Origin of the sequence: Phocaeicola plebeius DSM 17135 (assembly GCF_000187895.1) — a bacterium.
Classification (GTDB): domain Bacteria; phylum Bacteroidota; class Bacteroidia; order Bacteroidales; family Bacteroidaceae; genus Phocaeicola; species Phocaeicola plebeius.
The window spans coordinates 576,714-634,384 of record NZ_DS990134.1; the positions used below are offsets into that span (position 1 = coordinate 576,714).

41 protein-coding genes (2 of these 41 cut by a window edge) are annotated in these 57,671 nt (G+C 43.7%); 23 read left to right on the top strand and 18 right to left on the bottom strand.

Annotated elements, in window-relative coordinates:
* The 3 genes in view from BACPLE_RS17185 to BACPLE_RS17195 are tightly spaced (at most 24 nt apart) and all read right to left on the bottom strand, a layout consistent with a single transcriptional unit that may run on beyond the window.
* Window positions 1–246 carry the 5' end (the start) of a hypothetical protein gene (locus tag BACPLE_RS17185; protein ID WP_007564275.1) on the bottom strand. It extends 672 nt beyond the left edge of the window, so the window shows 246 of its 918 coding nt (coding positions 1–246); its start codon is at window positions 244–246; its stop codon lies off the left edge, out of view.
* A gap of 24 nt (window positions 247–270) precedes the next feature.
* Window positions 271–1,230 carry a calcium/sodium antiporter gene (locus BACPLE_RS17190; RefSeq protein ID WP_050792112.1) on the bottom strand — a complete coding sequence of 320 codons (960 nt, stop codon included), beginning with the start codon at window positions 1,228–1,230 and terminating at the stop codon, window positions 271–273.
* A gap of 18 nt (window positions 1,231–1,248) precedes the next feature.
* Window positions 1,249–2,196: a lipocalin family protein gene (locus tag BACPLE_RS17195; protein ID WP_040313429.1), complete on the bottom strand. Its 948-nt coding sequence runs from the start codon at window positions 2,194–2,196 to the stop codon at window positions 1,249–1,251.
* A gap of 229 nt (window positions 2,197–2,425) precedes the next feature.
* Between BACPLE_RS17195 and BACPLE_RS17200 the strand changes: the two genes are divergently transcribed.
* From BACPLE_RS17200 to gpmI, 14 genes are all read left to right on the top strand, one after another.
* A complete protein-coding gene (locus BACPLE_RS17200) occupies window positions 2,426–4,348 on the top strand; it encodes a family 43 glycosylhydrolase (RefSeq protein ID WP_007564281.1) in 1,923 nt (640 codons plus the stop codon).
* A gap of 26 nt (window positions 4,349–4,374) precedes the next feature.
* Window positions 4,375–6,885, top strand: coding sequence for an alpha-L-arabinofuranosidase C-terminal domain-containing protein (locus BACPLE_RS17205; protein WP_007564283.1), 2,511 nt, complete (start codon window positions 4,375–4,377; stop codon window positions 6,883–6,885).
* Window positions 6,886–7,031: 146 nt separating this feature from the next.
* Window positions 7,032–9,326 (top strand): beta-galactosidase, encoded by a 2,295-nt coding sequence (locus tag BACPLE_RS17210; RefSeq protein WP_235777952.1) that lies wholly within the window; start codon window positions 7,032–7,034, stop codon window positions 9,324–9,326.
* A 193-nt stretch (window positions 9,327–9,519) separates the two neighbouring features.
* Window positions 9,520–10,833: an NAD(P)-dependent oxidoreductase gene (locus tag BACPLE_RS17215; protein ID WP_040313431.1), complete on the top strand. Its 1,314-nt coding sequence runs from the start codon at window positions 9,520–9,522 to the stop codon at window positions 10,831–10,833.
* A 122-nt stretch (window positions 10,834–10,955) separates the two neighbouring features.
* Window positions 10,956–12,302: an adenylosuccinate lyase gene (gene purB / locus BACPLE_RS17220; RefSeq protein ID WP_040313432.1), complete on the top strand. Its 1,347-nt coding sequence runs from the start codon at window positions 10,956–10,958 to the stop codon at window positions 12,300–12,302.
* Between the two features lie 62 nt (window positions 12,303–12,364).
* Window positions 12,365–13,675, top strand: coding sequence for a pseudouridine synthase (locus tag BACPLE_RS17225; protein ID WP_394357950.1), 1,311 nt, complete (start codon window positions 12,365–12,367; stop codon window positions 13,673–13,675).
* Between the two features lie 83 nt (window positions 13,676–13,758).
* On the top strand, window positions 13,759–15,162 hold the full coding sequence (gene asnS, locus BACPLE_RS17230) for an asparagine--tRNA ligase (protein WP_007564295.1): 1,404 nt from the start codon (window positions 13,759–13,761) through the stop codon (window positions 15,160–15,162).
* Window positions 15,163–15,317: 155 nt separating this feature from the next.
* Window positions 15,318–15,809, top strand: coding sequence for a DUF4488 domain-containing protein (locus BACPLE_RS17235; RefSeq protein ID WP_007564297.1), 492 nt, complete (start codon window positions 15,318–15,320; stop codon window positions 15,807–15,809).
* Between the two features lie 282 nt (window positions 15,810–16,091).
* Window positions 16,092–16,553 carry a 50S ribosomal protein L13 gene (gene rplM / locus BACPLE_RS17240; protein WP_007564301.1) on the top strand — a complete coding sequence of 154 codons (462 nt, stop codon included), beginning with the start codon at window positions 16,092–16,094 and terminating at the stop codon, window positions 16,551–16,553.
* Window positions 16,554–16,559: 6 nt separating this feature from the next.
* Entirely contained in the window at window positions 16,560–16,946 is a 387-nt protein-coding gene (rpsI, locus tag BACPLE_RS17245; RefSeq protein ID WP_007564303.1) for a 30S ribosomal protein S9, read from the top strand.
* Between the two features lie 12 nt (window positions 16,947–16,958).
* A complete protein-coding gene (locus BACPLE_RS19385; protein ID WP_157131897.1) occupies window positions 16,959–17,120 on the top strand; it encodes a hypothetical protein in 162 nt (53 codons plus the stop codon).
* Window positions 17,121–17,155: 35 nt separating this feature from the next.
* Window positions 17,156–17,995 (top strand): 30S ribosomal protein S2, encoded by an 840-nt coding sequence (gene rpsB, locus BACPLE_RS17250; RefSeq protein WP_007564305.1) that lies wholly within the window; start codon window positions 17,156–17,158, stop codon window positions 17,993–17,995.
* Window positions 17,996–18,116: 121 nt separating this feature from the next.
* Window positions 18,117–19,109 (top strand): translation elongation factor Ts, encoded by a 993-nt coding sequence (tsf, locus tag BACPLE_RS17255; RefSeq protein WP_007564307.1) that lies wholly within the window; start codon window positions 18,117–18,119, stop codon window positions 19,107–19,109.
* A 187-nt stretch (window positions 19,110–19,296) separates the two neighbouring features.
* Window positions 19,297–20,811: a 2,3-bisphosphoglycerate-independent phosphoglycerate mutase gene (gene gpmI, locus BACPLE_RS17260; protein WP_007564312.1), complete on the top strand. Its 1,515-nt coding sequence runs from the start codon at window positions 19,297–19,299 to the stop codon at window positions 20,809–20,811.
* Between the two features lie 193 nt (window positions 20,812–21,004).
* Here the strand turns inward: gpmI and rpmH are convergent, their stop codons facing one another.
* The gene (gene rpmH / locus BACPLE_RS19075) at window positions 21,005–21,166 is read right to left on the bottom strand and encodes a 50S ribosomal protein L34 (protein WP_007564314.1); all 162 of its coding nucleotides are present in this window, start codon (window positions 21,164–21,166) and stop codon (window positions 21,005–21,007) included.
* Between the two features lie 190 nt (window positions 21,167–21,356).
* Here rpmH and efp point away from each other — a divergent pair, with 190 nt between their 5' ends.
* Entirely contained in the window at window positions 21,357–21,923 is a 567-nt protein-coding gene (gene efp, locus BACPLE_RS17265; protein ID WP_007564316.1) for an elongation factor P, read from the top strand.
* Window positions 21,924–22,009: 86 nt separating this feature from the next.
* On the opposite strand, the gene BACPLE_RS17270 is transcribed toward efp, so the two are convergent.
* From BACPLE_RS17270 to BACPLE_RS17285, 4 genes are all read right to left on the bottom strand, one after another.
* The gene (locus BACPLE_RS17270) at window positions 22,010–24,439 is read right to left on the bottom strand and encodes a glycosyl hydrolase family 95 catalytic domain-containing protein (RefSeq protein WP_007564317.1); all 2,430 of its coding nucleotides are present in this window, start codon (window positions 24,437–24,439) and stop codon (window positions 22,010–22,012) included.
* A 395-nt stretch (window positions 24,440–24,834) separates the two neighbouring features.
* Window positions 24,835–25,740, bottom strand: a complete 906-nt coding sequence (locus BACPLE_RS17275) for an IS3 family transposase (protein WP_148374551.1) — start codon at window positions 25,738–25,740, stop codon at window positions 24,835–24,837.
* Window positions 25,740–26,096 carry a hypothetical protein gene (locus BACPLE_RS18660; protein WP_007559766.1) on the bottom strand — a complete coding sequence of 119 codons (357 nt, stop codon included), beginning with the start codon at window positions 26,094–26,096 and terminating at the stop codon, window positions 25,740–25,742. The genes BACPLE_RS17275 and BACPLE_RS18660 overlap by 1 nt, the downstream gene beginning before the upstream one ends.
* A 173-nt stretch (window positions 26,097–26,269) precedes the next feature.
* Window positions 26,270–26,524 carry a type B 50S ribosomal protein L31 gene (locus tag BACPLE_RS17285; protein WP_007564320.1) on the bottom strand — a complete coding sequence of 85 codons (255 nt, stop codon included), beginning with the start codon at window positions 26,522–26,524 and terminating at the stop codon, window positions 26,270–26,272.
* Window positions 26,525–26,870: 346 nt separating this feature from the next.
* On the opposite strand from BACPLE_RS17285, the gene BACPLE_RS17290 reads away from it, so the two are divergent.
* A complete protein-coding gene (locus BACPLE_RS17290) occupies window positions 26,871–27,878 on the top strand; it encodes a class II fructose-bisphosphate aldolase (RefSeq protein WP_007564322.1) in 1,008 nt (335 codons plus the stop codon).
* Between the two features lie 80 nt (window positions 27,879–27,958).
* Here the strand turns inward: BACPLE_RS17290 and BACPLE_RS17295 are convergent, their stop codons facing one another.
* Window positions 27,959–28,135: a DUF4250 domain-containing protein gene (locus BACPLE_RS17295; protein WP_007564324.1), complete on the bottom strand. Its 177-nt coding sequence runs from the start codon at window positions 28,133–28,135 to the stop codon at window positions 27,959–27,961.
* Window positions 28,136–28,244: 109 nt separating this feature from the next.
* Between BACPLE_RS17295 and BACPLE_RS17300 the strand changes: the two genes are divergently transcribed.
* The 3 genes from BACPLE_RS17300 to BACPLE_RS17310 all read left to right on the top strand — a co-directional run bounded on the left by BACPLE_RS17300 (window position 28,245) and on the right by BACPLE_RS17310 (window position 34,365).
* On the top strand, window positions 28,245–28,952 hold the full coding sequence (locus BACPLE_RS17300) for a M48 family metallopeptidase (RefSeq protein WP_007564326.1): 708 nt from the start codon (window positions 28,245–28,247) through the stop codon (window positions 28,950–28,952).
* 88 nt (window positions 28,953–29,040) lie between these two features.
* Complete coding sequence (gene araJ, locus BACPLE_RS17305; RefSeq protein WP_007564328.1) at window positions 29,041–30,222, top strand: MFS transporter AraJ; 1,182 nt, start codon at window positions 29,041–29,043, stop codon at window positions 30,220–30,222.
* Window positions 30,223–30,231: 9 nt separating this feature from the next.
* Window positions 30,232–34,365, top strand: coding sequence for a hybrid sensor histidine kinase/response regulator transcription factor (locus tag BACPLE_RS17310; RefSeq protein WP_007564330.1), 4,134 nt, complete (start codon window positions 30,232–30,234; stop codon window positions 34,363–34,365).
* 91 nt (window positions 34,366–34,456) lie between these two features.
* Here the strand turns inward: BACPLE_RS17310 and BACPLE_RS17315 are convergent, their stop codons facing one another.
* The 6 genes from BACPLE_RS17315 to BACPLE_RS17340 all read right to left on the bottom strand — a co-directional run bounded on the left by BACPLE_RS17315 (window position 34,457) and on the right by BACPLE_RS17340 (window position 46,319).
* The gene (locus BACPLE_RS17315; protein ID WP_007564332.1) at window positions 34,457–35,857 is read right to left on the bottom strand and encodes a glycoside hydrolase family 28 protein; all 1,401 of its coding nucleotides are present in this window, start codon (window positions 35,855–35,857) and stop codon (window positions 34,457–34,459) included.
* 24 nt (window positions 35,858–35,881) lie between these two features.
* On the bottom strand, window positions 35,882–38,209 hold the full coding sequence (locus BACPLE_RS17320; RefSeq protein WP_007564334.1) for a GH92 family glycosyl hydrolase: 2,328 nt from the start codon (window positions 38,207–38,209) through the stop codon (window positions 35,882–35,884).
* 156 nt (window positions 38,210–38,365) lie between these two features.
* Complete coding sequence (locus BACPLE_RS17325) at window positions 38,366–40,009, bottom strand: RagB/SusD family nutrient uptake outer membrane protein (RefSeq protein WP_007564336.1); 1,644 nt, start codon at window positions 40,007–40,009, stop codon at window positions 38,366–38,368.
* A gap of 24 nt (window positions 40,010–40,033) precedes the next feature.
* Window positions 40,034–43,024 (bottom strand): SusC/RagA family TonB-linked outer membrane protein, encoded by a 2,991-nt coding sequence (locus BACPLE_RS17330; protein WP_007564338.1) that lies wholly within the window; start codon window positions 43,022–43,024, stop codon window positions 40,034–40,036.
* A 30-nt stretch (window positions 43,025–43,054) separates the two neighbouring features.
* Window positions 43,055–44,122, bottom strand: coding sequence for an acyltransferase family protein (locus tag BACPLE_RS17335; RefSeq protein WP_040313376.1), 1,068 nt, complete (start codon window positions 44,120–44,122; stop codon window positions 43,055–43,057).
* Window positions 44,123–44,150: 28 nt separating this feature from the next.
* Window positions 44,151–46,319 carry an alpha-N-acetylglucosaminidase gene (locus tag BACPLE_RS17340; protein WP_007564342.1) on the bottom strand — a complete coding sequence of 723 codons (2,169 nt, stop codon included), beginning with the start codon at window positions 46,317–46,319 and terminating at the stop codon, window positions 44,151–44,153.
* A 177-nt stretch (window positions 46,320–46,496) separates the two neighbouring features.
* Here BACPLE_RS17340 and BACPLE_RS17345 point away from each other — a divergent pair, with 177 nt between their 5' ends.
* Window positions 46,497–47,846 carry an MATE family efflux transporter gene (locus tag BACPLE_RS17345; protein ID WP_007564344.1) on the top strand — a complete coding sequence of 450 codons (1,350 nt, stop codon included), beginning with the start codon at window positions 46,497–46,499 and terminating at the stop codon, window positions 47,844–47,846.
* Window positions 47,847–47,849: 3 nt separating this feature from the next.
* On the opposite strand, the gene BACPLE_RS17350 is transcribed toward BACPLE_RS17345, so the two are convergent.
* Together BACPLE_RS17350 and proC are read right to left on the bottom strand one after the other, a co-directional pair.
* Complete coding sequence (locus tag BACPLE_RS17350) at window positions 47,850–48,077, bottom strand: hypothetical protein (RefSeq protein ID WP_007564347.1); 228 nt, start codon at window positions 48,075–48,077, stop codon at window positions 47,850–47,852.
* A gap of 55 nt (window positions 48,078–48,132) precedes the next feature.
* Window positions 48,133–48,915 carry a pyrroline-5-carboxylate reductase gene (proC, locus tag BACPLE_RS17355; protein WP_262501115.1) on the bottom strand — a complete coding sequence of 261 codons (783 nt, stop codon included), beginning with the start codon at window positions 48,913–48,915 and terminating at the stop codon, window positions 48,133–48,135.
* 450 nt (window positions 48,916–49,365) lie between these two features.
* On the opposite strand from proC, the gene BACPLE_RS17360 reads away from it, so the two are divergent.
* Window positions 49,366–50,790, top strand: coding sequence for a sialate O-acetylesterase (locus BACPLE_RS17360; protein ID WP_007564350.1), 1,425 nt, complete (start codon window positions 49,366–49,368; stop codon window positions 50,788–50,790).
* Between the two features lie 82 nt (window positions 50,791–50,872).
* On the opposite strand, the gene BACPLE_RS17365 is transcribed toward BACPLE_RS17360, so the two are convergent.
* On the bottom strand, window positions 50,873–53,080 hold the full coding sequence (locus BACPLE_RS17365) for an alpha-galactosidase (RefSeq protein WP_007564353.1): 2,208 nt from the start codon (window positions 53,078–53,080) through the stop codon (window positions 50,873–50,875).
* Window positions 53,081–53,272: 192 nt separating this feature from the next.
* Here BACPLE_RS17365 and BACPLE_RS17370 point away from each other — a divergent pair, with 192 nt between their 5' ends.
* Window positions 53,273–54,163 (top strand): AraC family transcriptional regulator, encoded by an 891-nt coding sequence (locus BACPLE_RS17370; RefSeq protein WP_040313377.1) that lies wholly within the window; start codon window positions 53,273–53,275, stop codon window positions 54,161–54,163.
* A gap of 529 nt (window positions 54,164–54,692) precedes the next feature.
* Window positions 54,693–57,671, top strand: partial view of a SusC/RagA family TonB-linked outer membrane protein gene (locus BACPLE_RS17375; protein ID WP_007564359.1) — the 5' portion only. Its footprint extends 285 nt past the window's final position; 2,979 of the gene's 3,264 nt are visible here — the first part of the coding sequence; it begins with the start codon at window positions 54,693–54,695; its stop codon lies off the right edge, out of view.

The following is a 57,671-nucleotide window of genomic DNA, read 5'->3' on the forward strand; positions in this document are numbered from 1 at the left end:
GCGTGCACCCGGAATAGAAGCGTCGGTGACGATACGTAGATTTTCGTTGCATTGTGCCCATAGCCGCAGACCGGCTCCCGTGACAGTCTGCCACTGGAAGCCTTCGTAGCCTTCTCTGGAGGGGCTTTCGGGGAACACTTCACTTTGTTCCGTCTGAATGCCGGAGTTCCCGGCTTGTTTTTTAGACGACGGATTGCAGGCTGTCAATAAGCAAAGACCTGCCAAGGGAATAAGGATTCTTTTCATGGTTAATATTTATAACAAGGTTCTTTATTGTTGTGAAATAAGAAAGGCAGTGTAAGCAATGTAACATGCGACTAACAGTCCTCCTTCTATGCGGGTGATGGTCCGTTTCTTAAAGAACCAGCCCACCAGCCAGAACAGGATGGAAGAGCCTACCAGTACAGCCATGTCGATGTTGTTGATGTTTCCCATAGGTAGAGGGGACAGGCTTGCACTACATCCTAATACAAAGAATACATTGAACAGGTTGCTGCCGATGACATTTCCAATGGCAATGCCCGGATTCTTTTTCAAGGCCGCCGTGACGGAAGTTGCCAGTTCCGGCAAGGAGGTACCTCCGGCCACCAGTGTAAGTCCGATGATGGAGTCGTTGACACCTAATGAACGGGCAATACCGCTGGCACCGTCCACGAAAAATTGTCCGCCAAAGATTAATCCAGCCAGTCCTCCTATAATATATAGGGCTGATTTCCATGCCGGCAGTTCCTTTACCTTCTGCTCTTCGCCACCGTCTTCGTTCCCGTTGCGGGCGATGGCAAACGTATAACGCATAAAAATAAGGAAGAAACCTAATAGTACCAGTCCGTCTATCCGGCTGATGATGTCCCGGCTTCCTCCGTCGAGTATGCAGTCGTTGGCAAAGCAGGTAAGTACCAGTGCAGAAAGAATGACCAGCGGAATTTCCTTGCTCATAGTGCCCTGTCCCACTTGTATGGGGAGAACCAGAGCGGTGCATCCGATAATCATCAATACATTGAAGATATTACTTCCCACCACGTTACCGATAGCCATTTCAGCACTTCCCTGTAGTGAGGAGAGTATGCTGATAACCAGTTCAGGAGCAGAGGTCCCGAAAGCTACGATGGTTAATCCGATAACCAGGTCGGAGATACGAAAACGTTTGGCTACAGAGGCTGCTCCGTCGGTCAGTCCGTTGGCTCCTATTAAAATCAAAGCTAATCCGCCGATTAATAAAAGTAGATTCATCCACATACGATACTGTTTTTAGTTTTTTTCTGTTAGCTGGAACGTTCTTCCGTCTGTACTACGTGTCAGTGTAGCTTCTTTTCCTTTGCCACGCAAATCGAGAATGGTATTCTTGTAACCGTAACCTGAGGCTGTGCGGTACTGAGAGAGCAACATGTATTGTCCGTCCAAGCAAACTTCAGCGAGGGCTTCATGTGGATAGAATGCCACAGGGATTTCTGTGTTTTCTGCAGTAAGGAAGGACGTTTCTATTTTTTTGTCGGTTCCGTGTGTGCTATAAAGCAGTCGCCCTCTTCTGGATACAATCCAGGAGTCTGCACAGGCTTGCACCTGATAGGTGTCGTCGTCTTCTACGTTCCAGACTGCAATGCCGTCAGGACGTACGCGGCGGTCGAGTATGACTTTGGTATCAGGTAAGAACACTTCTACCTTTGAAGAATCAGTTGCAAAAACTAAGAAGCCGGCTTGAGTTGCCTGGCTGTCGGTGGAAGAGAGTACTTTTTGTCCTGTCTCAAAAATCCGGATGTCTTTTTGTAATACGTCCGACCAGGTGTATCCTGTAGAAGCCTTGTCTGTTCCGACTAAAGGCGCTGATTCCGGCTGGCGTACATACTTTATTTGATAATCGGCCCCTTTGCGGAGGGTGAGAGTGTCTTGTTGCAAAGACAGAATGGTCAGTGTATCTGAGAATGAAATTGTCTGTCCGTTACCGATACTTTTTCCGCTCAGTACAAGCTGTCCTTCCGACAGAAGCTGCCAGCTTTCATATTGCAGAGTGGCCATACCGATGGAGGAGGCTTTACCTTTCTCAGCTAGTGTCATTCCTTGTACGAAGTTGGATGAAGGAGGAAGTATTTCTGTCCAGTTACCCAACAAGTCTGTTTCATTTACAGCAGTTTTCGGACTGCATGCTATCAAACCTCCCAGAAAGAGAGGTAAGGCGATTTGTTTCATTTGTTTTTTCATGGTGATATGTTTTTGTTTATAATGCAGTGATATAGGCTTATACTGCATGTATCACAACTCTTTTTATGGTTACAATAAGTGCAAATATACAAATTACTTTAAGTTTCCAAGGTAATAACGGTTTATAGGTTATAAAAATGCACGATTCTCCTCCTTTTTTGCATGATTAATAGTTGTATGTGATACACCAATTCCCTATCTTTGCATCAAACGTTAACATGTAAAGTATATGAGAAACAGAATCCTGTCTTTGTTATTCTTACTTCCGTTTATTTCGGAATCAGTGTCTGCCGCGTTGGTGGAAGAAAAAGATTATGTAGCTTATTTGTTTACTTATTTTACGGGGAATCATATCAGTGAAGAAGCCGTATGTTATGGGGTCAGTATGGATGGATATACCTACTATGCCCTGAATAATAACAAACCGGTGCTTGATTCAAAAGTAATCAGCTCTACCGGTGGCGTGCGCGACCCTCATATCCTGAGAGGAGAAGACGGTCAGACTTTTTATATGGTAGTGACCGATATGGTGTCGGACAATGGTTGGGATTCTAACCGTGCGATGGTACTGCTGAAATCTACAGACCTGGTAAACTGGTCGCATTCTGTCATTAATATGCAGAAACGTTATCCGGGACAGGAAAAACTGAAACGTGTATGGGCTCCTCAGACTATTTATAATAAGGAAGTAGGAAAGTACATGGTATACTGGTCCATGCAGTATGCCGGTGGGGTAGACGTGATTTATTATGCGTATGCCAATGAAGATTTTACTGACCTGGAAGGGGAACCGAAACCTCTTTTTATTCCGAAGGACAAGAAATCTTGTATAGACGGTGATATCGTGTATAAAGATGGGGTATATCATCTTTTCTATAAAACGGAAGGACACGGTAACGGCATTAAAGTGGCAACTACTCGCTCGCTGACTTCTGGAGAATGGGAGGAACAACCGGATTACAAACAGCAGACAAAGGAAGCGGTGGAAGGAGCTGGTACGTTCAAGCTGATTGGACAGGACAAGTACATCTTGATGTATGATGTGTATATGAAGGGAGCTTATCAGTTCACGGAAACAACCGACTTGAAAAACTTCAAGGTGATAGATCATGCAGTAAAGATGAATTTCCATCCTCGTCATGGTACCATCATTCCTATTACCCGTGCAGAACTGAAACGAATTACAGACAAATGGGGTAAACCAGCTGAACTGGGTGAACTGCCGGTAAATCCGGTATTGCCAGGATTCCATGCAGACCCTGAAGTGCTTTATTCACAGCAAACTCAACGTTATTATATTTATTCTACTACAGACGGACAGCCGGGATGGGGAGGATGGTATTTTACCGTATTCTCTTCGGCTGACATGAAGGACTGGACTTACGAAGGTGTGATGCTGGATTTGCGTTCTCCGCAGGTACCTTGGGCGAATGGAAATGCCTGGGCACCGGCTATTGAAGAAAAACTGATTGATGGGAAATATAAATATTTCTTCTATTACAGTGGCAATCCGAACGATGATTCAGGCAAGAAAATCGGAGTGGCTGTAGCCGACTCTCCTGTAGGGCCTTTCAAAGATATGGGCAAACCTATCATTACAGATTCTCCGGTGGGACACGGACAGCAGATTGATGTGGATGTGTTTACTGATCCAGTTTCCGGTAAATCTTATTTGTATTGGGGTAATGGCTATATGGCCGGAGCTGAACTGAACGATGACATGGTGTCTATCAAGAAGGAAACATTGAAGGTGATGACTCCGAAAGGAGGTACATTGAAAGATTATGCGTATCGTGAAGCTCCATACGTGTTCTATCGCCAGGGATTATATTACTTCCTGTGGTCGGTAGATGATACGGGTTCAGCGAACTATCATGTGGCATACGGCACATCGGATTCTCCTCTAGGTCCGATTAAGGTAGCTAAGGACCCGATTGTGATGATACAAGATCCTGCGAAAGAAATTTATGGTACGGCACATAATTCCGTAGTTCGTAAACCGGGTACGGATGAGTGGTATATCGTGTACCATCGTATCAATAAAAATTACCTGGATAAAGATAAAGGTCCTGGTGTACACCGCGAAGTTTGTATCGACCGGATGGAATTCAATGCGGACGGTACGATTCAGCGTGTAAAAGTTTCCAAATAATAATCCTAAACACAACCTTCTTACCTATGAAACACCTGACACATTTGGCTGCCTTATGTGCTTGCCTTACCAGTTTTCCTGTATCGGCTCATGTACAGGAAGTGATGAATGAACCGGATTCGGTATATCTGTTTTCGTATGCCACTGTGAACGATGCGGGCCGTAGTGGGCTGAAGCTGGCTTGGAGTACAGATGAGGCGCGCTGGTTCAGCATCGGCAACGGATATGGATATGTGAAATGTGATTACGGCGCCTGGGGAGCCGAGAAACGCATGTTTAATCCTCATCTGGTGCGGGATGAAAAAGGAGTATGGCACTGCTTCTGGCAGCTGAACGAGAGCGGAAAAGAATGGGGGCATGCCACTTCGCCGGATTTGATGAAGTGGAATCCGCAGACTTACTATATGCAGCCGGCTCGGGAAGGTGAACAGGTTCCGGCCGTTAAACGAGGAAGGGAGACGCGCAAGAAAGCGGTGGTGGAAGGTGTGTTGGAACAAGGATATATGCAGAAAGTGGCCTGGGAGGACGTAGATCGTCTGTTGAAGTTTGCGGACTACCGGGCTTACAGAGACCAGTTGCACAATGAACGTACGGAGCAGGATGCTCAGCGTTTTGCTGGACTGGCTCCTGTTTCCTTACAATTGACGGTGCGTCCGGAAGAGGCTAAGCCTATCAGCGATAAACTGATTGGTATTTTCTTTGAAGATATTAATTACGGAGCTGATGGCGGACTTTATGCGGAACTGGTACAGAACCGTGATTTTGAGTATTCTCCAAAGGATAATGCGCGTCAGGGATTTGACAGTGGCTATGCCTGGAGTGTATGGGAGAACGGACAGTCGGCAGCCGTGAAGGTGTCAACCGAAAATCCTTTGCATGAGAATAATCCGCATTATGTCGTATTGCAGGCTAAGCCGGGAATGGCTCTCCGTAATCCAGGTTTTGATGGAATTACGTTGAAGAAAGGAGAAAAGTATGATTTCTCTGTCTTCTCTCGTATGCCTGAAGGAAGTAAAGGGGGCAAAGTTATCGTGCGCTTGCTGGATAATGAGGGAAAGGAAGTGGCGAAATCTTCTGTACGTGTAGCAGCCGGAAAATGGAAAAAGCAGTCGGCTGTACTGACGGCTCAGACCGATGTGGATGCGGCTGTGCTTTCAGTGGAACCGGAAGTGACTGGAGAATTGTATCTGGATATGGTTTCATTGTTCCCTCAAAAGACTTTCAAGGGCCGTAAAAACGGACTGAGAGCCGATCTGGCACAGACTTTGGCCGATTTACATCCACGTTTTGTGCGTTTCCCGGGCGGTTGTGTAGCACATGGAAACGGAATAGATAATATTTATCGCTGGAAAAACTCAGTAGGTCCGCTGGAAGCCCGTAAACCGATGGGGAACTTGTGGGGCTATCATCAGACATTAGGTTTGGGATACTTTGAATATTTCCAGTTTTGTGAAGATATAGGAGCAGAACCTCTGCCAGTACTGGCGGCAGGAGTTCCATGTCAGAATTCGGCTTGCATCCCGGGAAAACCTTTGAGCGGCGGACAGCAGGGAGGTATTCCCATGGAAGAGATGGGAGCGTATGTACAGGATATTCTGGACTTGATAGAATATGCCAATGGTGATCCGAAGAAGAGTAAATGGGCGAAGATGCGTGCGGAAGCGGGCCATCCGGAACCTTTCAATTTGAAATACGTCGGTATTGGAAACGAAGATTTGATTACACCTGTTTTTGAAGAACGTTTTGAAATGATTTTCAAGGCAGTAAAAGAAAAGTATCCGGAAATCACGGTGATTGGTACGGTGGGTCCTTTCTATGAAGGTACGGATTATGAGGCTGGATGGAAGTTTGCTACGCGCCTGAATGTGCCGATGGTGGACGAGCATTATTATAATACTCCAGGCTGGTTTATTAATAATCAGGATTATTATGACCGTTATGACCGTGCCAAACCTAAAGTATATTTGGGAGAGTATGCCGCACATTTGCCGGGACGTCCCAATAACATTGAAACGGCTTTAGCTGAGGCCTTGTATCTGACTTCGGTAGAACGTAATGGTGACATCGTGTCAATGACCTCTTATGCTCCTTTGTTGGCAAAGGAAGGACATACTCAGTGGAACCCTGATTTGATTTATTTCAATAACCGTGAGGTGAAACCCACTGTGGGATATTATACTCAGTTGCTTTATGGTCAGAATTCCGGAGATTCTTATTTGCCTGCCGACCGGAAAATCGATAATCCTCGTCAGGATGTACAGAAACGAATAGGTACTTCAGTCGTACGTGACAGTAAGACGGGAGACTGGATTGTGAAACTGGTGAATCTGTTGCCGGTTCCGGTAAAGGCTAAGGTGGAAGGTCTGACACCTGTAGAGAATGGCAAGGTGGTTTTGCAGGTGTTGAGTGGGAAACCTACTGACAAAAATGCACGACCAATGAAAAAAGAGATAACCATGGCTGAGTTGTCCCAATATGAAATGCCGGCTTATTCTTTGAATGTAATTCGTGTAAAGGTAGCTGGAACCAAGAAGTAGGTGTGCCTTTGAATGATTTTTGACTGATAATTGATTGATTTCTATTTCTACGGTTTGGTAGCAAGTCCCTATTTTTGTAAAAGTGAAAAATGAATACCATGAATAAATTATTGAGAAAATTGTCATTAGGGGTGGCTTGTCTTTTGATGGCGGCTTTTATCAGCTCATGTCAAAGTTCGCAAGCCAGTGGAACGTTTGAAGTTGGGAAAAATACGTTCCTGTTAAATGGAAAGCCTTTTGTAGTGAAAGCTGCGGAGGTACATTATCCGCGTATCCCGGAACCTTACTGGGAACAGCGTATTCTTTCTTGTAAGGCTTTGGGTATGAATACCCTTTGTCTGTATGTATTCTGGAACTTGCACGAACAGCAGCCAGGTAAGTTTGATTTTTCCGGCAATAAAGATATTGCCAAGTTCTGCCGTTTGGCTCAGAAGCATGGAATGTATGTCATTGTACGTCCGGGTCCGTATGTATGTGCAGAATGGGAAATGGGTGGATTGCCCTGGTGGTTACTGAAGAAAGAAGATGTACAGTTACGTACGCTGGATCCTTATTATATGGAACGTGTTGGTATTTTCATGAATGAAGTAGGCAAGCAGTTGGCAGACTTGCAGATTTCTCGTGGTGGAAATATCATTATGGTGCAGGTTGAGAACGAATATGGTTCGTATGGAATAGACAAGCCGTATGTATCGGCCATTCGTGATTTGGTGAAAAAAGCTGGCTTTACAGATGTACCTTTGTTCCAGTGTGACTGGAGTTCTAACTTCACCAACAACGCACTGGATGATTTGCTGTGGACCGTAAACTTTGGTACGGGAGCCAACATTGACGAGCAGTTCAAGAAACTGAAATCACTGCGTCCGGAAACTCCGATGATGTGTAGTGAATTCTGGAGCGGCTGGTTCGATCACTGGGGTCGGAAGCACGAGACTCGTGATGCGGCTACAATGGTGAGCGGTATTAAAGATATGTTGGATCGTAATATCTCTTTCAGCCTTTATATGACACACGGAGGAACTACCTTTGGCTGGTGGGGTGGTGCCAACAATCCGGCTTACTCGGCTATGTGCAGCTCATACGATTATGATGCACCTATCAGTGAAGCAGGATGGACTACTCCGAAATATTTCCAGTTGCGTGACTTGCTGAAACAGTATCTTCCGGAAGGAGAAACTTTGCCGGAACCTCCGGCTCAGTATCCGGTGATTTCCGTACCGGCCATTACAGAATGGGAAGTCGCACCCTTGTTCGATAATCTGCCTCAGGCTAAACAGTCGGAAGATATTAAGCCTATGGAACAGTTTGATCAGGGTTGGGGAAGTATCTTGTATCGTACGACATTGAAAGAAGATGTAAAAGGTATTTTGCATATTGATGAAGTACACGACTGGGCACAGGTATTTGCTGATGGAAAATTGTTGGGCCGCTTGGACCGTCGTCGTGGTGAGTTCACTTTACCGCTGAAAGAAACTTTGAAAAAAGGTACACGTCTGGATATTCTGGTAGAAGCCATGGGACGTGTGAACTTTGACAAATCAATTCATGACCGGAAAGGTATTACGAACAAAGTGGAAGTGGTAAGCGGCGAACAGGTGAAGGAACTGAAAGGCTGGGAAGTATACAACTTGCCTCCGTTCTATGAATTTGTCAGCCAGAAAAATTACCAGGCAGGCAAGCCGGTTGACGGACCTGCATATTATAAAGCTACCTTCCGTTTGGATAAGACAGGTGATACTTTCCTGGATATGCAGACTTGGGGAAAAGGTATGGTTTGGGTAAACGGACATGCCATGGGACGTTTCTGGGAAATCGGTCCGCAGCAAACTTTGTATATGCCGGGTTGCTGGTTGAAAGAAGGAGAGAATGAAATTATTGTGCTCGACCTGAAGGGACCGGCTGAAGCAAAAGTGGCTGGCGTAGAAAAACCGATTCTAGATATGCTGCGTGAAAAAGCACCGGAAACTCATCGTAAAGACGGACAGAACTTGAACTTGAAAGCTGAAAAAGTGGTAAATGCAGGTACATTCAAAGCTGGAAACGGCTGGCAGGAAGTACGTTTTGCACAGCCTGTAGCAGGACGCTATTTCTGTCTGGAAGGTATTTCCAACTATGAAGGAAACAATATCGCAGCCATTGCAGAGTTGGATGTACTGGATAATAACGGAAAGCCTGTTTCTCGTGAGAACTGGAAGATTGTGTATGCCGACAGTGAAGAAACACGTAGTGGAAACCGCACGGCAGATAAAGTCTTCGACTTGCAGGAAAGCACTTTCTGGCAGACGGTAGACAATACCGCTTATCCTCATCAGATTGTCATAGATTTAGGTAAGGAATATAATGTGACCGGTTTCCGGATGTTACCTCGTGCAGAAGCCGGCGCACCAGGTTTGATAAAGGATTACAAAGTATATGTAAAGAAATCAGACTTTACATATTGATTTTCAATTCGTATAGAACTTAAGGTATTGAAGATGGAAATATCCCATGGACGGTAAGTCTATGGGATATTTTTTTGTCTGTAGAAATAAAAATAAACTCATTCTGCTTTCTTTATGGCATTTTTTTACGAACTTTGCCGCCCAATATGAAACAGGTATGCAGGGTATACTTGCATGTGACAAATTTGATAAGATGAATAAGCCAAAAGCTGTATTTAGAGAAATAAACGAGAGCTATACGCTACAGGAGGCCATAGCTGAAGCAAAACGTTGCTTGAATTGTAAGAATCCTTCCTGTAAGAAGGGATGCCCGATAGAAAATCATATCCCGGAGTTCATTCATGAACTGTCAAAAGGCAATATGGGAAATGCCATGGCAATCATTAACGAGAAAAGTAACCTGCCGGCTATTTGTGGCCGTGTCTGTCCCCATGAAAAGCAGTGTCAGGGGCATTGCGTATTGTATCCGAAAGGGAAGGGGATTGAAATTGGTAAGCTGGAACGTTTCGTGGCCGATTTTGATACGGAAATGAAGTTGATTCGTGAGAAACTTCCTCAGAAAACACGGGGAAAGGTTGCCGTGATTGGTTCGGGACCTGCCGGACTGACCGTAGCCGGAGACTTGGCTCGTCAGGGGTTTAACGTGACAATTTTTGAGAGTCAGGCAGAACCCGGTGGGGTGTTGATGTACGGCATTCCGGAATATCGTCTTCCCAAACAGGTGGTTCGTCAGGAAATTGAGAAGATTGAAGCACTGGGGGTGACTTTTCTGTTGAACTGTGTGGTAGGAAAGCAGCTGAACATTGATGATATTTTTGCGCAGGGATACGATGCTATTTTTATTGGTTCAGGTACGGCTCTGCCTAAATCATTGGATATTCCGGGGGCCGGATTGCGTGGAGTGATTCAGGCGACTTACCTGTTGCACATGGCCAATATCTATAATGAAGGCACTGTCGGCCGTGATAAGGTGCCGGTTATCGAAGGAGAGCACGTGGCGGTGATGGGATGCGGAAACGTGGCCATGGATGCGGCCCGTACGGCCGTACGTATGGGAGCGGCTAGTGTGACCATTGTGTATCGACGTACGGAAGCCGATATGCCCGCTATACAGGCAGAATATCAGGCTGCCTTGCAGGAAGGAGTGAAATTCTTATGGCAGACTTCCACGACTGAATTCCTTGGAGATGAAGACGGGAAGGTTGTCGGATTACGTGCCAATACACCGGAGGGAGTCAAGGAGTATGCTTTCGATCGCATTTGTCTGGCTGTGGGTTCACGCCCGGCTAGTCGGATTGTGTCGACAACGGAAGGCATAGAAACCGATGATAACGGGTATGTATTGGTGAAAGAACGTCCGTTCGGTATGACAAGCCGTAAAGGAGTGTTTGCCGGAGGTGATGTGGTGCATCGTCCGCAAACGGTAGTGATGGCTATGAAAGCAGCAAAGAGCGTGGCTGTGGGTATCGCACAGTATGTTGATGCTGTAAAATTGCTGAGTGAATAACCTAATTATAAAATAAATACTAAAGTTTAAGGACTATGTCCTGATAACTCAGGAAAAAGCATTAATTTCGCGAATTCAAATGAAACTTTAGAATTTAGATACCAAAAAACTTTACGATAATGATGGAACTTGATTTACTCACGGCTGTATCACCGATTGACGGTCGCTACAGAAGCAAAGCAGGAACTTTGGCTGCTTATTTTTCAGAATATGCGCTCATGAAGTATCGTGTGCGGGTGGAAATTGAATATTTCATCACTTTATGTGAATTGCCTTTGCCGCAGTTGGCATCATTTGATGCGACTCGCTTTGAGTCTCTTCGTGATATTTACCGTAATTTCTCTGAGGGAGACGCTGCACGTATCAAGGAGATAGAAAGCGTGACAAATCACGATGTGAAAGCTGTTGAGTATTTCATTAAGGAACAGTTTGATAAACTGGGTGGATTGGAACCTTATAAAGAATTCATTCACTTCGGACTGACTTCACAGGATATCAATAACACTTCAGTTCCTTTGTCTATCAAGGATGCGTTGGAAGAAGTCTATTATCCGCAGATCCAGAAACTGATTGATCAGTTGACTGCCTACGCAGAAGAATGGAAAAATATTCCGATGCTGGCAAAGACTCACGGGCAGCCTGCTTCTCCTACTCGTCTGGGCAAGGAAATCATGGTTTTCGCTTATCGTCTGAACCGTCAGCTGGCTGTATTGAAGGCTTGTCCGCTGACTGCGAAATTTGGTGGAGCAACCGGAAATTACAATGCACATCACGTGGCTTATCCGGATTTTGACTGGAAGGCTTTCGGTAATAAGTTTGTTGCAGAAAAATTAGGTCTGGAACGTGAAGAATACACTACACAGATTTCAAATTACGACGGACTGGGTGCCATCTTCGATGCAATGAAGCGTATCAATACCATCATGATTGACATGAACCGTGACTTCTGGCAGTATATTTCCATGGAGTATTTCAAGCAGAAAATCAAAGCTGGTGAGGTCGGCTCAAGTGCCATGCCGCATAAGGTGAACCCGATTGACTTTGAAAATGCAGAAGGTAACCTGGGAATGGCCAATGCAATATTGGAACATCTTTCTTCCAAGCTGCCGGTCTCTCGTTTGCAGCGTGACTTGACGGACTCTACAGTGTTGCGTAATATCGGTGTTCCTTTCGGACATACGGTGATTGCCATCCAGAGCTCACTGAAAGGTCTTGGAAAATTGCTGTTGAATGAACATAAAATCTATGAAGATCTCGATAATTGCTGGAGTGTAGTGGCTGAAGCTATTCAGACGATTTTGCGCCGTGAAGCTTATCCGCATCCGTATGAAGCGTTGAAAGCGCTGACTCGTACGAACCAGGCTATTACAGAAGCTTCTATCAAAGATTTTATTGAAACACTGAACGTCAGCGAGGATATTAAAAAGGAACTGCGTGCGATTACTCCGCACAACTATACTGGAGTCTAACTTTAAAAAATAAATATCGCCCGAGAGGGTGTTGAGTATTAATATTAGCATTAAACAAAAAAATTATGGCAGAAAAAGAATTCAGACAAGATGGCGAAAACAGCCAGTCTGGCCGCGATGGTTACAAGTCTTACAACAGAGAAGGATATAACAAATATGGTAGAGGCGAGAAAAGCAATAGCTACGGTCGCCGTCCGTATAACAACAATAGAGAAGGGGGAGAAGGTTATCGTTCTTCTTATAATCCTCGCTTTAATAATGGAGAGGACCGTCCGCAGAGAGGTGGTTATGGTAATCGCCCGCAGCGTTCATACGGAAACCGTTCCTACAATAATGAAGGAGGAGAGCAGCGTTCTTCTTACAATCCTCGTTTTAACAACAATAATGGTGGACGTCCGCAGCGTGCGTACACTCCTCGTTTCAACAACAACCAGGAAGGAGGAGAACAGCGTTCATATCGTCCGCGCTTTAACAATGCACAACAGGGTGGAGAACAGCACCCGTATCGTCCTCGTTTTAATAACAATGGCGGACAGCAGGGCGGATATGGTCGTCCACAGGGAGGTTACCGTCCGCGCACTGCCGACTACAACCCGAATGCAAAATATAGCATGAAGAAGCAGATCGAGTACAAAGAACTGCTGACTGATCCGGATGAACCGATTCGTTTGAACAAGTTCCTTGCGAATGCAGGTATTTGCTCTCGTCGTGAAGCGGATGAGTTTATCACTGCAGGAGTTGTATCTGTAAATGGTGAAATCGTAACGGAATTGGGTACGAAGGTGAAGCGTTCGGATGAAGTGAAGTTCCACGATCAGCCGGTAAATATTGAGCGTAAGGTCTATGTACTGCTTAATAAGCCGAAAGATTGCGTAACGACTTCGGATGACCCGCAGGAACGTAAGACGGTGATGGATTTCGTGAAAGGTGCTTGCAAGGAGCGTATCTATCCGGTAGGACGTCTGGACCGTAATACCACAGGTGTACTGCTGTTGACAAATGACGGTGACCTGGCATCGAAACTGACTCATCCTAAGTTCTTGAAGAAGAAAATTTATCATGTATACTGCGACAAGAATGTGACAAAGGCAGACTTGGATCAGATTGTACAGGGTATTACACTGGATGATGGTGAAATCCATGCTGATGCTATCAGCTATGCGTCGGATACAGATAAATCACAGGTGGGTATTGAAATCCACTCTGGAAAGAACCGTATCGTACGTCGTATTTTCGAATCGCTGGGCTATCGTGTGATTAAGCTGGACCGTGTGTACTTTGCGGGATTGACCAAGAAGGGATTGCGTCGCGGTGACTGGCGTTACCTCACAGAACAGGAAGTAGCCATGCTTCGTATGGGATCTTTTGAATAATGATAAATATAGCAGAACACAGGGATACACGGAAACGGAGCATCCCTGTGTTTTTAGATTAATTGATAAAACATAGAATCAAAATGGAAACAATTCGTAGAACAAAAATTGTTGACCTGCTGAAGCGTGAAGATTTTGGCGCGATGGTCAATGTGAAAGGTTGGGTGCGTACTCGCCGTGGTAGCAAACAGGTAAACTTTATTGCATTGAATGATGGTTCTACTATAAATAATGTGCAGATTGTAGTCGACTTGGCTAACTTTGATGAGGATTTACTGAAGTTGATTACAACGGGTGCATGTCTGAGCGTGAATGGAGAACTGGTAAAGTCGGTAGGTTCCGGACAGGCAGCAGAAATTCAGGCACGTGAGATTGAAGTATTGGGTACTTGTGACAATACTTATCCATTGCAGAAAAAAGGACATTCAATGGAATTCTTGCGTGAGATTGCTCACCTGCGTCCTCGTACGAATACATTTGGTGCAGTGTTCCGTATCCGTCATAACATGGCTATTGCGATTCATAAGTTCTTCCATGAAAGAGGTTTCTTCTATTTCCACACTCCTCTGATTACAGCATCAGACTGTGAAGGAGCTGGACAGATGTTCCAGGTTACTACCATGAACCTCTATGATTTGAAGAAAGATGAAAACGGTTCTATTATTTATGATAATGACTTCTTCGGAAAGCAGGCAAGTCTGACAGTTTCCGGACAGTTGGAAGGCGAATTGGCTGCTACTGCTTTGGGGGCAATTTATACATTCGGACCAACATTCCGTGCGGAAAATTCAAATACACCGCGTCACTTGGCTGAGTTCTGGATGATTGAGCCGGAAGTTGCTTTCAATGACATCAATGACAACATGGATTTGGCGGAAGAATTCATCAAATACTGTGTACAGTGGGCATTGGACAACTGTTATGACGATGTGAAGTTCTTGAACGACATGTTCGATAAGGGCTTGATTGAACGTTTGCAGGGTGTATTGAAGGAATCTTTTGTACGTCTGCCTTATACAGAAGGTATCAAGATTCTGGAAGAAGCAGTAGCTAATGGACATAAGTTTGAATTCCCGGTTTACTGGGGTGTGGATTTGGCTTCAGAACACGAACGCTTCCTGGTGGAAGAGCACTTCAAACGTCCGGTTATCTTGACCGATTATCCGAAAGAAATAAAGGCGTTCTATATGAAGCAGAACGAAGATGGCAAAACTGTACGTGCTATGGATGTGCTGTTCCCGAAGATTGGCGAAATTATTGGAGGTTCAGAGCGTGAAGCAGATTATGACAAACTGCTGACTCGTATTCAGGAACTGAATATCCCGATGAAGGATATGTGGTGGTATCTGGATACTCGTAAGTACGGCTCATGTCCGCATTCTGGCTTCGGGCTAGGATTTGAACGTCTGCTGCTGTTTGTAACAGGTATGGCAAATATTCGTGATGTGATACCGTTCCCGCGTACACCGCGTAACGCAGAATTCTAAGAGAAGATTCTATTTATTTATAAAAGAAAAAGTCATTCCATTTGGAATGACTTTTTTTATGTTTTTACGATAGAAAAACGTGCATAAAATGCGTGATTGTCAAAATATTTTATAATTTTGTGATAACCTGATAGGTAATTCTAATACTTATAGTTATGAAAATACGTTATTTCTTTCTGGTAGCGTTTCTGATGCTTTTAGCTGTCGGCAATTCGATGGCCCAGGATGTGCAGGAAAAAACTCCTATTAATTTACATGGAGTTTGGCAGATGTGTTTCTATCGTTCTAATTCTCCGGATATACCGGGTGAGCTTAAGACAAGTAATTCTCTGAAGATTCTTTCTGATGACGGACGTTTTACCAATTTGTTGATGATGCAGACAGGAGCTGTTATTTTGGGATATGGAACTTATGAAATAAACAGTGAAGGACTTTATACGGAGTGTGTAGAGAAAAACGTGCATCTTCCACAGTTGAATGGAAAGAAAAATGCAATGCATTTTGAACTAAAGGAAAATGGTACATTGATGTATGTGAAGTATTTCTTGGATAATGATGCTAATGGGAACAAGATAGATTCCTGGTGTCATGAAATTTGGAAGAAAGTCGAAATGGCACCTGTTTATCCGGGTGATGAATTGCGCTGATAAAAATTGGATGATAAATAAATAGGGCCGTTGCAACTCCCATGTTGCAACGGCCTTTTCTGGTTTTATATCATTTAGGTACGATTCATAATCAACTGGTTATCCCGCGAAAAAAAAACTTAAAATCTTTGTCGGTTAAAAGAAAAGCCGTACCTTTGCAAGCCGATTATTATCAACTAGTGATAAATTTTTAATTCTGAGTGCTTTATTCTTCTTTGTCCGGGAAGGGTAAGGTTGTAGGAATTTGTTTTTTAGTAGTTAACATTTTAAAAAGATTTAAGAGTGGATACTTTAAGTTACAAGACCATTTCTGCAAACAAGGAAACAGCAACTAAAGAATGGGTTGTTGTGGATGCTACCGATCAGGTTGTAGGCCGTCTCGGTGCAAAAGTTGCAAAGTTGTTGAGAGGTAAGTACAAACCTAACTTCACCCCTCACGTAGACTGCGGTGATAACGTTATTATCATCAATGCAGACAAAGTGAAATTTACAGGTAAGAAAATGACCGATAAGGTTTACCTGAGCTATACCGGTTATCCTGGTGGTCAGCGTGAAATTACTCCGGCTCGTCTGTTGGCAAAACCGAATGGCGCTGAAAAATTGATGAAAAAAGTAGTAAAAGGTATGCTTCCTAAGAATCGTCTGGGAGCTAAGTTGCTGGGCAACTTGTATGTTTACGAAGGAAGTGAACACAAACACGAAGCTCAGACTCCGAAAGTAATTGATATTAATACACTTAAATAATAAAGAATGGAAGTAGTAAATGCATTAGGCAGACGTAAAAGCGCGGTAGCTCGCGTTTTCGTTAGCGAAGGTACAGGAAAGATTACTATTAACAAGAGAGACCTTGCACAGTACTTTCCATCAACTATTCTGCAGTATGTAGTTAAACAGCCGTTGAACAAATTGGAAGTGGCTGAAAAATATGATATCAAAGTTAACTTGTGCGGTGGTGGTTTCACTGGTCAGTCTCAGGCTTTGCGTCTGGCTATCGCTCGTGCACTGGTTAAAATCAATCCGGAAGATAAGAAGGCTCTTCGTTCTGAAGGTTTCATGACTCGCGATTCTCGTTCTGTTGAACGTAAGAAACCGGGACGTCCGAAAGCACGTCGTAGATTCCAGTTCAGTAAACGTTAACGAGGGGACAAGTTGGATAAGGGACAAGTTAGCAAGGTGGCTCACTCGGTGGGTCTGTCCTTGTTGCCTCGTCAACTGATACCTCGTCACCTAAAGAAGCGTTTAGTATCTAAACTGTCAGGATTCTTCCTGCAAGTTCTTGTCGGAAAGACTACCGGACAGTTGGTTCAATAAACAAAAAAGAAAGTAAACGATTAAAATTAAAAACAATGTCAAGAGTAAATTTTGATACATTATTGGAGGCTGGTTGCCACTTCGGACACCTTAAAAGAAAGTGGAACCCTGCAATGGCTCCTTATATTTTCATGGAACGCAACGGTATTCATATCATCGATTTGAACAAAACTGTTGCTAAAGTTGAAGAAGCTGCTGAAGCTTTGAAACAAATCGCAAAATCAGGAAAGAAAATCCTGTTCGTTGCTACTAAGAAACAAGCTAAACAAGTTGTAGCTGAGAAAGCTGCTTCTGTAAATATGCCGTACGTAATCGAACGTTGGCCGGGTGGTATGTTGACTAACTTCCCGACAATCCGTAAGGCTGTGAAGAAAATGGCTACTATCGACAAACTGACTAACGATGGTACTTACTCAAACCTGTCAAAGAGAGAAGTTCTTCAGATTTCTCGTCAGCGTGCTAAGTTGGAAAAGAACTTGGGCTCTATCGCTGATTTGACTCGTCTGCCGTCTGCATTGTTCGTAGTAGACGTATTGAAAGAAAACATCGCAGTTCGTGAAGCTAACCGTCTGGGTATTCCTGTATTTGCTATCGTAGATACTAACTCAGATCCTTCAAACATCGATTTCGTAATTCCGGCAAACGATGACGCTACTAAATCAGTAGAAGTTATCTTGGATGCTTGCTGCGCTGCAATGGCAGAAGGCTTGGAAGAAAGAAAAGCTGAAAAGGTAGATATGGAAGCTGCTGGTGAAAATGCACCGAAAGCTGCTAAGAAAAAAGCTACCAAAGCTCGCATGGATAAAGCTGAAGAAGATGCAATCAACGCATCTAAGGCTGCTGCATTCATGAGCAAGGATGAAGAAGAAGCTTAATCAATAAAGTAAGTTGAGAATTGAAAATTGAAAATTGGGAAAACTGTATTCTCAATTCTCAATTCTCAATTCTCAATTTTGTTTTTAAGAACATTACTAACTCAAAATAAAAGATATTATTATGGCTGTAAGTATGGCTGATATCACCAAGCTTCGTAAAATGACTGGAGCTGGTATGATGGACTGTAAGAACGCTTTGGCAGAATCAGAAGGCGATTTCGACAAGGCAATGGAAATTATCCGTAAAAAAGGACAGGCTGTAGCTGCAAAACGTTCTGACCGTGAAACTTCAGAAGGTTGTGTGTTGGCAAAATCAACTGGTGACTACGCTGCAATGATTGCTTTGAAGTGTGAAACTGACTTCGTTGCAAAGAATGCAGATTTCGTAGCATTGACTCAGGCTATCCTGGATGCTGCTATCGCTAACAAGTGCCAGACTTTGGATGAAATCAAGGCTTTGCCTATGGGTAACGGTACTATTGCTGATGCAATTGTAGAACGTAGTGGTATCACTGGTGAAAAGACTGAATTGGATGGTTTCAATTTCGTATCAGGTGCTTGCACTGCTGTTTACAACCACATGAATAAGAATCAGCTTTGTACAATCGTTGCATTCAACAAAGAATGCGATGCTCAGGTAGCTCATGAAATCTGTATGCAGATTGCTGCCATGAACCCGATTGCAATTGATGAAGCTGGTGTTCCTGAATCTGTAAAACAGGAAGAAATCAATGTAGCTATTGAAAAGACTAAGGCTGAACAGGTACAGAAAGCTGTTGAAGCTGCTTTGAAGAAAGCTGGTATCAATCCTTCTCACGTAGATAGCGAAGAGCACATGGAAAGCAACATGGCTAAGGGATGGATTACTGCAGAAGATGTAGCTAAAGCTAAAGAAATCAAGGAAAAAGTAGCTGCAGAAAAAGCTGCTAACTTGCCTGAGGCTATGATTGAAAATATCGCAAAAGGCCGTCTGGGTAAATTCTTGAAAGAAGTTTGCTTGCTGAAACAGGAAAGCATCATGGATCCGAAGAAGACTGTAGCTGATGTATTGAAAGCTGCTGATCCGGAACTGGCTGTTGCAGACTTCAAACGTTTCACTTTGCGTGCTGAATAATTATTAGGATGCAATATTCTTTCGGGCGTGCCATTTGGTACGCCCGATTTGTTTTACGGTTACTTGGTTCAAGTAGCCGTTTTTTATTGATTATTATCAGGAAAAGTAATCTTCCAAGCAGGATTATTTTGTATTTTTGCTGTCGGAAAACATAGAATGGAATTCTAACTTTTAAACAAAATAGATTATGGCAAAGAAAGCGCTTTTAATGATTCTGGACGGTTGGGGTTGTGGCGACCGTCAAAAAGATGATGTAATCTTCAATACTCCGACTCCTTACTGGGACAGTCTGTTGGCTAACTATCCTCATTCACAGCTTCAGGCCAGTGGTGAAAATGTAGGTTTGCCTGACGGTCAGATGGGTAACTCAGAAGTAGGTCACTTGAATATCGGTGCAGGCCGTATCGTATATCAGGATTTGGTGAAGATTAACCGTGCATGTGCCGACAACAGCATTATGCAGAACAAGGAAGTAGTAGCTGCTTTCTCATACGCAAAAGAACATGGAAAAAACATCCACTTCATGGGATTGACTTCCAATGGTGGTGTACACTCTTCTTTGGAACACTTGTTCAAATTGTGTGACATTGCAAAGGAATACGGACTGGAAAATACTTTCATCCACTGCTTCATGGACGGTCGTGATACAGACCCGAAGAGCGGTAAGGGATTCATTGAACAGCTGACTGCTCATTGCGAAAAATCAGCCGGAAAGATTGCCTCTATCGTAGGACGTTTCTACGCAATGGACCGTGACAAACGTTGGGCACGTGTGAAAGAAGCATACGATTTGCTGGTAAACGGTACAGGTAAGAAAGCTACTGACATGGTACAGGCTATGCAGGAATCATACGATGAAGGTGTAACAGACGAATTCATCAAACCGATTTCCAATGCAAACTTCGACGGTACTATCAAGGAAGGTGATGTAGTTATCTTCTTCAACTACCGTAACGACCGTGCAAAAGAATTGACTATCGTATTGACTCAGCAGGATATGCCGGAAGAAGGTATGAAGACAATCCCGGGATTGCAGTACTACTGTATGACTCCGTATGATGCTTCATTCAAAGGCGTACATATCTTGTTCGACAAGGAAAACGTACAGAACACATTGGGCGAATACCTGGCAAGCAATGGCAAGACTCAGTTACACATCGCAGAAACTGAAAAATATGCCCATGTAACCTTCTTCTTCAACGGTGGACGTGAAACTCCGTATGACAACGAAGACCGTATCCTGGTTCCTTCACCGAAGGTTGCTACTTACGACTTGAAGCCGGAAATGAGCGCATACGAAGTAAAAGATAAACTGGTAGAAGCTATCGGTACACAGAAATATGACTTTATCGTAGTGAACTATGCAAACGGTGACATGGTAGGTCATACAGGTATCTATGAAGCAATTGAAAAGGCTGTAGTAGCTATCGACAACTGTGTGAAAGATACAGTAGAAGCTGCTAAGGCTAACGGTTATGAAGTCATCATCATTGCTGACCATGGAAATGCAGATCATGCATTGAATGAAGACGGTACACCGAACACAGCTCACTCTTTGAATCCGGTTCCGTTTGTATACGTAACTGAAAACAAAGACGCCAAAGTAGAAAATGGTGTATTGGCTGATGTGGCTCCTTCTATCCTGCACATTTTAGGCATGGCGCAGCCGTCTGAAATGACAGGTCGCGACCTGATTAAATAAGAATCCACAGTGATTTAGAACATAGAGCCGGGGTTCGTTATCGGAAGATAATGGACTCCGGTTTTTTATTCACCATGCTAGAGCGATTGTGTTTCAGATAGGGAGAACACAGGCGGTGCAGTCTTGGAAAAATAAAAAGCCGCAAAGTAAATAAGAGGAATTACTTTGCGGCTTTCTGTCAAAACAGAGTTTATTATGCTTTTACTCCGTTGTATTCGTCAGATACAGTTAATTTTTTGCGGCCTTTAGCGCGACGTGCTGCCAATACTCGGCGACCGTTTGCGGTAGCCATTCTTTCACGGAAACCGTGTTTGTTTCTTCTCTTTCTGTTAGAGGGTTGGAATGTTCTTTTCATTTTCGTATATACTATTTTATGTTATTATTCCATGCGTTCGGGCTGCAAAATTAGTGACTTTTTTTTAATAATCAAAGTGCTAAATCATTTTTAGACAAATCTTTTTGCGTTTTTTCGCGATTTAGATTAATTTTGCAACCGTATTCAGAGAATAAATCAAACTATTACATAATAATAAAGGATTTAAGTTATGATTAATGCTCAAGACATTAAAATCGGAACCGCTATCCGTATGGATGGCAAATTGTATTTCTGCATTGACTTCCTGCATGTAAAACCGGGTAAAGGAAACACTTTCATGCGTACAAAACTGAAAGATGTAGTAGACGGATATGTATTGGAACGTCGTTTCAACATCGGTGAAAAACTGGAAGATGTACGTGTAGAACGTCGTCCTTATCAGTTCTTGTACAAAGAAGGTGATGATTATATTTTCATGAACCAGGAAACTTTCGAACAGGTGCCTATCGCTCATGACCTGATTGAAGGTGTAGACTTCCTGAAAGAAGAAATGATTGTAGAAGTTGTTTCTGATGCTTCTACTGAAACTATCCTGTTCGCAGAATTGCCGGTAAAAGTTCAGCTGAAGGTTACTTACACTGAACCGGGTCTGAAAGGTGATACTGCTACTAACGCTACTAAGCCTGCTACTGTAGAAACTGGAGCTACTGTACGTGTTCCGTTGTTCATCAACCAGGATGAAACTATCGAAGTAGATACTCGCGACGGTTCTTACGTAGGTCGTGTAAAAGCTTAATGCTGACAGACACTGAATTTCAGATAAAAAAGAAAGCCGTACTGGATGATTCCGGTACGGCTTTCTTTTTTTTGTGTGATGCTGGCTTATAGTAACTTGATTCCTTTGCCTGCTTTGAGGGTGATATTCTTAGATTTTCCGTCGAAGCAGACTTTCGTTTTTCCGCCTTTGCGTGACTGGATGTACAAAGATGTTACTTTACCGTTTTTCCATTCCATGTCGACGATGAAACCTCCACGGGCGCAGATACCTTTCACGCTGCCGTCTTTCCATTCCGCCGGAAGAGCCGGAAGTAGGGTGATACTGTTTTCGGAAGACTGCATCAGCATTTCAATGACGCCGGCGCAACCGCCAAAGTTACCGTCAATCTGGAAAGGCGAGTGTGCATCGAGCAGGTTGGGGTAGGTACCTCCTCCGCGTCGTGCATCCTTTCCTTTGTATCCGTCCGGACTGACATAACGCAACAGGCGGCGGTAGATATGGTACGCATTCTTGCTGTCTTGCAGACGTGCATAAAGGTTGACACGCCAGCCGGTACTCCAGCCTGTGGTATTGTCTCCTTTGATTTCCAGCGTACGGGCACAAGCCTTCGCCAGTTCCGGAGTCTCTTTTACAGACAGATGATGTCCCGGATACAAACCGAACAGATGCGACTGATGACGGTGCTGCGGCTCCTGGTCTTCCCAGTCATGGAACCACTCCTGCAGATTTCCTTTCTTGCCAACCTGGTAAGGCAACAGACGGGGAAGCGTTTTCTCTATCTGCTTCCGGAAGTCTTTGTCCGTACCCAGCGCTTCGGCAGCCTTGGCCGCATCTATCAGGCATTCGCGCGTCATGGCCAGGTCAGAAGTACAGCCGTAGGAAGTCGCTCCTGCGTAGCCGTCGGGAGTCAGGAACTTGTTTTCGGGCGATGTACCCGGTGAGGTAATCAGCTTGCCGTCTTTTTCTATCAGCCAGTTCAGGCAGAATTCAGCTGCACCTTTCAATACCGGATAATATTTTTGTAGAAATTCCTTGTCCTGCGTGAAGGTGTAGCGCTCCCAGATATGAGTAGACAGCCAGGCGCCTCCCATGGTCCAGCATGCCCACGACGGATCACCCACGTTCAGTCCTACCGGACAGGTCATGGCCCAGATGTCCGTGTTCTGTCCCAGACACCATCCTTTCTGTACACCGTAATAAGCCTTGGCACTCTCTTCTCCCGTGTGTTGCAGGTTGGCGATGAAGTCCATCAGTGGGCGGTGCATTTCACTCAGGTTGGCCGTTTCAGCTGCCCAGTAGTTCTCCTCCAGGTTGATGTTGCTGGTATAATTGCAGCTCCAGGGCGGGAGCAGACGTTCGTTCCACAGGCCTTGCAGGTTGGCGGGTACTCCTGGTGTACGTGAACTGGAAATGAGCAGGTAGCGGCCATATTGAAAATACAATGCTTCTAGTTCCGGATTCCTTTGTGACTTGTCTGTATATTGCAGCAGCTGTTCGTCGGTAGGCAGGGCTGCAATGGCCTGGTCTGTCTTACCGAGGTGAAGCTCTACGCGGTCGAAGAAAGATTTGTAGTCTGCCACGTGTGCATTTTCCAATTCCTCGAACGTTTTCTGTGCAGCCCGTTCCATGCGTCGTGTCACCAGGTTCCGGTAGTCACGTCCTTCTTTCATGGGGTCCTTGTCGAAGCCGTTGAAGCTGGTGACGTTGGCTATCAGAATCAAGGCTTCTTTTCCGCCTTTCACCTTCAGCTCGCCCGATGGAAAGCTTTTGACCTCACTCTGAGGAGCTATTACCCGAATCAGTGTGCGGAAATGCGTTCCCCGTTCCGGATCATACAAATGCTTGTTATTTACTCCGTCAAAATATACGGGATAGGAGTGATAGGCAGCATATCCTTCGGCTGAAATCTCATTGCCGTTGGCCGTAGTGGCATGAGGCAGGAGCGAGTTGAATGAAAGAGTGGCTTGCAGCCCTTCTGTGCTTTCCGTCTGCAGGCGCAGTACAATCACTGAGTCGGGGGCTGAAGCAAAATAATCGCAGGCAAAATCTGCACCGTTTCTCTGGTAGGCGGTTCGTGCCATGGCCCGGCTGATGTCCAGTGTTCGTTGATAGTGGCTTACCTTAGCCGGTTCGGCAGAATAAGTGATGGAAAGCTGGCCCAGCGGCTGATAGTTTTCGCTGTAGTGTCCCTGTACTTTCCGTTGGGCACGGTCGGCTCCCCGGTAATCTTCCTTGTCGAGCAGGGCACGGATTTCTGGAATGGCCTTATAGGCATTGGGAGTTGTGACTTTCCGGTCGGGTTCTCCGGTCCATAGAGTAATGTCGTTCAGTGAGAGTACGTCTTTGTCGGTTCCCCCGTAAAGGATAGCTCCCATGGTACCGTTTCCGATGACGAGTGCTTCTTCAAAGAATTCAGCCGGACGGTTGTAGTGCAGCACTAAATTTTCTTGTGCCGGAAGATAAGAGACAGGTAAGGAAAGGATACAAGTTGTGACAACAATGCCTTTCCACTTCCTTTTAAAGTTACTTTTCATAGTCTATGCGTTAATAAAGAAAATCAGTTGCAAGTTATCAAGAAATATTTGTACGGACAAAACTCAGGTGTGAAAAGTGAAGTGAAAATGCAACTGAAAAAACGCCTTTGCGTTTTATTTTAATCGCAAGTACATTTGAAATGAAACGCAAGGACGTTTGCATTAAAGCGCAAAGGCGTTTTGTGTGAAACTGAAGTGTACTAAAAATAGTTGTCAGTTTGAAGATTAATTCCTGACTAAGTTGACAGGTTAAACATTATATTCCTAAAAAGGTTGTCAGTTCTGCAAAACTACAACAAAAACTCAATATCCGTATATTTTCTCTCTAAAAACTCATCGCTCGGGGAGCGCCGTGCGGCAAGGGGCGGGAGCACCCGTCCCGACGAGCACATCTTTCAGTTATACCGATATTCCATAAGAGGGTTTCCTCCTCTGCCTGAAAAGACTTCCATAGGGGTCTTCATACCCAGTGCCCTGTGTGGTCTGGCATTGTTGTACATCGCTACGGATTTACTTACGGCTTCCTCTGCCTGTCTGAAGTCCATATCACCTTCATTGAAGAGCCACCCGTTCTTCAGGGTGTTGTTCATCCTCTCGGCCAGGGCATTGTGAAGCGGGTCTCCCGTCTGGGTCATGCTGATTCTGATGCCTTGTGAAAGCAGCAGGTTCGTGTACTGCTTCGAGGCATACTGCACGCCACGGTCAGAGTGGTGTATCATGCCTTCCGTACTGATTCCGTAGGCACGGTAGGTCTCCAGAGCCATGTACATGGCTTTCAGCGGTCCCTCCGCATCCAGACTCCTGCTCAGGCAGTATCCGACTATGTATCTGCTGTAGGCGTCAGTCACCAGTGAAAGATAGGCAAAACCTTCTCTGGTATAGATATAGGTGATGTCCGCCACCACAAGCCGGCCATTGCCCACAGGCGTGTACTTGGGAGAAGTGTTTACAAGATCCCTGTAAAGACGGTAACCGTGTCTGGAGTCCGTGGTACGAGGACGGTACCTTGTCCGCCTGAGCATGAGCGAGTTGGAACGGAGCACATTGTAAAACCTGTCCCGTCCTATGGTGAACTTTTCCCTGAAGTATTCACGGCAGAGTGTGTAGAGTTCCCGACAGCCCGCCTTGGGAAGACATTCCTTCTGGCGGACGTACAGGCAGTACAATACAATGCTGGCAGAGAGTATGTCAGCCTCGTTTGAGGCATAGTCATGCTTGTAGTATCCCTGTGCTGATATGCCAAGCAATCTGCAAAGCGGACGCACGCGGTAACGGCGTCCGCCTTGAGACAGGCCCCGGATTACTTGGCACCGGAGTTTTTTCTTACCGGAATGTTATAGGTCTTTTCCGCAAGGTCAATCATGCAGTCGTAGGCGTCACGGGCCATGTTGGACTGCTTCAACTCTACTTCCAGGGACTTGATTTTCCGCTCGAGCTCATGAATACGGTCATGAAGCTCCTGCTCGGTCTGACTTAGTTTCTTGCTCATAATGGGACTTGGTTTATCTTCAATCCCAAAGATACGAAGCCAGCGGCTAATTGTAGTACGTTTCAGACCTTTTTCTCGTTCAAATTCACTATGGTTCTGAGAAGAACACATATATTCTTCCAGATAAGACAGACATTCTGCCTTTGAGAACTTTCGATTTTTACGCATGTTACTAAATAAATTGTGTCAACTTATTTAGTACACTACAAACTCTTTGGTCTTTTGAACGGGATACAAAAGAGTTTTGTGGAGACTCTTTAAGTTCCGAATTTCCATAAAAAAAGCCTTTCCATCATCGCGATGAAAAGGCTTCTTTTTATTTTTTCCAGAAAAATAATCAATTATTTTTTCTTGTGGTTTGCATAACGGCTCATGAACTTGTCCACACGTCCTGCAGTATCCACCAGCTTAGACTTACCAGTGTAGAACGGGTGAGATGAGCTAGAGATTTCCAGCTTAACCAACGGATAAGTTTCTCCTTCGAATTCAATTGTGTCTTTAGTAGCACAAGTTGAACGAGACAGGAACATGTCGCCGTTTGACATGTCTTTAAATACTACCGGACGGTAGTTTTCAGGATGAATGCCTTTTTTCATTTTAGTATATACTTTTTATTGTTATTATTGACAAATAAATATGTGGTAACACTGGTAAAGTGTGTAATGGTCTATTTCGGGTTGCAAAGATACGCGATTTCTTTGAAACTAAAAAGAAATACCCGAAAAAAATATTCTGTCAGTCAAAGGCTTTTATATAATAGGTAAATCAGTTTTTGTCATATCTACTTTGCATCCTTACTGCATGTCCTGGTAAATATTCCGCTTAAAATTGATTTGTCTCAAGAAAAGACAGAAAATCTCCGATTTAGTATATTGCTAATTCTTTTTATATTGTTACTTTTGCAGATGGAATTAATTACTAACAATTATAAAACTTACAAAAATGGTTAATTACAAAGAGTTAGGCTTGGTGAACACAAGAGATATGTTTGCCAGAGCAATCAAAGGTGGATATGCTATCCCTGCTTTCAACTTCAACAATATGGAACAGTTGCAGGCCATCGTGAAGGCTGCTGTAGAAACAAAATCTCCGGTTATCTTGCAGGTATCTAAAGGTGCTCGTAACTATGCTAACCAGACTTTGTTGCGTTACATGGCAGAAGGTGCTGTAGAATATGCAAAAGAATTGGGTTGCGCACATCCTGAAATCGTGCTTCACCTTGACCACGGAGATTCTTTTGAACTGTGCAAGTCTTGCATTGACATGGGATTCTCTTCAGTAATGATCGACGGTTCTCACTTGCCATACGAAGAAAACGTAGCTTTGACTAAGAAAGTTGTTGACTACGCTCATCAGTTCGATGTAACTGTAGAAGGTGAATTGGGTGTATTGGCTGGTGTAGAAGATGAAGTTTCTGCAGAACACCACACTTATACTAACCCTGAAGAAGTTATCGACTTCGCTACTCGTACAGGTTGCGACTCATTGGCTATCTCAATCGGTACTTCTCACGGTGCTTACAAGTTCAAACCTGAACAGTGCCACGTAGATCCGGCTACAGGTCGTCTGGTTCCTCCTCCATTGGAATTCGCTGTATTGGACGCTGTAATGGAAAAACTTCCGGGATTCCCTATCGTTCTTCACGGATCTTCTTCAGTTCCTCAGGAAGAAGTTGACACTATCAACAAGTTCGGTGGTAACTTGGAAGCTGCTATCGGTATTCCTGAAGATCAGTTGCGTAAAGCTGCTAAATCTGCAGTTTGCAAGATCAATATCGACTCAGACTCTCGTCTGGCTATGACTGCTGCTATCCGTAAAGTATTCGCTGAAAAACCGGCTGAATTCGACCCGCGTAAATATCTGGGCCCGGCTCGTGATAACATGGAAAAACTTTACAAGCACAAAATCATCAACGTATTGGGTTCTGACAACAAATTGGCTCAGTGCTAATTGCGCTTGATACTTATCACACCTGAATAAAATGAATGAAGGCTGCTTTCCTTTCGGAAGGCAGCCTTTTTTTTAATTTCTTACCAGAACTTGTTCTGAGAAGGGTTATATTCAAATCCTGCTTCTTTCAAACGGTTCAGAATATCTTCCTTGCTCACATTCATGTCTGCACAAAGGGCATCGAGCGAAGGATAGTAGTCTCTTAACTTCATGTTGATGAAACTGAAAAGCATCATCGGGTCTTTAGGTAATTCCATATTGATAAATAATTTTCTATACAATCTTTTTTCGGCGTGCAAAGTTACGACTTTTATTGCTTCATTAATCCTATTTAGTTGATAATTTATTTGTTATCTTTGTCCTGTTATGTCAACTAAACGAATTATAGAAGATAAAGATTTCTGCCGTATTGTGATTGCTACGCGCCGGGGAGCAAGGAACATTACAATGCGTGTCAAGCCCGACGGCTTGTATCTCACGGTACCGCCTTACAGCAAGACGGATAAAGTGCTTTCTACCCTGGAGCAGTTTCGTGCCGATTTACGGGAACGCTTTCGGCAGGTGGCGGTACGGCCAATAGATTTCAGTTTCCGGATTGAGGCCGACTGTTTTCGTCTGTCATTATCTCCCAGCCATTTGAAATGTTTTACGGTGCGGCAGATGCCTTCGGGCGAAGTGACCGTGTTCTGTCCGGAGCATACCGACTTCTCGAATGAAGCTGTTCAGAAACTGGTGCGTGGAGCCATTTTGCGTGCCATGAAAAAAGTGGCGGCAGAGTTTCTGCCACCTTTATTACACGTATGGGCAGAACGTTTCGGGTTGACTTACCGAAAAGTACGGATTACCGCTGCCCGTTCACGATGGGGAAGTTGTACTTCGGCCAAGACCATCAGTTTGTCTTGTTACCTGATGTTAGTTCCTTCTCACTTGATTGATTATGTTATTTTGCATGAACTGGCTCATACGCGTGAGATGAATCACGGCCCTCATTTTTGGGAGTTGCTTGACAGTATGACGGCAGGGCAGGCCTTACGTTTACGGGGAGAACTTCGGAGGTTCCGGCCATCTTTTTAAAAAGAATTTCAAACATGTGTATAATGTACACTTTTTGATGTAATTTTGTACCGTAGAAGATAGGTAACAGGTAAAAAAGATTGTTTGCATGAAAAAAAGTTTACTGGCACTTGCCTCCGGTACACTCGGGTTAGGTATTGCTGAGTTTGTGATGATGGGAATACTGCCCAATGTGGCTCGTGATTTGAATATCAGCATACCGGAAGCCGGACATTTTATTTCGGCGTATGCCATAGGAGTTTGTGTGGGAGCACCCTTGACGGTGTTTGTGGCTCGTACGCGTCCGTTAAAGCAGATATTATTAGGACTCGTTGCCATTTATGTGATAGGAAATTTGTGTGCGGCACTTTCTCCAGAATATTGGACGTTGCTGCTTATGAGGTTTGTGTCCGGATTACCTCACGGGGCATTTTTTGGAGTCGGTTCTATTGTAGCCGAGAAGGTAGCCGATAAAGGGAAAACTTCGCAGGCTGTAGCCCTGATGATTGCCGGGATGACCATTGCCAATTTATTTGGGGTGCCCTTTGGTACGTTGTTGAGTAATCTGTTCTCCTGGCGGTTCCCCTTCCTGTTTAACGGATGCTGGGGAATGCTGGTATTCTTCCTCGTCTGGAAATGGATACCTGTTTTGCCCGCCTTGCCGGATGTGGGCTGGAAAGGACAGTTCCGTTTTTTACGCAAGTTAGCTCCGTGGCTGATTATTCTGACCACGATGTTTGGCAACGGGGGTGTATTTTGCTGGTTCAGCTACGTCACTCCGCAGATGCTGCATGAAGCGGGTTTCCAACCGGAAAGTCTGACATGGATTATGATGCTGGCCGGATTGGGGATGACTATCGGTAACCTGGTAGGAGGACGATGTGGCGATTTGTACGGGCTGGCACCAGTGATTCAGTTTACGCAAGTGTTTATGATGCTGGCTTTGCTGGGCACGTTTCTGTTTGCAGGAGTACCTTGGCTTTCCGTATTGCTGATGTTTATTTGTGCGGCAGCCTTGTTTGCGGTGTCTCCTCCTCAGCAATTGCTGTTGCTGCAGAACTCCAGAGGAAGCGAAATGATGGGAGCGGCTTGTGTGCAGATTGCCTTCAATTTGGGAAATGCGGTAGGAGCATACGCCGGAGGACTTCCGATTGATGCAGGATTAGGTTATCGTTATCCGGCACTGGTAGGAGTCTTTGTGGTGGCTTTAGGATGGATTTGCGTTACCTGGTATATCCGGAGAGAGCGCAAGCAGTTAAAGAATGAAATAACCGATACGATTGTAACGTAAAAATATGCTATGAGATTACTTTTGTTGACTTTATGTATATTATTGGGAGGAAATAATCTGCGCCTGGAGGCGAAGAAACATTTCTTCTCAAATTATAATTTCTGTCATATAACAGAGGAAGCCGGATTGCCTAATAACTCGGTGACTGCCGTAATGAAAGATTCATTCGGGTATATCTGGGTGGCCACTCAGGATGGGTTGGCGCGTTACGACGGCTATCGTTTCCTGAGTTATGGAGTGAAGGAACCTTTTTACCGCTTGAAAGGTAATTATGTATATACCTTATGTGAGGATCGTCAGAAGAGACTTTGGGTCGGTTCGGAAGCCGGACTCGACCTGATTGACTTGCGGACAGGTCTTTCTGTTCCCGCGGCCGATTTAGGGGCAACATCGGAATTGTCAACTTTGTTTAATTCGTTCGTCCGTTCGGTGATACAGACTACCGATGGAAATATATGGGTGGTAACCGACAAGATGTTGTGGTGTCTGGAACTAGACCGCTCTGGAGTAGTGACGAACTGTTATCAGATGCAAGCTGAAGCCGATGAAAGTGTATCGGCCATTGCTGAAATAGAAGGAGGAGTTTGTGCCGGAGTAGGTAACTGCATTTATCGGATTGTGAAGGAAGGTGACAAGTTGCGTAAACAGCAGCTTTCGGAGTCCATTGTACCTTTTAGTGATGACTGGCGTATCTCTTGCCTGCAAGCCGACGGTGATTTCCTGTGGATAGGCAGTAACCGTGGACTTTTCCGCTATTACCGGCAAACGAAAACGATGAAGCGTTACCGTTACTCTTCCCACCGGGAGGGAATGCTCAGTCAGGCTTATATCACGGATATGAAGCTTACTTCAGATGGCAGTTTGGTGGTCTCCACTTTCAATGGACTGAATGTATATGACCGTGAATCTGATACTTTTTCTTTTATTCGTCGTGTGGAAAATTCCGAGGATCGGGGATTGAATTCCAATATTATAGTCTGTTTGTTTACTGACGGGCAAGACATTTGGGCCGGTACGCAGGATGGAGGAGTAAATTTGTTGTATCTGTCACGTAGATTGGAGGTATCCAGGTTAGGAGATATTCCCTGGAAGCTGTCACCGGGCCGCACACCGCAAATCAGTGCCGTGACAGAAGATAAAAACGGAAATTTGTGGATTGGTACAATTGAGGGAGGACTTTATCAGATGAATCCCGAAACAGAAGTGGTGCGACATTATGCTTTCGTTCCTCAGAATCGGTTGTCTATTCTTTCAAATAATATAAATGGAATATTGATAGACAGTGATAACCATTTGTGGGCGTATACTTGGGGGGCTGGGATTAGTGAGCTGGACTTGAATAAGTCGCAGTCAGTATTCCACCAGCATTCCAATGGAGAAGTGCCCGGACTGGAGGATGATTTTATTATGAGTGCGGTAGAAGATCCTGTAAATAAAGGAATTTGGTTTGCTACCACACATGGCCTGCTCTTTTACGATAAAGCTCAGGGACGTTTTTCTCGAATCACTTTGGATGTGGATGTAAATGAATTTGAATCGGTTGGGACGTTGTGTGTGGACCGAAAGAATCGTTTGTGGTTTGGTACCTCTGAGGGATTGTTTATTATTGATTTATTCTCTTTTGCTCGCTCACGCAGACACTTGAATTATATTTATTTGCGTTATAAACTGGATGATAAAAAATCTACTCAGGTAGAACGGATTAATACTGTGTTTCAGGATAGTAGGGGGGTGATTTGGTTAGGAGGAAAAGGTACGGGACTCTATCGCCTGGTTTCTGATGACATGAACCGTTTTCAGTTTAAGCACTATGGACCGGCAGAAGGGTTTGATGAAAAAACGGTTTACGGAGTGACTGAAGATGAATTGGGTAATATCTGGATTGCTACGGAAAACGGTTTGTCGCGTTTGCTGGTTAATAGTAGTACTTTTATCGGTTATGGAAAGTCAGATGGACTTTTGGATAAAGGATATGATGCGAATGCACTTTATTTTTCTCAAAGATATAATCGCTTGTATTGTGGAAAAGATTATGGTTTGTATCAGATTCAACTTCGAAAGCCATCCGGATTGATGGATTCACATGGGGTTAAGGTTTCGTCCGTTCGGGTTAATGAGGAAAACTGGATATATGCGGAGGAAAAAAGCCTGGCAGGCTTGGAAGAAGGTGATCAGCTGGAACTTGCTTTAACGTCACAGGACTATGGTTACAGAAGTTCCGTTCGAATTCGATATAAGTCAGTAGAAGAAGATAAGTGGATAGAACTTCCGTCTGACAATCCGGTAATTATTTTCCCTTCTTTAACTTCGGGAATTTATAAGCTTGAGATACAGAGTACGGATGGAGAAGGTAAATGGTCAGAACGGGTTTTGCGACTGGACATTCAGGTTCGTCCGTATTTTTATAAGTCCTGGTGGTTCTTATTGCTTCTTCTGATGTCGGTGGTTTGTCTTTCCATCCTTTTTTATCGCTATAAGGTGAGACGGTTGAGACATCGGCAGGTGTTGCTGGAGCAGTTAGTAGCTCAGCGTACGCATGAGTTGGAAGTACAGAATCATAGCTTGGAGGTAATGGCTCATCATGTGGAAGATATGGCAGAAGAAAAGATCCGTTTCTTTACACATCTTACTCATGAATTTCGTACGCCTGTTACTTTGATTCATGGGCCTATCCAGCAGGCTTTGGCATTGACTTCTGATAAAGAGGTAAAAGAACAGTTGCATATAGCGGAACGTAATGTACAGGATTTACTTTCATTAGTGAACGAATTGATGGATTTCCGGAAACTTGATACTGAAAAAGTAAAATTGAATATTCGTCCGTTTGATCTTATTTCCATGATAGACGACTTGCTTCTGCCTTTTATTTCTTTTGTAAAACATCGGCATATTACATTGCAAGCTTGTTATCATCTCAAAGGGCTTTCTGTAAATGCAGACCCGACGTATCTTCATCGCGTATTGACAAACTTGCTGGCTAACGCTGTGAAATTTACTCCCGATGGAGGACATATCAGGCTTTATGCAGCTCGTTTGGTAGATAATAAGGGAAAGGTGCAGCTTTATCTTTCGGTATCGGATACTGGGTGTGGAATACCGGAAAAAGACCTTCCACAGATATTTGACAGTTTCTTCCAGACACAAAATAAAGTAACTTATCCGGTATTTGGACAAACAGGAACAGGTATCGGACTGAATGTGTGTAAACGGATTGTAGCTCTTCATGGAGGTGTGATTTCGGCCAAGAATAACCGAGCAGGAGGTACCTCCTTCCGTGTCCTGTTGCCGATGAAAGAGATGCCGACAGAAGAACTTTCGGCTGTAAATGGAATGTCTGAGGAAGATAATTCTGTCGTGACAGAGGATAATTCTTTACAGAAGGCTACGCTGCTGGTGGTTGACGATAACCATGATATGCGTCGTTATATTCGCTCGTTGTTGAAAAATGAATATAAACTGTTGGAAGCTGAAAATGGAGTGGAGGCTATGAAAATAATTGAAAAGCATCAAGTGGATTTAATAGTCAGTGATTTGCTTATGCCGGAGATGGACGGGCTGGAACTTTCGAAAAGAGTGAAAGAAAATTTGGCCACCAGCCACATTCCTTTCCTGATTCTTACAGCTGTACATTCGGAAGAAAATGAGAAAAAATGTTATTCAATAGGGGTAGATGAGTATCTGTGTAAACCGTTTGATGCAGATATATTTAAGTATCGTATTCGGAATATCTTGACTTTGCGTAGAGGATATCAGGAAAGGCTTTCTCAGCCTGCGGTTTTGTCGGATATAAGTGAATTGGGACTGATAGAGGAATCCAGAGACAAGATATTTATGGACAGGGCTATGGAATTGATGAAGCTACATTACGCTGAGGCTGAATATGGACTGGATGCATTTGTGCGCGACATGGGATATAGTAAAACGCTAGTTAATCAGAAAATGCAAAGTCTGGCGGGAATGCCTATCGGCCAGTTTATGAAGAATTTTAGGCTGGATATGGGACGTCAGCTGTTGGAACAGGGAAAGGGAGATGCCAATGTATCGGAAGTGGCTTATGCAGTTGGTTTTAATGACCCCAAATATTTTACGAAATGTTTTAAACAACGTTTTGGATGTTTGCCAAGTTCGTTCAGTCATGCTTAAAGGAAAAGCCGGAACATAAGGTTTGTTCCGGCTAAAAAAAGAAATTTAGAAATGTACCGTTTCACAACGGCGTTTTTATGAGCACTAGGGATTATTTTTGTATAATTCCCGCTGTATTTTCTAGATGTATATTTTCTGCAGCATAATCTGGGCGAGTGTCTCCCCAGTTGACTGTACATCTTTCCATTTGAATATCAGAAGCTGTGTGGAAGAAGAATCCGTAAGTCTTTCCTTTCAGGAAGCCTTCTCCATCGCATGGGCGTTTATCGTATATTCCTCCCTCAAATGTGGTACGTTTGTGAAGGTTAACTTCTACCTGGTCAAAGTAAATCCGGTTCACTTTGTCAATGGTGTCTCCTCCTACGAAGATGCCGTTTTCACTTGTACATTTGATGTTCTGGAAGTAGATGCGGCTTACTTCTCCACAGGCACCTTTCACAGCTCCTTTTGGAAAACGCCATCCGGCATCTTTATGATTACCTACAGCACGTGGATAAGAAGTTACGTAAATAGGCTCTGCTTTTCCCCACCATACGTCAGAAAAGAAGCGGCAGTCTACAATCATATTTGAGAATATGACGTTGGTAACTGTACCTTCATCTCGGTTCTGGATTCCAATACCTCGGTTACTATCCTTGATAATGCAGTTAGTGAATAACACGTTATTGATTTTATCCATGTTTTCCGAACCGATTTTTACGGCGCATGAGCGGGAGGTCATAGTGCAGTTGGTTACTACTACATCTTCACAGCTTCCATACTGTTCGAATTCACGTCGGTTCTTCAGACAGATGCAGTCATCTCCTGATTCAATGAAACAGTTGGAGATACGCACGTCTTTAGAATGGTCAATATCAATACCGTCGCCGTTTCGGATTTTCAGGTCATTGAGGATAGTGATACCATCAATCATTGCGTTACGGCAACCTATCAGGTGTACACTCCAGTAAGCGCTGTTACGTACGCTGATATCACGAATTACCAGCTTCTGCACGTTGGTTAAAGTCAGCAGGTGGGGACGCGGATCAAAATCGGTTACGGGTTTCAGTTCGTAAGAATCTTCCAGCTCCTTTCCCATGAAAGCCACTCCGTTACCATCGAGTGTTCCGGTACCGGTTATGGATACATTTTTCAGGTCTTTTCCGCTAATCCACATCATACCCTCTCCACGGTTGGCTCCGAAAGCGCTTTCTGTGTAAATACTTTCATCTGGATTAGCCAGTAGGCGTGAGTTGGGGGCCAAATGCAATTCGATATGCGATGCCAGCTTGAAAGGACCACATAAAAAAGTGCGTCCGGATGGTACGATTACTGTACCTCCACCCGCTTCGGAACAGGCGTTGATAGCCTTTTGTATAGCTAGGGCGTCGTCGGTTTTTCCATCTCCCGTGGCACCGTAGTCCATGATGTTATAAATCCCCGTTTGCTGCGAGTGGCATGCTCCGAGGAAGAAGATGCTAAGTAGTGCAAGAAGAATGTTTTTTGTTTTCATATTTGAATGGGGTTTATGTGTTTATTATGGTATTTTCACTAAGGAAGGAGGACAATCAGTTGGAGAGTTACCCCAATCTCTGTTGGGGGTGTCATCCATCTTGAATATCATTTCTCCTCCATGTACAATGTCCTTGTGGGAAATGTAATTTTTAGAGTATGGTTTTCCGTTCAGTGTCACACTCTGAATATAGATGTTGTCCTTGGACGCATTCTCTGCCTTGAGGGTAAAAGTCTGTCCGTTCTCCAAGTGTATGACAGCTTTGGGAAAAGAGGGACTAGCTAGTATGTAATAGGGAGAGCCGGGACATACAGGATAAAAACCTAATGAGGCAAAGATATACCAGGCAGACATCTGTCCTGCATCGTCATTACCTGATAGACCACCAGGAGCATTCAGGTATTCAGTTTCCATGATATGGCGTACGGCCTGTTGTGTTTTCCAAGGTTCTCCTGCATAGTTGAACATGAATGCTACCTGATGGCAAGGTTCATTTCCATGCCAGTATCTGTGTTCACTGAACATAGAGTCCAGCTTCATAGCAAATTTTTCTTTTCCTCCCATACATTCCATAAGCCCGTATGGGTCATGGGGCACATACCATGTGTAATGGCAAGGAGCGCCTTCTGTGATGAACTTGGTAAACTGGAATGTGTTCTGATCTTTCAAGAATGTACCGTCGGCATGTCTTCCCTGTGCGTATCCGGTTTGCGGATCAATTACATTGCGGTAATTCTGGGCACGTGCAGACAATACGTTGTAATCTTCTTCTTTCTGGAGTAGTTTAGCTACTTGAGAGAGTACAAAGTCATCATAGGCATACTCCAATGTCCGTGATACCTGTTCTTTGGTATGGAAGGCATCGGGAACACTGTCTTCTAATGGAATATAGCCGTATTTCAGATATGACTGCAAGGCACGTCGTCCCATTCCGTTTTTATAATCTTTATCGTCAGCAGGCGATTCAAATGCATTTTTTCGCATAGCTTTGTAAGCTTTCTCTATGTCAAAGTTACGGATGTCTTTTATGCATGCATCGCCAATGGCAGCTATGCAGTGATCTCCAATCATGGCTGCCGTATAACTGTTCCAGCAGGGGAAGATGGGAAGCCAGCCTCCTTGTTCGAACTTGTGGACGAGTGACTGCATCATATGGCCTGCTTTTGTGGGATACAGCAAGTTGATGAGCGGATGTAATGCTCTGTAGGTATCCCACATACTGAAATCCTCATAATATACTTCATCATGTGCCAATTGAAGAATAGAATCCTTCTGAGCAAAAGCTGGATACCGTCCGTCTACGTCATTAAAAGCATGCGGTAAGAAAGATGCACGATAAAAAGCACCATAGAATTTCTGCTTTGCTTCTTTGTCCGGACTTTCCACCTGGATAGCTGCCAGATGTTTTTCCCAGATATCTGTTAGTCTTTGGTGTGTACGGTCGAAATCCCAGTGAGCGATTTCTTTCTGCAGATTTTTTTCAGCTCCTTTTTTATCGGTAAATGAAGAAGCTGCTTTAATTAATATTTGTTCGTTACTTTCTACTTGAAAGCATATATAGATACCGATATTTTTTTCATTTCTAATTTGAGTCTGCCGAGGGAATATACTATCTTCTCGGAAGGTACCGAAGTCACATAACTCCTTTTGATAGTCTATGATAAAATGGCCGCTGTATCCGGCAGGTTCTCCCCATCCTTGATAAATGCGGTGTACAGGATTGTATCCGTAGATACGTTTTTGAAGGGTATCAATTTCAATATATCCTTCTCCTTCATCGCTGTTGGGATTTACGACGAGGTAAGCTTTTCCTTCCTTTTGGTAGGTAAAGCGGAAAATTGCCGACCGTGAGCAGCCTGTCATTTCGGCTTGAAGATGTTCGTCAGGCAGTGAAACGGAATAATAGGAAGGGGTAGCGATTTCCTGATTATGCGAAAACCGTGTACCTCTTTTTTCGGGTGTACAACGTAATGATTCGAATAATGGCATTAATGTCATGGAACCATAATCCTGAGTACATCCTCCTACAATCCAATGTGAATTACGAAAACCTTGGAACAAGGAGTCACGGTAGTAGTAAGGGGCAATACATTTTTGTTCGGTGTCTTGCGTTTGTGGTGTCCAGAAGTTCATTCCATTGGGCTCCAGTACAGCTGGTAGTGTCTGGCCATATTCCTCTGTGTGTTTGCCAAACATGCCGGCTGTATGAGTGATACTGGCGGCTGTGCCAACTCTTGTGTCAATGTACGACAAAGAGCTTTCGGTTGTTTGACCGTTAGTACATGATATAGCTAATGGAGTAATTGCTCCATAAATCAGAGATTTGAATAATGTCGGAAGAAATGTTTTCATGGATCTTAAAACTACGTGGTTGCAATTCTTTTATTTGTAAAAGTAAGAAAATGCAATTTTATATTACGGGTTTAAGATGATTGTTTGTATTTGATCTGTGAGTTTACAAATATTGGTGAGAGAATTTCTCTCACCAATATTTGTTATGTAGAAAAATTAGTTATGATATTCAGGATATCCCGGATTTTGTTCCCAGTTCGGGTTGGTATTCAGCATATCTCTGTGCAACGGGAAGATACGACGTGTTTTGTCGAAATTTGCTGTCGGGAAGTCATGATAATGAGGGAAGTATTCATCTTCGAAATGACCGAAACGAATCATATCATTTCTACGCCAGTTTTCATCAAAGAACTCACGTCCTCGTTCATCATACAATTCATCAAGATTGACACTTGTTACTTCTTCTGCATGTACATATCTGCGGATTTCGTTGAACAAACTTACAGGTGTGTCTTGAGGTCTTTCAGTAGATACTCCACCACGTAACAACGCTTCTGCCTTAGTCAGCAAAATGTCTGCATAGCGGAAAATAGGATAGTCATTTGACTGGTTTCTGCTGTTTTTGAAATCGTCATCGATGACGAAGAATTTCACAGAACGGTATCCTTGGTTATATCCTTCGATGTCATCACCTACTCCTAACTGAACGTCATTAGGAGTGTCCAGTGTAATACTTTTGGTAAGTACAATTTGATTTCCGTTAGGATCTAGTGCTGGTTCTGTTGTTGGCTCATAAGTTTCTGGATTGTACACATACACAGGGCCTCTAAGGATACTTTTTATTCGGTCGCCTGCTTTGCTTGCATCTTCAAACAGTTCTGCAAATTCCGGAGTCATAGTGATATAACCACCCGCAGAACTACTCAGTTTCATACCATAGTAACTGAGTTCTACATCTCCGGCCTTTTTCCAAGTACGTGCACGTCCATGCTGCATACCAGTAGCAGTGTAAGTATCGTATGGCATTGCATAGATAAAGTCTTCTACGTGAGAGCCGTTGTCCGGACCAAACTTCTTTTGGTAAGACATGGAACCAAGGCTGAATCCACCATTGGTAATGATATCGTCACAATATTTGATACAATCGTTCAGTTTCTCATTAGTAGCTGTCGCTGCATCATACTTGTCTACAGAAGCTGCTGTATAGACAGCCCAATTGATATACAATTTAACCAACAAGGCTTCTGCCATCCATTTAGTCGGTTTCCCATAAGTATTGGCACTTACTTCATCGGTGAGTTGTGGAATGATTTCCAACAATTCTTTTTCGATGAATTTAGCAACATCAGCACGTGGTGAACGGTCAATCAATTCGCCATCGCTAGGCAGATGGTCAAGAATTGGAGCATCTCCCCAGCAGTCCATCATAATGAAATGAAAGAACGCACGCATGGCACGAGCAGGAGCTATGATTTCACCAGCTTCATCACCTCCTAAATCTCGGATGATGGTATTAGCTTTTGTACAGCCGCCAGTGAGAGTACCCATCCAGTCGATTGTGGCATCTTCTGCTGTAAAATCATGAAGGCTAGGGTGTGCATACGCACCACTGTCATACCATCCACCACCATATGATACGGCTGTGTATTCATCACTTGACAAAGACATTGCTTCCATGTAGCGGCGGCCGAAACAGTCGCGCATCTGGAAATATACGTCGGCCATTTTAGCCTCTACAGCAATTTCATTGTCTGTTGGGTATTCGGTATATTGAGATTCAACCTTTACATCCAAATCCGTACAACCGGAAATTAGAGCGGCTGCACAAATGGAGAATAAATATTTTATATTTGCTTTCATAATTCTGTTTTCTATATTAATAAATTAGAAATTAATCTTTACACCCACCATTGTAGTGCGAGTGTGTGGATAAACGCTCCAGCGGTAGTCGATACCTGGATCAATACCACCCATGTTTACTTCTGGGTCAAGTCCTTTGTAACCAGTGATTGTGAACAGATTGTTGCAAGTTACATACAGTTGCAGATTTTGTAACCATCCGTTGAAATTCTTAAATGTATAACCCAAAGAAAGAGTGCTCAAGCGGAGGTAAGAACCATTCTCAATGAAACGGTCTGACGGAAGACTTGCTGAGGTAGTCGGATTGTCAAGGAACTCTTTCAGTACATTCTTACCACCGGCCAGCATTTCAGGGCTCATGTAGTTGGCACGTGTACCGTTGTAAATATCGTTTCCGAAAACTCCGGTAAAGAATACAGTTGCATTCCAGTTTTTGTAGTTGAATGTGTTGTTCCATCCGAAGTTCAGTTTCGGCTGTGCACATCCAGTAATAGTACGGTCTTTGTAGCCTGGCTGTTCTGTAGTCTCACCTGTACGTTCACCAGTATTTTCATCTCTTACGTAGTAAGTAGCCTTGCCTGCGTCATTAAAACCTGCAAATTCGTAAGTAAAGAATGTTCCGAGAGGTTCACCTTCAATGATACGTTGTGTGTAACCTTCTGATGAAACACCTGCTACCATCGGGTCACCTTGTGTAAATACACCTACTTCAAATTTATCGTTAGACAGTCTGTTTACGGTATTTTTGTTGTGTGAAAGAGTCACAGTTGTATTCCATGTGAAGTTCTTAGTTTGAACAGGAACAGCGTTGATAGATACTTCGATACCTTGATTGGTAATTTCACCTACGTTGGCTGCAATGTCACCAAATGGGTAAAGGTTTGTAGAAACCGGATAGTTCCAGATCAAATCTTTAGTCTTTTTATTGTAGAATTCGATTGTACCGCTAAGACGTCCATTAAGAAGTCCGTAGTCAAGTCCTACGTTAAACATACCTGTAGTTTCCCATTTCAAATCAGGGTTTGCATTTTTGGTCGCTGCCAGTGTACGCCATTGTTTTCCGTTGTAATCAAAGAAGCCGGATGCTCCGTAAGTAGCGATAGCTGTGTAAGCTCCAAAACCTAAAGCATTACCACTGACACCATAACCTAAACGGAATTTCAAGTTGTCGAACAAGTTCTGATTTTTCATAAAGTTTTCTTCAGTGATGTTCCATGCTACACTGACAGAAGGGAAAGTACCCCATTGATTATTTTTGCCAAATACAGAAGAACCATCTCGACGAACTGTAGCCTGAATCATGTATTTGCTATTGAAAGAATAGCTGGCACGACCATAGAATGAAATGTTACGGATAGTTTCTTTGGTTCCGCTTTGTACTGCCGGTATACCATCGATGGTGCTGGCGTATGTCAGCTGGTTCCATTTCAATACGTCATCATAGAAATCGTGTACAGTCAGTCCGAATCCATCGTTCGACATCTTTTCTTCCCAGGAATAACCGGCCATTACTGACAGTTTGTGAATGTCATTGATAGTGGTATCATAGTTACCAAAGGTTTCAAAGATATGTTCGTGTCCGAAGTATGTGTTACGAGTAGCACGTCCATTGTATGCACTGATACCTTCCAGCTGGGTATTGTGGCTGTCATAAGCACTGTAGGTACTTTGGTTGTTGGTGAATGAGTAGTTTACATTCCATTTCAATCCTTCGATGATTTCCAAACTTGCTTTGCCCAGCAACTGTGTATTCTTGTACATTGTTTCGGATGTATTTTCATAAATCAGAGACAATGGGTTGTAATTTTTTGAACCAGAACCTGTTGTCCATGAACCATCTTCGTTTCTTACTGGGAGCATCGGTGAGAAGTAATTCATTGCATCCAACACAGAGGCACCTTCGTTGTTCATTGGTACACCGATTGCTTTACCATATCTGGCATTTACACCAGCAGAAAGTTCCAAACGATCTTTCAGTACTTTTGTTGTTACTAAAGAACGGACATTTAATCTGTCCATGCTAGAGCCTGTAATCACACCTTCACGGTCTTGATAGTTGATGCTGGCCATGTAAGTAGTTTTACCGGCACCACCATTGATTGAGAGGTTATGATTGGTGCTGATAGCTGTGCGAAGCACTTCGTCTTGCCAGTTGGTGTTTGCACCCATATCATTAGCCAAAGTTGCTCCTGTAGCTTCTGCATAAGCACGCAAATCATCTGCGCTTGCCATATCCAGGGTGTTGAGAATATTATCGAAGGCTACGTAGCCACTATAGCTTACATTGGTACGCTCTGCTCCATGTTTACCTTTCTTGGTATTGATGATGATTACACCGTTGGCTGCTTTTGAACCATAGATGGCAGTTGCAGTAGCATCGCGGAGTACATCGATACTTTCGATGTCGTCAGGAGCCACCATAGAGATGTCTACACCCGGAATACCATCGATTACATAATAAGGCTGCATGGCCTGACCAGTACGTAAAGATGAAGAACCACGCAATGTGATGCTCGGAGAACCGTTCGGGTCACCGGTGGTAGTGATAGTCAATCCAGCCACTTTACCCTGCAGCATGCTGGCTGCATCAGAGAATACACCAACATTTAACTGGTCTGCTTTTACAGTAGTAATAGAACTGGTAACGTCTTTACGAGCCATGCTACCATAACCGATAACAACTACTTCGTCTAATGTTTCTGTATCTTCTTTCAGGGTTACATTGACTTTTGCACCGTTTACTACAACTTCTTGCGATAAGAAACCGATGTAGGAAAATACAAGTGTCTTCCCCTTCGCTACTCGAAGAGTATAGTTACCGTCCAAATCGGTCACAGTTCCATTAGTAGTACCTTTTTCAACCACGTTTACACCAATCAGTGGTTCACCAGATGTACTTTGCACATTTCCTGTAACAGTGAGCTGCGCAAATGCCCATGAAACATTCATCAGAAAAAGAGCCATAAACAAAGCGAATGGCCTTAGTCTTGCATTTTTCAATTGTACTTTACACATAAACTTAGATTTTTTAAAGGTTAGTTTTTATCAGATTTTGATATAAATTCTTTTACGATGGAGGATGTATCCGGTCAGTCCCATAACTGAACAGAATAATAGCGAGTAGACAAGAGACGCCAAATATTCATCAGAAATAATCATAGTAATGGCATGATAAATGGCATCTTTTATTTCCCATTGAGAGAAGATGATGGCTACCACTTCACTCAGTACGTAAAGGAACAAAGGGTTCATCCCGAAAACCAGGAAGAAGGTCCATCCTTTATTGATGTTCTTTACGTCTATTACATACATAAGCAATGCCAATAGTAGAGAGCCCCAGCCACATGTGACTAAAACGAAGGTGGTAGACCATACCCGTTTGTTAATCGGCATCCAAATGGAAAGTACATAGCCGATGATCAGCATCATTACAGCTGCTGTAATGAGCTTGACAATCCGTTTGTTTACAGATATCTTTTCCAGCAACAATCTGCCACACATAAATCCGATGAGCGTGTGGGCTACGGCGGACAATGTGCCGGCAAGACCTTCCGGATCAATTGGACTTTTTTTGTAAAGATGGGCTTCACCAAATATGCCTCTGTCGATGACTGCAAGCAAATTAGTGTCATCACAGGCATAGCCATTTCCTGTCAGAAGTAAGATGGAATAGGCAAGTAGTAATCCACCGCAAATCCATGGGAGATACTTATGATTGATATAAATGACCATAAGCGATACGATGCCGTAGCATAGGCCAATTCGTTGCAATACACCAGGGATGCGTAGTGTGTCTATGGGGAAGAAATTTCCGTTACAAGCATATCCAAACCAGTCAATTGCTAATCCAATCAGAATGATGAGGAATGTACGTCGAACAATCTTTCTGATAACTTCAGAGGTAGGACCGAAATTAAATTTCCGGAGAGAAATGTAGGTGGAAATACCGACCATAAACAGAAAGAACGGGAAGACCAGGTCGCACGGAGTGAGTCCGTTCCATACAGAATGGCGCAACGGTGCGTACGAAACGGGGCCTCCGGCATTGTTTACCAGAATCATGCCGCATACCGTGATGCCGCGTAAGATGTCTAATGACAACAATCGTTTCATGGTGCTTTCTGATTAATGGTTATTCTTGTTATTTATTGGGAAACACTTTGTTAAACACTTCTTTTGCTACGCTGACACAGTCACCTTCCGGTTGCGATGCGTACGGATTATGCGCAAGTGTCCAAGGTTCTTCCATGGCATAGTAGTCTAGTTCAACCATTGGTTTACCATCGAGCACATCCTGGAGTGTCTGCCAGTAGGCTGCCCAGCGTTTGTAGTAGAAATCTTTCAGAAGACCGTTCCATTCCTTATGAGCATAGTCGCGAAGACCTCCGTCGTTGGCACATACGCGGTTTCCCCATGTGGTAATCTGTACGCGGGCATTCCATTCGTACAAATCTTTTTCCTCCGGAGTAGTTCCGAGATTACGGGCTTGTTCAATCCAGCGTCCTACGCGGAATTCACTTCTTGTACCTAACAGGCGGTCTTGTGCCAACAAGATATTCAGGAACTCTTGTGAGTGAGTAGCAAAGCTTTTTTTGTCGAAACTCTTGAAGTCGGCAATGGTCTGGTTGTAGACGATACGTCCTCTGTCGGAGAGTGACTGACGGACGATGTCTACCAGATCGTATTCAAAATTGTTGTTGCCTTTGTATTTGTCGGCTACTTCCAGCATTAGGCGGGCTGCCGCTTCCGTGCTGGTCGGGTCATAATAGTTCTGCATCTTAGACCAGCTGGATGCCTGGAAGTTATTCAGTCCGGGACGGCCACAGAAAATGGATTCGTGAGGGCCTTGCTGGTTATTGCCAAACGGGCAGTTGTAGATGCCGTCGGCAAGAATGCTCCATGCCTGTGTGATTTTTTCATCACGTACACCGTAGCGTGCGAAAAGGTAGTCTTTTAACCATTCTTCCTTGGTGAATTTTTCCGGACGCCAGGGAAGTTCGCACATCAGCTCGAACATCACCGGATTGTTTTCGCTACCTTCCATGGTCAGGCCGATACCTTTCAGATGGGCGGCTAATGGATTGTTCTTGGTAAGGTAGAAATTGTTCAGCAACTGGTCCATACGTCCGTGCAGACCCACGTTGCCTCCGAAGTTTTCTATCATACAGAACAGCCAGTCGTGCTGCTCATAACCCTTTTCACGTTTCCAGATAGAAGGAATACCCCACATCGGGCGGCATTCGCTGAACAGATCCAGAATCAGGATATCTCCGTTGTTCAGATTCTTGATCATCTCCGGGCGCGGGTTTTCAGTCCATCCTTGAATCACCCATGTAGCCTTCGGATTGACATTCTTCATTGCTTTAAGTACGGCTTTTCCGGCTGCATCAAAATCCACGCTTCCTGCATCTTCAAGTTCGTGGAACGGGTCCATAGAGTAATAGTTGGCTTTGCCGAACAGCTTTTCCAGTTCCTTATAATATAAGGAAGCAATTTCGTTGAAGCGTGAGTCGGTTGGAAGCAAAAATGCCGGACGGGTAAATCCGTTCCACAATGCCGGTTCGGTTACGTTCAGTCCCAATTTCTTATTGGCATCGTGAGGTACCATACCGGAATAACCGGGGAATACCGGTTCGATGCCGTATTCACGCATACGTTTCAGAATTTTCTTCTGCAATGCTTCCTGCTGTGTGTACCAGCTGTCCGGATTGGGACCGCCCCATCCTTCCAGGTTGTTCATGGCCCACCATGCCAAGAAAGCAGGTCCTGCAATGAATTTGTTGATTTCTTCTTTGGTGTAACCTAGCTTTTCGAGCATGTTTTTCCATACGCATTCCTGACCGACTACTGCCAGTGGCAAGTTGATACCGTGCAGTGCCATCCAGTCGATTTCCTTTTCCCAGCGTTCCCAGTCCCAGAAAGCCATGGTATAGGAATAAGTGCAATAGTTGAAATCGTAGCGTAAGGAGAGGTTGGTTTCCTTGCGTACCGGAGTAGAAACTTTTGGCAAACTTTCCGGTAACTCGGCAGTCATGCCGTTCCATGAAAGATGAATGCCTGCGTAATATTTCAGGTACCAGTTTAAGCCGGTAGCGATGTTTACGTAGTTGTTTCCCCGAATGACTACTTTGTCACCTTTTTGGTCGAGTTCAAAAAAATCGGATGATCCTTTCTTTACTTGTATGATGAATTTTTTGGAAGCTCCTGGATCAATTCTTTCCAGAAGGTCGTGTACAGGATTACTCCATAACTGAGCAAAAGGGAAGCAAAGACATGCTAATAGGATAAGTAGAAATTGCTTGGTTTTCATAATAATTATTTTTAAGTGTTACAAAAATCATATTTTATCAGGAATTTGAGGGGGAAAATAGTGAAGAAAAGGGAGAAAATAGTGCATTGTAGGGTTTACACCTTTAAATTGACCTATGTCAAGACACTCTCCGGGCTAAATGTTGTAATTTTGTCACGTTTTTTAGAGAGTTAATACGTGGAACAGGCAATTCAACAAACAGGTATCCGGAAAGGCTTGACGAAGCTTGTGATTCCTATCTTTATCGAGACCTTATTGATTATGATGTTAGGTGCTGTCGACACCGTTATGCTGAGTCAGTATTCTGATGAAAGTGTGGCAGCAGTAGGGGTGGTGAACCAGATTGTGATGTTTGCTTTCCTAATTTTCGAGGTAATCAATATCGGTACCTCTGTGCTGTGTTCGCAGTACCTGGGAGCAGGAATGAGGAACAAGATGGTGCAGGTGGTCGGTGTGTCTTTATTGCTGAACCTGGTCGTGGGACTCGTGGTCAGTGCCATCTTGCATTATGGAGCAGCTACATTATTGGGATGGATGGGACTTCGTCCGGAATTGCTGAAGTATGGCATCGGATACATGGAGATTGTGGGAGCCTTTGCTTTTTTCCAAGCTATCTCGCTGACCATTTCTGCGTCCTTGCGTAGTGCCAACAAGGCCATTTACCCTATGCTGGTCACAGTGCTGGTCAATGTGATGAACATTATCGGAAACTATTCTTTGATTTTCGGTAAGTTCGGTCTGCCTGCTATGGGAGCGGAAGGAGCGGCCATATCTACCTCCATCGCTCGTGGCGTGAGTATGATTGTCTTGTTTGTCATTCTCTTCAGAAAACACATCCCGTCTTTCCCGATGGCTCTTTTCCGTCCTTTCTCTTGGATAGAACTGAAAAACCTGTTGAAGGTAGGAGTTCCTTCTGCCGGAGAGAATATGTCGTACAGTTTTTCGCAGGTGGTCATCACCTATTTAATCAATATTCTGGGAAATGATTCGCTGGCCACACGAACCTATACGGTGAATACCACCATGTTTGTCTATCTCTTTGCCATCGCCATGGCACAAGGAGGAGCCATCAGTATAGGTCATCTGGTGGGGCAGAAGCGGATACGTGCGGCCTACCTGTTGGGAAAGTACGTCATGCGTTTGTCCATTCTGGTATCGCTGGGACTTTCGTGCATTTGGGCCATATTCGGTCATACAATCTTCAGTATGCTGACGGACAACGAGAATATTATCCGCTTGGGAGTGACCATTCTCATTGTCGATGTCATCGTAGAGATAGGGCGTGCCGTAAATATCTATGCCACGAATGCCCTCCGTTCGGCTGGTGATGTGAATTTCCCGTTCTATGTCGGCCTGATTGTGCAGTGGACGGTCTCTGTCGGACTCAGCTATCTGTTCGGTATTCATCTGGGCTGGGGACTGGTTGGCATGTGGTGTGCCTTCCTGCTCGACGAGAATATCCGTGCTTTTATCTTTGTGAAACGGTGGAACAGCCTGAAATGGGCGAAAAAAGGTTTTGTGAAGTAAAAGCTACATGTCCGATTGAATCAGGCAGAAATAGAACAGGATGATGCAGATAATGTCGATGGTAAGTGCAATGACCGACCAGCGCAGAAACTGCTTGTTCTTCTTGACGGCTCCGTAGATGATTCCTAAAATGGCAGACAGGAATACACCGGCTACGATGCCAAACAAACCCTGTACGGCCACTCCCAGCAATACAAGGATTCCCATGGTGATAAGAATGTTGTTTTTCATGTCGGTTCAGGTTTTGTAATGAAAAAGGGAGCACGAAGCTCCCCGTATGATGTTTTTATAAGCTGGCCTTGATGGCGTGAATAACGGCCGAGGTAAATCCGTCGTGCTCCAGCGAGTTGATACCCTTGATGGTAATTCCTCCCGGAGTAGTCACTTTCTCGATTTCTGTGGCCGGATGTGCATTTTCGTTGTTCAGCAAAAGTTTGGCTGCCCCTTCCAGGGTTTGTGCCAGCATGGTCTGTGCATCGTGTGGTTTGATACCCAGTTCTACTCCTGCCTGCATGGCAGCTTGTACGTATTTCAGTACGTAGGCAATGCCACAGGAAGTCAGCGAGGTGGCAGCTGCAAATTGTTTCTCTTCAATCAGCATGGAACGTCCCATCTCGTTAAAGAGCGCAGTCAGGGAAGTGATCTGTTCTTCCGAAGCATTGCGTGCGGCAATCAGTGTCATGCTGGCTCCTTCTGAAATGGCCGTGTTAGGAATGACGCGGAATATCGGCATTTCCGGGTCTACAAAATGTGCCAGGTCTTCAAAAGTCAGTCCTGCGGCCACTGATACCAAAATCTGTGGTCCTCTCAATCTAAGCGGCTTCAACACTTCTTCCACTTTCCACGGTTTGACGGCAATAATGATAATGTCTGCATCTTCTGCCGCTTCTTTATTGGAATGTGTTACGTGAATGGCAGGAAATTCCGCTTTCAGCGCGTCCAGTTTGCCGGCACTGGGGTTGGATACCGAAATCTCTTGTGCCTGAATATAATGTCCGTTGGCCAGTCCACGGGCAATGGCACCTCCCATGTTTCCGGCTCCGATGATTGCTACTTTCATATCTTTCAAGTTTGAGTTCTTTATTCGCAAAGTTATAATTAAAAATGAGAGTTGGGCTATATAATGGAATTTATTTTGGTGGTATATGGAAAAGGCGAGATTGTTTTGTGGAAATGCTTCGGGAATAATGGAATATTTTCTTTGTAAGTTTTACGTTTCCCGTAAAGGAAACGTATGTTTCTCGGTGCGGAAACGTAGGTTTTAGGTTCGGGAAACGTAGGGTTCTGCGTGGGAGAACGTAGAATGTGTAAGGGGATGCGATAAATAACGTAACGATGCTTAGAGGATGATTTGGAAAAACTTGGATAAGAAAGTATCAATTGTAAGGAGGTGAGATATGCTATCTTTGTGAAGAGGAATATGATATTATGAGAAACGTGCAATTTTAACTTTCTGTTTTTGAGAACGCTCTTCCTTATATCATTTTTGTAGAAATAACGACTAAAAAAATAGAGTAAGATGAAAAAATGGATTGTGAGTGCCTGTCTGCTGATGATGCAGGCTGGAGCATGGGGCAAGATTACATTGCCCGACATTGTGAGTGACAATATGGTATTGCAACAGCAGGCTGAAGCTTGTCTGTGGGGAAAGGCAAATGCGAATGCTGAAGTGATTATCCGTCCATCGTGGAACCGGGAAGTGTATAAAGTAACCGCCGATGCGGAAGGAAAATGGGTGGCTAAAATTCAGACTCCCACAGCCAGTTATCAGACCTATACGATTTCCATTTCCGATGGAGAGGAGATGAAACTGAACAATGTGCTGGTAGGCGAAGTCTGGTTCTGCTCAGGGCAGTCGAATATGGAGATGCCTCTCCGAGGATTTGTAAACTGTCCGATAGCAGGGGCTAATGAAACCATTGCTACTTCATCGAAATGGAAAGGTATTCGTGTGGCTACCGTGGAGAAGAACGGTCAGGTAAAACCTGTGGATTCGTGTAAAGGGAGCTGGAAGGTAAGTAATCCGGAAAATGCACCGGCTTTTAGTGCGACGGCCTTTCATTTTGCCATGATGATGAATCAGGTACTGGATATTCCAATAGGAATCATCAACTGTAGTTGGGGTGGTTCTATGGTGGAAGGATGGTTACCTCGTGAAATCGTGTCCCAGTATCCAGATATAGACTTGGAGAAAGATATTCGCAAGGAGGACGGGCACGACTGGTGGCATTACCTGAGTCCGACATTGATGTATAACGGCATGTTGAAGCCACTACAGAACTATACCATCAAAGGCTTTTTGTGGTATCAGGGAGAATCGAATGTAGGAAAACACAAAACGTATGCTGAACGACTGAAGACAATGGTGGAACTCTGGCGTAAGGAATGGGGGCTGGGTGAATTGCCTTTCTATTATGTGGAGATTGCGCCGTTTAACTCTACGGAAACTACCGGGTGTGCATACCTTCGTGAAGCACAGTTTAAGGCGCAGTCTATCATTTCGAACAGTGGTATGATTTCGACCAATGACCTGGTAGAACCTTATGAAATCAAGAATGTGCACCCCAAGAATAAAACAGACGTAGGAAAGCGTCTTGCTTATATGGCTTTGAGTAAGACTTACCATGTGTCGGGCATAGAGGCATGCGGACCTGTTTATAAGTCGATGGAAGTGAAAGACGGTGCAGCTATTTTATCCTTTGACCATGCAGAAGAAGGGTTTAACCGTCTGTCGGGTATGGACGGTTTTGAAGTAGCAGGGAGCGATAAAGTGTTCTATCCGGCAAAAGCTGAAGTGTACAATAATTTGCAGATAAAGGTAACTTGCGACAAGGTAGCACAGCCTGTTGCCGTGCGCTATTGCTTCCGTGACTTTCAGCTTGGTAATGTGGCCAACTTGCGTGAATTGCCCTTGTATCCGTTCCGTACGGATAATTGGGAATAAGCGGATTCTTCTCATATAATAAAGCCGGGCTTGCCATGTGGGTGGCAAGTCCGGCTATTATTTTGTGTATGTATGGTGCGATTTATTTTACTTCTTCCAGATACAATACCCGGCTGGCATAATCATTTAATTTATGATAGTCTACCTGATGAGTATAAGGAATTTCCAGGCCGTTTTCCATCAGGAATGCTCCGCTATAAACTTTTCCTTCAAAGGGAAGCGGCTGATTGTCAATCCGGTTCAACTCTGTGATACGATAAGTCTTGTCGGGATGAAGACCGGCCATTGTTACACGCGGTAAGTGCTGATTGACAAAATGTTCTGTTTTCCACCAGTAGAATACAGCTTTGTCTTTTTCCGGACTGGTATACATTAAGGAGGCTACTCCCAGATGGTCGTATGGAGAAACAAGGCGATAAATATCTCCTAACTGAACTACCGGACGGATTTTCTTGTAATCGGCTATTGCTTTGCGACACAGGTCTTTTTCTTCATCGGTCATGTTTTTAGGCTGGATTTCCATTCCTAATCGTCCACTCATAGCTACATCGATGCGGTATTTAAGTGGAACGGTGCGGAAAGTCTGGTGGTTGGGAGCCGCACTGATGTGCGAAGCCATGGCAATGGCAGGGAAGAAGTAAGAAGTTCCCCATTGCATGTAGATGCGTTGCAGTGCATCCGTGTTGTCGCTCACCCAAAACTCATCAAAGTAAGGAAGATAGCCATAGTTGGCACGACCGCCTCCACTGGCACAAGCCTGAATCACTAAGTCCGGATATTTGGCACGGATACGCTGGCATACACTCTCAAAGCCTTTGTGATATTCTATGTACATGTGGCTTTGTTTGTCAGCTGTCAGATAATTGGAGCCATGATTCATAATGGCCATGTTGGCATCCCATTTAATGTAAGCGATGTCGGGGTACTGTGTCATCAAGTCGTCAACAACCTTGAAAACGAAATCCTGTACTTCCGGATTTGCCAAATCGAGTACTACCTGAGTACCTCCACGTCCAAGAACCGGATCACGCTGAGGAGCTTTCAGTATCCATTCAGGATGTTTTTCATACAATTCGCTGATTGTGTTTGCCATTTCCGGTTCTATCCAGATACCAAACTTGATGCCATGCTTCTTTGCATCTCTTATCAATCCTTCAATACCTTCCGGAAGCTTGTTTTTGTCTGTTACCCAATCACCCAGTGAGGAACTGTCGTTCTTACGTGGATATTTGTCTCCAAACCATCCGTCGTCCATCACGAAAAGCTCGCCTCCCATTGAGGCAATGTCGCTCATCATCTGGTCCATTCCTTTCTGGTTAATGTCGAAATACACACCTTCCCAGCTGTTCAATAAAATATCACGAACCACATTGCCATGAGCCAGTTTGTAAGTCCGTCCCCATTTGTGGAAATTACGGCTTGCACCGCTCAGCCCTTCGTCGCTGTAAGTCAGGGCTACGGCAGGCGTGCGGAATACTTCTTTTTTAGAAAGCATGTATGAAGAGTTTTCTTCGTTGATGCCGGCATAGAACTGATGATAATCGCTGTCGTCAGTATCAATTTTCAGTTTGTAGTTGCCTGTGTAGCAAAGGGCGGCTCCAATGACTCTTCCTGTATTTTCCTGTGGTTTCCCATCGAGTGAGAACATCACTTCTGCATGTGAGGTATGTGAATTGCGTACCCCATCTTTATTTTTAATTACGGTCATTCCTGGCTGTAGCGGTTCTTGTGTCAGTTGTCCTTCGTTTGCCCATGAACCAGACAGATGTGAAAGCCATACATTTCCTCTGCGAATGGGTAAGTAGGCAGAAGAGAACTGGCTCAGATATACTGGCTTCTTTTCTGTGTGGCTTATCTCGGTCCAGGTTTCTATCATATCTACATCCTGATATGCTTTGTAGTGTACGTCGACATAGAACGGATATACTTTGTCTTTCAGGTGGACAGTCGTTAATGTTGACTGCTTCTCCTGATTAGTGCTGACACTTACCACCTCCATTTGTGTAGACATGTTGCCGTCGGCGTGTTTTACAGAAAGAGCAGCTTCTCCCGGACAATTCATTCCATATACGGGGTAAGCCGTATGGTTACAATTAGATGCTTCGTTGATGTGTTGCAAGTCTGTTTCATTCAGTTTGCTTCCATAGTAAAGATACTTTAGCTCACCGCCATTGGGCGCATTCAGTACGAGCGATGTGTTAGGGGTAGAAATACAGATGTGCTGTGCCATTGCATTTCCGGCCAAGAAAGAAAGGCCTGCTAAAAGATAAAGTTTGCTTTTTGCACTCATGCTTTTCAGTTTTGATAATAGATTTTGTTTAATTATTTATTTGTCTGCAAAAATAGGTGTTGTTTTGTGATAAAACTGATATGTTTTTATCTTATTTTTGTGGGAAACAGAAAAATAGAGAATGAGACGCTTTTTCTGAGAATAATAACTTTTAATTATGGCCTTATTTTGTCCCTCTTTAAACGTACTGCTATGGAAAAGTTGTTGAATGAGAATTTTATACGAGAAATAACTCCTCTTTCAGATAAAGATTGCTTTTACATTGCCGATCGGCATAAGAAAGAGTTTACATATCCTATGCATTGCCACCGTGAGTTTGAACTGAATTTTGTGGAGCATGCACCAGGAGTGCGTCGTGTAGTCGGGGATTCGGCTGAAGTGATAGGTGATTATGATTTGGTATTAATTACGAGTCCTGATTTGGAGCATGTGTGGGAACAAAATACGTGTACCTCAGAAAATATCCGGGAAATAACTATTCAGTTTGTTCCTTCTTTTATGAGTGGACTGGTGGAAACGAATCAGTTTGATATGATTCGTAAAATGCTGGATAAAGCACAGTATGGGCTTTGTTTTCCCATGGATGCCATGATGAAAGTATATTCATTGATTGACAAGCTTCCTGAGATGAAAGGGTTTTATGCCGTGGTACATTTCCTGACCTTGCTTTATGAACTTTCTTTGTTTACTGACCAGGCGCGTACTCTTTCAAGTTCTTCGTTTGCCAAAATAGAGGTGCATTCAGACAGTAGGCGTGTACAAAGAGTACAAGACTATATAGGAAAGCATTATCAAGAGGAAATAAAGCTGAAGCAGCTGGCTGATATGGTAGGTATGACCGAAGTATCTTTCAGTCGTTTCTTTAAGTTGCGTACAGGTAAGAATTTGTCAGATTACATTATTGATTTGCGGTTGGGCTATGCCACGCGTCTGCTTGTTGATTCAACGATGGCAGTAGCTGAAATCTGTTATGAGTGTGGCTTTAATAATTTATCTAATTTCAATCGCATATTTAAAAAGAAGAAAGGATGTTCTCCAAAAGAGTTTAGAGATAATTATAGAAAGAAACGTACTATTATTTAATGGTATAATATATAATTAAGGAAGGCCCTCTTTTTATCAGGTATTGAGAAAAGAGGGCCATTTTTCTGTTTAGATGGGGAATAAATGAAACTCAATCAGTATATGATAAAATTATATCATTTTTATCAGTGCTTATCGGCTAATTTTGCAGCGTTGAAATAAATCTAATAAGTATGCAGAAACGAATTTCTTTTCTATTGCCTCGGAGTTGTGTGAATATTTTGTTTGCATGTAAGCAAATGAAGAATGATATAATAGAAGTTGAATACACACATTTCATGAAGGGACAGAATCCGGTTGATGATTGTGCAGGGTAGAAGGAAGAGAAGGAACAGTCGGTGATTTGTTTATACAAGTGATAGATAAAATTGTATCATTATTACAATGTGATTGTTTCTACCTTTGTGGTTGTAAGAAATTTGTAATATAAAGCGACTTTTAATCTGATATTATGTAGAGAGGATTCCGTTTGTTGGCTTTTCGCATATATCTATTGATGAAGAATTATTAATCATACAAGTGATACACTATGAATAAAAATGTAAAAAGATGTGCGCTGGTTGCTGGTGCATTTGCCATGGTCTCTATGGGAAATGTGTATCAGGTGCAGGCTTCTGAACTTCATGCATCGGAAGTGTTGCAGCAAGCGAAAAGGCAGATCAAAGGAAAAGTAGTTGATGCTGCCGGTGAAACTGTGATTGGAGCGAATGTTCTGGAAAAAGGAACAACTAATGGGGTAATTACGGATATTGATGGTAATTTTGTACTAAACGTTTCTTCTGGAGCTACACTGGAGATTTCTTATATAGGTTATGTTACACAAACCATAAAGGTCACAAACCAGACATCTTTACATATTGTATTGAAAGAAGATTCCGAGACTTTGGATGAAGTGGTGGTAGTGGGTTATGGAACCATGAAGAAAAGTGACTTGTCTGGTGCTTCTGTATCAGTGGGGGAAGATGCGATAAAAGGTTCTGTGATTACCAACCTGGACCAGTCTTTACAGGGACGTGCAGCGGGTGTTTCTGCCGTAAGTACTTCAGGAGCTCCGGGTTCTTCGTCTTCTATCCGTGTACGTGGACAAGCTACCATTAATTCCAATGCGGAACCTCTATATGTGATTGACGGAGTAATTGTACAGGGAGGAGGTGCTTCGGGCGCAGATTTTGGTTTGGGAGATGCTTTAGGTAATGGTTCTGTATCTACCATTTCTCCGCTTTCTACCATTAACCCTGCCGATATTGTCTCAATGGAAATTTTGAAGGATGCTTCGGCAACTGCGATTTATGGAGCGCAAGGAGCAAATGGAGTGATATTGATTACGACTAAACGAGGTAAGGCTGGTGAGGCTAAATTTACGTATGATGGCATGCTGGCTGTACAGAGACAGACCAAACGGCTGGATATGATGAACTTGCGTGAGTTCGCTAATTATTACAATGAATTTGTGCAAGTGGGCGAATTGGATGTGAACGGGTATTATGCCGATCCTTCCATCTTGGGTAAAGGAACGAACTGGCAGGATGCGGTTTTCCAGACTGCATTGCAACACCAGCATCAGGTTTCTGCTGAAGGAGGTACGGAAAAAATTAAATATTATGTTTCCGCTTCTTATATGGATCAGGATGGTACGTTAATCGGATCCAACTTTAATCGTTATTCTTTCCGTGTGAATTTGGACTCTCAGTTAAAAAGCTGGTTGAAACTGGGATTGAGTGCTACTTATTCATCTACGGATGAAGATCTGAAACTGGCAGATGGTGAACAGGGTATTATTAATTATTCATTGAAAACTGTCCCTGATATTCCTATTTATGATATTGACGGAAATTATGCAACCATTGTGCGTGAAGGTTACACGAATCCGAACCCGATAGCCATGGCTATGATGGATCAGGTGCTGCTGAACCGCCAGAAGTTGACAGGTAACATCTTCTTTGAGGTTACACCAATAAAGAATCTGGTGTGGCATGCGGAACTGGGTTATGATATTAGTGCTTCCAAAGGTGAACGTTATAAACCTATGGTGGACTTTGGTAGTTGGAAGCGCGACAGTAACTATAGTAGTATTCAGAAGAACAGCAGTACATTTTGGCAACTCAAGAATTATGTTACGTATAGCGGCATGATAGACAAGCATAATTTTACGGCCATGCTGGGCCAGGAATGTTGGGCGTCTAATTATGATAATATCAGTGTAACTAATACCAGTTTGCCTTCTGATGCCGTGCATAATCCGGCTTTAGGTACCGCTACTCCAGTAATTGGTTCTGGGTTTGGCAGTTCAGCCATGGCATCGTTCTTTACTCGTCTGACTTACAATTACGATAACCGTTATTACGGAACTTACACTTACCGTTACGATGGCTCTTCAAACTTTGGCCCGGATAACCGTTGGGCAGGCTTCCATGCACTTGCTGGTTCGTGGCGTTTTTCAAATGAAGAATTCTTTAAGCCTTTGTCTGGTGTAATTAGTAATGGTAAATTACGTTTAGGCTGGGGACAGACCGGTAATGCAAATATTGGAGGATATTTGTGGGGAACTTCTATCGTAAAAATGAGTTCAAGTCTCGGAACGGGATATCGTCCGAAAAATATTCCGAATACCAGCATCAAGTGGGAATCTCAGGAACAGTGGAATGTAGGACTGGATTTGGGATTCATTCAGGACCGTATTAATTTGGTTGTAGACTGGTATAAAAAGGTTTCAAATGACATGTTGATGGCTTTGCAGTTACCTTCTTATATGGGAACTCAGGGGAATACCAGCAGCCGTTTGGATCCTCCTTATGGTAACTATGGTAGTATTGAGAATGCCGGTGTGGAAATTTCACTCAACACGCATCCGTTAATTGGAAAGTTCCAGTGGGATTCCGATTTCCAGATTTCATTCAATAAGAATAAATTAAAGGCATTGAGTGGAACGGCCAATGCACAAATTGTTGGCTATGGACAATGGAATGACGTAGTTAGTGTGTCCAATGTAGGTGAGTCATTGTATAATTTCTATGGTTATGTATGTGATGGAGTTTATCAGGATTATGAAGACCTGCAGAAATCTCCGAAACCAGAGCAGTATCCGTCAAACGGAGTGTTTAACCGAAAGAATACAGTTTGGGTGGGTGACATCAAATATAAGGATATTAGTGGTCCGGATGGAAAACCTGATGGAGTAATTAATGAATATGATAAGACGAACTTGGGCTCTCCGATGCCGAAATTTACTTTTGGATGGACCAATACATTCCGTTACAAGGATTTTGACTTGTCGATATTTATTAATGGTTCTTATGGAAATAAGGTAATGAATTATTTGGGTATGCAGCTTACTCACATGAATTCTGCATGGGAAAATCAGTTGAACTCGGTAACGGGTCGTGCCAGACTGGAACCGATTGATCCGGATAAAGTTTATCCTGCCGGCCAGTATTGGTATGATGATGTGACTAATGTGCGTGTCTCTAATCCGGAAGCTGTTATTCCTCGTGCTTCTATTCAGGACCCG

What these genes read in the sequence shown, in the direction of transcription:
- BACPLE_RS17300 (WP_007564326.1), top strand. Translation starts at nt 28,245, where the DNA reads ATGTCAACTAAACGAATTATAGAAGATAAAGATTTCTGCCGTATTGTG.
- BACPLE_RS17295 (WP_007564324.1), bottom strand. Translation starts at nt 28,135, where the DNA reads ATGGAATTACCTAAAGACCCGATGATGCTTTTCAGTTTCATCAACATG.
- BACPLE_RS17370 (WP_040313377.1), top strand. Translation starts at nt 53,273, where the DNA reads ATGGAAAAGTTGTTGAATGAGAATTTTATACGAGAAATAACTCCTCTT.
- BACPLE_RS17215 (WP_040313431.1), top strand. Translation starts at nt 9,520, where the DNA reads ATGAATAAGCCAAAAGCTGTATTTAGAGAAATAAACGAGAGCTATACG.
- BACPLE_RS17195 (WP_040313429.1), bottom strand. Translation starts at nt 2,196, where the DNA reads ATGAAAAAACAAATGAAACAAATCGCCTTACCTCTCTTTCTGGGAGGT.
- BACPLE_RS17315 (WP_007564332.1), bottom strand. Translation starts at nt 35,857, where the DNA reads ATGAAAACAAAAAACATTCTTCTTGCACTACTTAGCATCTTCTTCCTC.
- gpmI (WP_007564312.1), top strand. Translation starts at nt 19,297, where the DNA reads ATGGCAAAGAAAGCGCTTTTAATGATTCTGGACGGTTGGGGTTGTGGC.
- efp (WP_007564316.1), top strand. Translation starts at nt 21,357, where the DNA reads ATGATTAATGCTCAAGACATTAAAATCGGAACCGCTATCCGTATGGAT.
- tsf (WP_007564307.1), top strand. Translation starts at nt 18,117, where the DNA reads ATGGCTGTAAGTATGGCTGATATCACCAAGCTTCGTAAAATGACTGGA.
- BACPLE_RS17205 (WP_007564283.1), top strand. Translation starts at nt 4,375, where the DNA reads ATGAAACACCTGACACATTTGGCTGCCTTATGTGCTTGCCTTACCAGT.
- BACPLE_RS17210 (WP_235777952.1), top strand. Translation starts at nt 7,032, where the DNA reads ATGGCGGCTTTTATCAGCTCATGTCAAAGTTCGCAAGCCAGTGGAACG.
- BACPLE_RS17325 (WP_007564336.1), bottom strand. Translation starts at nt 40,009, where the DNA reads ATGAAAGCAAATATAAAATATTTATTCTCCATTTGTGCAGCCGCTCTA.
- BACPLE_RS17200 (WP_007564281.1), top strand. Translation starts at nt 2,426, where the DNA reads ATGAGAAACAGAATCCTGTCTTTGTTATTCTTACTTCCGTTTATTTCG.
- BACPLE_RS17320 (WP_007564334.1), bottom strand. Translation starts at nt 38,209, where the DNA reads ATGAAAACATTTCTTCCGACATTATTCAAATCTCTGATTTATGGAGCA.
- BACPLE_RS17285 (WP_007564320.1), bottom strand. Translation starts at nt 26,524, where the DNA reads ATGAAAAAAGGCATTCATCCTGAAAACTACCGTCCGGTAGTATTTAAA.
- BACPLE_RS17290 (WP_007564322.1), top strand. Translation starts at nt 26,871, where the DNA reads ATGGTTAATTACAAAGAGTTAGGCTTGGTGAACACAAGAGATATGTTT.
- BACPLE_RS17330 (WP_007564338.1), bottom strand. Translation starts at nt 43,024, where the DNA reads ATGTGTAAAGTACAATTGAAAAATGCAAGACTAAGGCCATTCGCTTTG.
- BACPLE_RS17235 (WP_007564297.1), top strand. Translation starts at nt 15,318, where the DNA reads ATGAAAATACGTTATTTCTTTCTGGTAGCGTTTCTGATGCTTTTAGCT.
- rpmH (WP_007564314.1), bottom strand. Translation starts at nt 21,166, where the DNA reads ATGAAAAGAACATTCCAACCCTCTAACAGAAAGAGAAGAAACAAACAC.
- BACPLE_RS18660 (WP_007559766.1), bottom strand. Translation starts at nt 26,096, where the DNA reads ATGCGTAAAAATCGAAAGTTCTCAAAGGCAGAATGTCTGTCTTATCTG.
- BACPLE_RS17365 (WP_007564353.1), bottom strand. Translation starts at nt 53,080, where the DNA reads ATGAGTGCAAAAAGCAAACTTTATCTTTTAGCAGGCCTTTCTTTCTTG.
- BACPLE_RS17360 (WP_007564350.1), top strand. Translation starts at nt 49,366, where the DNA reads ATGAAAAAATGGATTGTGAGTGCCTGTCTGCTGATGATGCAGGCTGGA.
- BACPLE_RS17270 (WP_007564317.1), bottom strand. Translation starts at nt 24,439, where the DNA reads ATGAAAAGTAACTTTAAAAGGAAGTGGAAAGGCATTGTTGTCACAACT.
- BACPLE_RS17340 (WP_007564342.1), bottom strand. Translation starts at nt 46,319, where the DNA reads ATGAAAACCAAGCAATTTCTACTTATCCTATTAGCATGTCTTTGCTTC.
- asnS (WP_007564295.1), top strand. Translation starts at nt 13,759, where the DNA reads ATGGAAACAATTCGTAGAACAAAAATTGTTGACCTGCTGAAGCGTGAA.
- BACPLE_RS17335 (WP_040313376.1), bottom strand. Translation starts at nt 44,122, where the DNA reads ATGAAACGATTGTTGTCATTAGACATCTTACGCGGCATCACGGTATGC.
- BACPLE_RS17190 (WP_050792112.1), bottom strand. Translation starts at nt 1,230, where the DNA reads ATGAATCTACTTTTATTAATCGGCGGATTAGCTTTGATTTTAATAGGA.
- rpsI (WP_007564303.1), top strand. Translation starts at nt 16,560, where the DNA reads ATGGAAGTAGTAAATGCATTAGGCAGACGTAAAAGCGCGGTAGCTCGC.
- rpsB (WP_007564305.1), top strand. Translation starts at nt 17,156, where the DNA reads ATGTCAAGAGTAAATTTTGATACATTATTGGAGGCTGGTTGCCACTTC.
- araJ (WP_007564328.1), top strand. Translation starts at nt 29,041, where the DNA reads ATGAAAAAAAGTTTACTGGCACTTGCCTCCGGTACACTCGGGTTAGGT.
- purB (WP_040313432.1), top strand. Translation starts at nt 10,956, where the DNA reads ATGGAACTTGATTTACTCACGGCTGTATCACCGATTGACGGTCGCTAC.
- BACPLE_RS17350 (WP_007564347.1), bottom strand. Translation starts at nt 48,077, where the DNA reads ATGAAAAACAACATTCTTATCACCATGGGAATCCTTGTATTGCTGGGA.
- BACPLE_RS17310 (WP_007564330.1), top strand. Translation starts at nt 30,232, where the DNA reads ATGAGATTACTTTTGTTGACTTTATGTATATTATTGGGAGGAAATAAT.